Annotated in this window: 53 protein-coding genes, 1 pseudogene and 1 riboswitch (1 of these 55 cut by a window edge); of the genes and pseudogenes, 28 read left to right on the forward strand and 26 right to left on the reverse strand. The window is 68.9% G+C overall.

Annotated elements, in window-relative coordinates; all coding sequences use genetic code 11:
* Positions 1-245: 245 nt before the first annotated feature.
* The 3 genes from ACK4ZD_RS09810 to ACK4ZD_RS09820 all read left to right on the forward strand — a co-directional run bounded on the left by ACK4ZD_RS09810 (position 246) and on the right by ACK4ZD_RS09820 (position 3,545).
* Complete coding sequence (locus ACK4ZD_RS09810) at positions 246-701, forward strand: SH3 domain-containing protein (protein ID WP_409661069.1); 456 nt, start codon at positions 246-248, stop codon at positions 699-701.
* 89 nt (positions 702-790) lie between these two features.
* Positions 791-1,663 carry a protease HtpX gene (gene htpX, locus ACK4ZD_RS09815; RefSeq protein WP_409661072.1) on the forward strand — a complete coding sequence of 291 codons (873 nt, stop codon included), beginning with the start codon at positions 791-793 and terminating at the stop codon, positions 1,661-1,663.
* Between the two features lie 61 nt (positions 1,664-1,724).
* Positions 1,725-3,545, forward strand: a complete 1,821-nt coding sequence (locus tag ACK4ZD_RS09820) for an aminopeptidase P family protein (RefSeq protein ID WP_409661075.1) — start codon at positions 1,725-1,727, stop codon at positions 3,543-3,545.
* A gap of 8 nt (positions 3,546-3,553) precedes the next feature.
* On the opposite strand, the gene ACK4ZD_RS09825 is transcribed toward ACK4ZD_RS09820, so the two are convergent.
* The gene (locus ACK4ZD_RS09825; protein ID WP_409661078.1) at positions 3,554-6,232 is read right to left on the reverse strand and encodes a GNAT family N-acetyltransferase; all 2,679 of its coding nucleotides are present in this window, start codon (positions 6,230-6,232) and stop codon (positions 3,554-3,556) included.
* Positions 6,233-6,564: 332 nt separating this feature from the next.
* On the opposite strand from ACK4ZD_RS09825, the gene hpf reads away from it, so the two are divergent.
* From hpf to hprK, 3 genes are all read left to right on the forward strand, one after another.
* On the forward strand, positions 6,565-6,918 hold the full coding sequence (gene hpf / locus ACK4ZD_RS09830; protein WP_409661080.1) for a ribosome hibernation-promoting factor, HPF/YfiA family: 354 nt from the start codon (positions 6,565-6,567) through the stop codon (positions 6,916-6,918).
* A 227-nt stretch (positions 6,919-7,145) separates the two neighbouring features.
* Positions 7,146-7,616 (forward strand): PTS sugar transporter subunit IIA, encoded by a 471-nt coding sequence (locus ACK4ZD_RS09835; protein ID WP_409661083.1) that lies wholly within the window; start codon positions 7,146-7,148, stop codon positions 7,614-7,616.
* Between the two features lie 82 nt (positions 7,617-7,698).
* Complete coding sequence (hprK, locus tag ACK4ZD_RS09840; protein ID WP_409661086.1) at positions 7,699-8,658, forward strand: HPr(Ser) kinase/phosphatase; 960 nt, start codon at positions 7,699-7,701, stop codon at positions 8,656-8,658.
* A gap of 21 nt (positions 8,659-8,679) precedes the next feature.
* On the opposite strand, the gene fur is transcribed toward hprK, so the two are convergent.
* Positions 8,680-9,114 carry a ferric iron uptake transcriptional regulator gene (gene fur, locus ACK4ZD_RS09845; protein WP_409661089.1) on the reverse strand — a complete coding sequence of 145 codons (435 nt, stop codon included), beginning with the start codon at positions 9,112-9,114 and terminating at the stop codon, positions 8,680-8,682.
* A 122-nt stretch (positions 9,115-9,236) separates the two neighbouring features.
* Here fur and ACK4ZD_RS09850 point away from each other — a divergent pair, with 122 nt between their 5' ends.
* The 5 genes from ACK4ZD_RS09850 to holA are packed head-to-tail and all read left to right on the forward strand — an operon-like array spanning position 9,237 to position 14,917.
* Positions 9,237-9,764 (forward strand): outer membrane protein assembly factor BamE, encoded by a 528-nt coding sequence (locus ACK4ZD_RS09850; protein WP_409661091.1) that lies wholly within the window; start codon positions 9,237-9,239, stop codon positions 9,762-9,764.
* A gap of 44 nt (positions 9,765-9,808) precedes the next feature.
* On the forward strand, positions 9,809-10,612 hold the full coding sequence (gene dapB, locus ACK4ZD_RS09855) for a 4-hydroxy-tetrahydrodipicolinate reductase (RefSeq protein ID WP_409661094.1): 804 nt from the start codon (positions 9,809-9,811) through the stop codon (positions 10,610-10,612).
* 20 nt (positions 10,613-10,632) lie between these two features.
* Complete coding sequence (leuS, locus tag ACK4ZD_RS09860) at positions 10,633-13,302, forward strand: leucine--tRNA ligase (RefSeq protein WP_409661097.1); 2,670 nt, start codon at positions 10,633-10,635, stop codon at positions 13,300-13,302.
* On the forward strand, positions 13,289-13,795 hold the full coding sequence (lptE, locus tag ACK4ZD_RS09865) for an LPS assembly lipoprotein LptE (protein WP_409661100.1): 507 nt from the start codon (positions 13,289-13,291) through the stop codon (positions 13,793-13,795). Before leuS ends, lptE begins: the two co-directional genes overlap by 14 nt.
* A gap of 6 nt (positions 13,796-13,801) precedes the next feature.
* Positions 13,802-14,917 (forward strand): DNA polymerase III subunit delta, encoded by a 1,116-nt coding sequence (gene holA, locus ACK4ZD_RS09870; RefSeq protein ID WP_409661103.1) that lies wholly within the window; start codon positions 13,802-13,804, stop codon positions 14,915-14,917.
* A gap of 36 nt (positions 14,918-14,953) precedes the next feature.
* On the opposite strand, the gene ACK4ZD_RS09875 is transcribed toward holA, so the two are convergent.
* The 5 genes from ACK4ZD_RS09875 to ACK4ZD_RS09895 are packed head-to-tail and all read right to left on the reverse strand — an operon-like array spanning position 14,954 to position 19,740.
* Entirely contained in the window at positions 14,954-15,478 is a 525-nt protein-coding gene (locus ACK4ZD_RS09875; RefSeq protein WP_409661105.1) for a CinA family protein, read from the reverse strand.
* Entirely contained in the window at positions 15,478-16,017 is a 540-nt protein-coding gene (locus tag ACK4ZD_RS09880) for a phosphatidylglycerophosphatase A (protein WP_409661108.1), read from the reverse strand. Before ACK4ZD_RS09880 ends, ACK4ZD_RS09875 begins: the two co-directional genes overlap by 1 nt.
* 17 nt (positions 16,018-16,034) lie before the next feature.
* Positions 16,035-16,994, reverse strand: coding sequence for a thiamine-phosphate kinase (gene thiL / locus ACK4ZD_RS09885; RefSeq protein ID WP_409661111.1), 960 nt, complete (start codon positions 16,992-16,994; stop codon positions 16,035-16,037).
* A 2-nt stretch (positions 16,995-16,996) separates the two neighbouring features.
* On the reverse strand, positions 16,997-17,668 hold the full coding sequence (locus ACK4ZD_RS09890; RefSeq protein WP_409661113.1) for a response regulator transcription factor: 672 nt from the start codon (positions 17,666-17,668) through the stop codon (positions 16,997-16,999).
* Positions 17,665-19,740, reverse strand: a complete 2,076-nt coding sequence (locus ACK4ZD_RS09895) for a two-component system sensor histidine kinase NtrB (RefSeq protein WP_409661116.1) — start codon at positions 19,738-19,740, stop codon at positions 17,665-17,667. Before ACK4ZD_RS09895 ends, ACK4ZD_RS09890 begins: the two co-directional genes overlap by 4 nt.
* A gap of 258 nt (positions 19,741-19,998) precedes the next feature.
* On the opposite strand from ACK4ZD_RS09895, the gene ACK4ZD_RS09900 reads away from it, so the two are divergent.
* From ACK4ZD_RS09900 to ACK4ZD_RS09915, 4 genes are all read left to right on the forward strand, one after another.
* The gene (locus ACK4ZD_RS09900) at positions 19,999-22,296 is read left to right on the forward strand and encodes an NADP-dependent malic enzyme (protein ID WP_409661119.1); all 2,298 of its coding nucleotides are present in this window, start codon (positions 19,999-20,001) and stop codon (positions 22,294-22,296) included.
* A gap of 274 nt (positions 22,297-22,570) precedes the next feature.
* Positions 22,571-22,954, forward strand: a complete 384-nt coding sequence (locus ACK4ZD_RS09905; protein ID WP_409661122.1) for a ribonuclease domain-containing protein — start codon at positions 22,571-22,573, stop codon at positions 22,952-22,954.
* Positions 22,955-22,984: 30 nt separating this feature from the next.
* Positions 22,985-23,380: a barstar family protein gene (locus ACK4ZD_RS09910; RefSeq protein WP_409661125.1), complete on the forward strand. Its 396-nt coding sequence runs from the start codon at positions 22,985-22,987 to the stop codon at positions 23,378-23,380.
* Between the two features lie 41 nt (positions 23,381-23,421).
* Positions 23,422-23,550 (forward strand): hypothetical protein, encoded by a 129-nt coding sequence (locus ACK4ZD_RS09915; protein ID WP_409661128.1) that lies wholly within the window; start codon positions 23,422-23,424, stop codon positions 23,548-23,550.
* Between the two features lie 11 nt (positions 23,551-23,561).
* Here ACK4ZD_RS09915 and rsmA read toward each other — a convergent pair whose 3' ends face one another.
* The 3 genes from rsmA to ACK4ZD_RS09930 are packed head-to-tail and all read right to left on the reverse strand — an operon-like array spanning position 23,562 to position 28,005.
* Positions 23,562-24,374, reverse strand: a complete 813-nt coding sequence (gene rsmA / locus ACK4ZD_RS09920; RefSeq protein WP_409661131.1) for a 16S rRNA (adenine(1518)-N(6)/adenine(1519)-N(6))-dimethyltransferase RsmA — start codon at positions 24,372-24,374, stop codon at positions 23,562-23,564.
* A complete protein-coding gene (locus ACK4ZD_RS09925; protein WP_409661134.1) occupies positions 24,371-25,699 on the reverse strand; it encodes a peptidylprolyl isomerase in 1,329 nt (442 codons plus the stop codon). The genes rsmA and ACK4ZD_RS09925 overlap by 4 nt, the downstream gene beginning before the upstream one ends.
* A 32-nt stretch (positions 25,700-25,731) precedes the next feature.
* Entirely contained in the window at positions 25,732-28,005 is a 2,274-nt protein-coding gene (locus ACK4ZD_RS09930) for an LPS-assembly protein LptD (protein ID WP_409661136.1), read from the reverse strand.
* 146 nt (positions 28,006-28,151) lie between these two features.
* On the opposite strand from ACK4ZD_RS09930, the gene ACK4ZD_RS09935 reads away from it, so the two are divergent.
* A complete protein-coding gene (locus ACK4ZD_RS09935) occupies positions 28,152-29,231 on the forward strand; it encodes an aminoglycoside phosphotransferase family protein (RefSeq protein WP_409661139.1) in 1,080 nt (359 codons plus the stop codon).
* A 190-nt stretch (positions 29,232-29,421) separates the two neighbouring features.
* Here ACK4ZD_RS09935 and ACK4ZD_RS09940 read toward each other — a convergent pair whose 3' ends face one another.
* Positions 29,422-30,432, reverse strand: coding sequence for a LysR family transcriptional regulator (locus tag ACK4ZD_RS09940; RefSeq protein ID WP_409661142.1), 1,011 nt, complete (start codon positions 30,430-30,432; stop codon positions 29,422-29,424).
* Between the two features lie 195 nt (positions 30,433-30,627).
* Between ACK4ZD_RS09940 and ACK4ZD_RS09945 the strand changes: the two genes are divergently transcribed.
* From ACK4ZD_RS09945 to ACK4ZD_RS09960, 4 genes are all read left to right on the forward strand, one after another.
* Positions 30,628-31,005 (forward strand): hypothetical protein, encoded by a 378-nt coding sequence (locus tag ACK4ZD_RS09945; RefSeq protein ID WP_409661145.1) that lies wholly within the window; start codon positions 30,628-30,630, stop codon positions 31,003-31,005.
* A 113-nt stretch (positions 31,006-31,118) separates the two neighbouring features.
* The gene (locus tag ACK4ZD_RS09950) at positions 31,119-31,397 is read left to right on the forward strand and encodes a DUF4148 domain-containing protein (RefSeq protein ID WP_409661148.1); all 279 of its coding nucleotides are present in this window, start codon (positions 31,119-31,121) and stop codon (positions 31,395-31,397) included.
* A gap of 48 nt (positions 31,398-31,445) precedes the next feature.
* Positions 31,446-32,168: a 16S rRNA (uracil(1498)-N(3))-methyltransferase gene (locus ACK4ZD_RS09955; protein ID WP_409661151.1), complete on the forward strand. Its 723-nt coding sequence runs from the start codon at positions 31,446-31,448 to the stop codon at positions 32,166-32,168.
* Between the two features lie 55 nt (positions 32,169-32,223).
* Entirely contained in the window at positions 32,224-33,390 is a 1,167-nt protein-coding gene (locus tag ACK4ZD_RS09960; RefSeq protein ID WP_409661153.1) for an MFS transporter, read from the forward strand.
* A 22-nt stretch (positions 33,391-33,412) separates the two neighbouring features.
* On the opposite strand, the gene ACK4ZD_RS09965 is transcribed toward ACK4ZD_RS09960, so the two are convergent.
* From ACK4ZD_RS09965 to ACK4ZD_RS09990, 6 genes are all read right to left on the reverse strand, one after another.
* Positions 33,413-34,489 (reverse strand): type VI immunity family protein, encoded by a 1,077-nt coding sequence (locus ACK4ZD_RS09965; RefSeq protein ID WP_409661156.1) that lies wholly within the window; start codon positions 34,487-34,489, stop codon positions 33,413-33,415.
* Positions 34,490-34,499: 10 nt separating this feature from the next.
* Entirely contained in the window at positions 34,500-35,213 is a 714-nt protein-coding gene (locus ACK4ZD_RS09970) for a VRR-NUC domain-containing protein (RefSeq protein ID WP_409661158.1), read from the reverse strand.
* Positions 35,210-35,809 (reverse strand): PAAR domain-containing protein, encoded by a 600-nt coding sequence (locus ACK4ZD_RS09975; protein ID WP_409661161.1) that lies wholly within the window; start codon positions 35,807-35,809, stop codon positions 35,210-35,212. The genes ACK4ZD_RS09970 and ACK4ZD_RS09975 overlap by 4 nt, the downstream gene beginning before the upstream one ends.
* 168 nt (positions 35,810-35,977) lie before the next feature.
* Positions 35,978-36,841, reverse strand: coding sequence for a fumarylacetoacetate hydrolase family protein (locus ACK4ZD_RS09980; RefSeq protein WP_409661164.1), 864 nt, complete (start codon positions 36,839-36,841; stop codon positions 35,978-35,980).
* Between the two features lie 10 nt (positions 36,842-36,851).
* Entirely contained in the window at positions 36,852-38,330 is a 1,479-nt protein-coding gene (locus ACK4ZD_RS09985; RefSeq protein WP_409661167.1) for a M20 family metallopeptidase, read from the reverse strand.
* 91 nt (positions 38,331-38,421) lie between these two features.
* Positions 38,422-39,282 (reverse strand): lysophospholipase, encoded by an 861-nt coding sequence (locus ACK4ZD_RS09990; protein ID WP_409661170.1) that lies wholly within the window; start codon positions 39,280-39,282, stop codon positions 38,422-38,424.
* Between the two features lie 62 nt (positions 39,283-39,344).
* Here ACK4ZD_RS09990 and ACK4ZD_RS09995 point away from each other — a divergent pair, with 62 nt between their 5' ends.
* Positions 39,345-40,595 carry a CaiB/BaiF CoA transferase family protein gene (locus ACK4ZD_RS09995; RefSeq protein ID WP_409661173.1) on the forward strand — a complete coding sequence of 417 codons (1,251 nt, stop codon included), beginning with the start codon at positions 39,345-39,347 and terminating at the stop codon, positions 40,593-40,595.
* A gap of 31 nt (positions 40,596-40,626) precedes the next feature.
* On the forward strand, positions 40,627-41,337 hold the full coding sequence (locus ACK4ZD_RS10000) for a VC0807 family protein (RefSeq protein ID WP_409661176.1): 711 nt from the start codon (positions 40,627-40,629) through the stop codon (positions 41,335-41,337).
* Between the two features lie 4 nt (positions 41,338-41,341).
* Here the strand turns inward: ACK4ZD_RS10000 and ACK4ZD_RS10005 are convergent, their stop codons facing one another.
* Together ACK4ZD_RS10005 and ACK4ZD_RS10010 are read right to left on the reverse strand one after the other, a co-directional pair.
* On the reverse strand, positions 41,342-42,307 hold the full coding sequence (locus tag ACK4ZD_RS10005; protein WP_409661178.1) for a recombination-associated protein RdgC: 966 nt from the start codon (positions 42,305-42,307) through the stop codon (positions 41,342-41,344).
* 57 nt (positions 42,308-42,364) lie between these two features.
* Positions 42,365-43,009, reverse strand: coding sequence for a DsbA family oxidoreductase (locus ACK4ZD_RS10010; protein ID WP_409661180.1), 645 nt, complete (start codon positions 43,007-43,009; stop codon positions 42,365-42,367).
* Between the two features lie 54 nt (positions 43,010-43,063).
* Here ACK4ZD_RS10010 and ACK4ZD_RS10015 point away from each other — a divergent pair, with 54 nt between their 5' ends.
* On the forward strand, positions 43,064-43,630 hold the full coding sequence (locus tag ACK4ZD_RS10015; protein ID WP_409661183.1) for a restriction endonuclease: 567 nt from the start codon (positions 43,064-43,066) through the stop codon (positions 43,628-43,630).
* Positions 43,631-43,703: 73 nt separating this feature from the next.
* Here ACK4ZD_RS10015 and ACK4ZD_RS10020 read toward each other — a convergent pair whose 3' ends face one another.
* From ACK4ZD_RS10020 to ACK4ZD_RS10040, 5 genes and pseudogenes are all read right to left on the reverse strand, one after another.
* The gene (locus ACK4ZD_RS10020) at positions 43,704-44,063 is read right to left on the reverse strand and encodes an SPW repeat protein (protein ID WP_409661186.1); all 360 of its coding nucleotides are present in this window, start codon (positions 44,061-44,063) and stop codon (positions 43,704-43,706) included.
* Positions 44,064-44,175: 112 nt separating this feature from the next.
* Positions 44,176-44,760: a methionine biosynthesis protein MetW gene (metW, locus tag ACK4ZD_RS10025; protein ID WP_409661189.1), complete on the reverse strand. Its 585-nt coding sequence runs from the start codon at positions 44,758-44,760 to the stop codon at positions 44,176-44,178.
* The gene (locus tag ACK4ZD_RS10030; RefSeq protein ID WP_409661192.1) at positions 44,757-45,893 is read right to left on the reverse strand and encodes a homoserine O-acetyltransferase; all 1,137 of its coding nucleotides are present in this window, start codon (positions 45,891-45,893) and stop codon (positions 44,757-44,759) included. The genes metW and ACK4ZD_RS10030 overlap by 4 nt, the downstream gene beginning before the upstream one ends.
* A gap of 40 nt (positions 45,894-45,933) precedes the next feature.
* Positions 45,934-46,009, reverse strand: a riboswitch (SAM riboswitch).
* Positions 46,006-46,851, reverse strand: a complete 846-nt coding sequence (locus tag ACK4ZD_RS10035) for a metallophosphoesterase (protein WP_409661195.1) — start codon at positions 46,849-46,851, stop codon at positions 46,006-46,008. It overlaps the preceding riboswitch by 4 nt.
* Positions 46,852-46,903: 52 nt before the next feature.
* A pseudogene (locus ACK4ZD_RS10040) lies at positions 46,904-47,776 on the reverse strand (LysR family transcriptional regulator); the annotation flags it as partial.
* A 114-nt stretch (positions 47,777-47,890) separates the two neighbouring features.
* Between ACK4ZD_RS10040 and metE the strand changes: the two are divergent.
* Positions 47,891-50,191 (forward strand): 5-methyltetrahydropteroyltriglutamate--homocysteine S-methyltransferase, encoded by a 2,301-nt coding sequence (metE, locus tag ACK4ZD_RS10045; protein WP_409661198.1) that lies wholly within the window; start codon positions 47,891-47,893, stop codon positions 50,189-50,191.
* 78 nt (positions 50,192-50,269) lie between these two features.
* Positions 50,270-51,055 (forward strand): FkbM family methyltransferase, encoded by a 786-nt coding sequence (locus ACK4ZD_RS10050; protein ID WP_409661200.1) that lies wholly within the window; start codon positions 50,270-50,272, stop codon positions 51,053-51,055.
* Here the strand turns inward: ACK4ZD_RS10050 and ACK4ZD_RS10055 are convergent.
* Both ACK4ZD_RS10055 and ACK4ZD_RS10060 read right to left on the reverse strand, forming a co-directional pair.
* A complete protein-coding gene (locus ACK4ZD_RS10055) occupies positions 51,049-51,657 on the reverse strand; it encodes a YceI family protein (protein WP_409661202.1) in 609 nt (202 codons plus the stop codon). The genes ACK4ZD_RS10050 and ACK4ZD_RS10055 overlap by 7 nt on opposite strands.
* Entirely contained in the window at positions 51,654-52,400 is a 747-nt protein-coding gene (locus ACK4ZD_RS10060) for a CDP-alcohol phosphatidyltransferase family protein (protein ID WP_409661205.1), read from the reverse strand. Before ACK4ZD_RS10060 ends, ACK4ZD_RS10055 begins: the two co-directional genes overlap by 4 nt.
* A 130-nt stretch (positions 52,401-52,530) precedes the next feature.
* Between ACK4ZD_RS10060 and ACK4ZD_RS10065 the strand changes: the two genes are divergently transcribed.
* The 3 genes in view from ACK4ZD_RS10065 to ACK4ZD_RS10075 are tightly spaced (at most 21 nt apart) and all read left to right on the forward strand, a layout consistent with a single transcriptional unit that may run on beyond the window.
* Positions 52,531-53,550 carry a zinc-dependent alcohol dehydrogenase gene (locus ACK4ZD_RS10065; protein ID WP_409661208.1) on the forward strand — a complete coding sequence of 340 codons (1,020 nt, stop codon included), beginning with the start codon at positions 52,531-52,533 and terminating at the stop codon, positions 53,548-53,550.
* A gap of 21 nt (positions 53,551-53,571) precedes the next feature.
* Positions 53,572-53,997 (forward strand): 6-pyruvoyl trahydropterin synthase family protein, encoded by a 426-nt coding sequence (locus tag ACK4ZD_RS10070; protein WP_409661211.1) that lies wholly within the window; start codon positions 53,572-53,574, stop codon positions 53,995-53,997.
* A 2-nt stretch (positions 53,998-53,999) separates the two neighbouring features.
* A protein-coding gene (locus tag ACK4ZD_RS10075) for a glycosyltransferase family 4 protein (RefSeq protein WP_409661214.1) crosses the window boundary here: on the forward strand, positions 54,000-54,817 show its 5' portion. It continues 259 nt past the right edge of the window; 818 of the gene's 1,077 nt are visible here — the first part of the coding sequence; the start codon lies at positions 54,000-54,002; the stop codon falls past the right edge of the window.

The following is a 54,817-nucleotide window of genomic DNA, read 5'->3' on the forward strand; positions in this document are numbered from 1 at the left end:
GGCCAGGTGGCCCGAAAACGGGCCCGCAGGGGCCGCCAGAGCGAGCAAAATCGTGCCGCCAAAGCCCGTACAGCCCGCATCGCTACCCCTGCTGCAACTTGATCAGCGTTTCCCTAAGCCTCCCCCCAGGTTGTGCGGTAGCTTGCGGGGAACCTTCGGCGCCGGCAGGGGACTATCTCGGGCATGTTCGTACAGCGGGTCGCCCGCGCGCACCCATGCTGCTCTGCCCCAGGAGACTTTCCGAGATGAACCGACGCTCACCCGCCCGACACCTGCTTACCTCGATCGCAGCCGCCGCCCTGGCTACCACAGCCGCGGCCCAATCCATGGTCAGCATCGACCGTCCGGAGGTGAACCTGCGCGCCGGCGCCGGCACTCAGCACGAGGCGCTATGGGTGGTCCGCCAAGGCTATCCCCTGCAGGTCACCGGCCGGCAGGGTCTGTGGCTCAAGGTCCGCGATTTCGAGAACGACGAGGCCTGGGTCTACCGACCACTGACCGCTCGCACGCCGCATCATGTGGTTACGGTCGAAACCGCCAACATCCGCAGCCAGCCCAGCACCCGCAGCCGCATCGTCGGTCAGGCCAGGTATGGCCAAGTGCTGCGCACGCTGGAAAAACGCCCGTCCTGGGTGCGCGTGCGACAGGAAGACGGCGGCGCGACCGGCTGGGTGGCCCGGCGCCTGCTCTGGGGCTGGTAGGGCAGACCTCAACCACCGCACGGGCAGCGCCAAGGCATGATGGAACCCGTGTCGAGACCCCGTGACCTGTGATCGAAGGAAGAACCCCGATGAAACGCATCCTGCTCTTCGTGATGACCAACCTGGCCGTGATCGTCGTGCTGGGCATCGCGGCCAACGTACTGGGCCTGAACCGCTTCCTGAGCGCTCAGGGCCTGGATCTGGGCGCCCTGCTCGGCTTCGCGGCCCTGATGGGCTTCGGCGGCGCGCTCATCTCGCTGCTGCTGAGCAAGCCGTTGGCGAAATTCAGCACCGGCGCACAGGTGATCAACGAATCGCCCGACCCCACGCACCAATGGCTCGTCCACACCGTGCGCCAGTTCGCCGAGCGCGCCGGCATCGGCATGCCCGAGGTGGCGATCTACGAAGGCCCGCCCAATGCGTTTGCCACCGGCGCCTTCAAGAACTCGGCGCTGGTGGCCGTCTCCACCGGCCTGCTGCAAACCATGACGCGCGAGGAAGTGGAAGCCGTGATCGGCCACGAGGTGGCTCACATCGCCAACGGCGACATGGTCACGATGACGCTCATTCAGGGCGTGATGAACACCTTCGTCGTGTTCATCTCGCGCGTGGTGGGCTACGTCGTCGACCGCGTGGTGCTGCGCAACAACAGCGACCACCCGGGCATCGGCTACTACGCCACCACCATCGTGATGGACTTGTTGCTAGGCATTCTGGCGGCCGTGATCGTGGCCTGGTTCTCGCGCCAGCGCGAGTTCCGAGCCGACGCCGGTGCCGCGCAACTGATGGGCCGCAAGCAGCCCATGATCAACGCGCTGGCCCGCCTGGGCCGGCTCGACCCAGGCGAGATGCCCAAGCAGTTGCAGACCATGGGCATCAGCTCGCGCCGCACGGGCTTCCTGGCCCTGCTGTCGAGCCATCCTCCCATCGAGGAGCGCATCCGCGCACTGCAGCAGCCCTGACCCCGAGCGGCGGCGCGATGCGTTTGCATAGAATCGTTCGCGTCGACAGAAAGGCCCTGCCATGGACACCCTCGCCCCGCCCCAGGCTGCCGTGCGCGAGCGCATTGCCCGGCTGCGCGACGCCCTCGACGAGCACGGCCTGGACGCCGTGCTCGTGCCCTCGAGCGACCCCCACCTCTCGGAGTATCTGCCCGAGCGCTGGAAGGCCCGCGAGTGGTTGAGCGGCTTCACCGGGTCGGTGGGCACGCTGGTGGTCACGCGCGACCACGCGGGGCTGTGGGCCGACAGCCGCTACTGGGTGCAGGCCGAAGCCCAGCTCGCCGGCACCGGCATCGTGCTGATGAAGCTGTCCAGTGGCGCAAGCACCCAGTACATCGACTGGCTGGCCACCCATCTGCACGAAGGCCAGACCCTGGCCGTGGACGGTGAGATCATCGGACTGGCCGCCGCGCGCGGCTTGCGTGCGGCTCTGGAGGCCCGCGGCATCCGCGTGCGCACCGACCTGGATCTGCCCGGAAGCATTTGGCCGGACCGCCCCCCTCGTCCCACACCGCCGATTTACGAGCACCGCGCCCCCCAGGCCCCGCTGGGTCGCAGCGACAAGCTCGCCGCGCTGCGCCGCAACTTGCGGGCTCAGCAGGCGCAGTGGCATGTGCTGTCCACGCTGGACGACATCGCCTATCTCTTCAACCTACGCGGCGCGGACGTGTCGTACAACCCGGTGTTCGTCGCCCATGCCTTGGTCGGCTTGGAGGAGGCCACGCTGTTCCTGGACCTGCCCAAGGTCGAAGAAACCCTGCGCCGCGCGCTTCAGGCTGATGGGGTGCGCCTGGCCCCCTACGAGGACGCTCGGGCCGCGCTGGCGGCCCTGCCGGCCGGCGCCACCGTGTTGATCGACCCCAGGCGCATCACCCTGACCCTGCGCGAGGCCCTGCCCGCGACAGTGCGTGTGATCGAAGCCACCAATCCCACCACGCTGGCCAAGTCGCGCAAGACCCCGGCCGAGGCCGACTTCATCCGCGCCACGATGGCGCAAGACGGTGCCGCGCTGGCCGAGTTCTTCGCCTGGTTCGAGCAGGCCCTGGCGCGTGGCGAGCGCCTGACCGAGCTCGACATCGACGATCGGATCACCCAGGCACGCGCGCGGCGCGAGGGCTTCGTCAGCCCGAGCTTCGCCACGATCGCCGGCTTCAACGCCAACGGCGCGATGCCGCACTACCGCGCCACGCCGCAATCCCACGCCGTGATCGAGGGCACGGGCTTGTTGCTGATCGACTCGGGCGGTCAGTACCTGGGCGGCACCACCGACATCACCCGCGTGGTGCCGGTGGGCACGCCCACCGCGGCCCAGCGGCGCGACTTCACGCTGGTGCTCAAGGCCCTGATGGCCATGTCGCGCGCGCGCTTTCCGCGCGGCATCCGCTCGCCGCTGCTCGACGCCATCGCACGCGCGCCGCTGTGGGCCGAGGGGCTCGACTACGGCCATGGCACCGGCCACGGCGTGGGCTACTTCCTCAATGTGCACGAAGGCCCGCAGGTGCTCAGCGTGCATGCACCGGCCGAGGCGCACACCGCGATGGAGCCGGGCATGATCACCTCGATCGAACCTGGGCTGTACCGGCCCGGCCAATGGGGCATCCGCATCGAGAACCTCGCGATGAACGTCGAGGCCGGCCGCACCGAATTCGGCGAATGGCTGGCCTTCGAAACGCTCACGCTGTGCCCGATCGACACGCGCTGCATCGAAGCCTCGCTGCTGCGCGAGGACGAGCGCGCCTGGCTCGACGCCTATCACGCCATGGTGCGCGAGCGCGTGGGCCCGCTGGTGCATGGCGATGCCGCCGACTGGCTGGCCCAGCGCACCCGCGCGCTGCCACGTTGAACGAAAACTCAGTGCAACTGCAGGGGCAGCGTCAGCCACACCGCCCCGGGCTCGCGCGCCATGTCCACGCGAAAGCCGAGCTGGCGTGCCAGTGTGCTCATCGCGGTGTTCTCGGGCAGGCAATGGCCCACCAGCTCGCGCGTGCCACGTGCGCGCAGGTAGGCGATCATGCGTTGCAGCAAGTAGCGCCCCAGGCCCCGGCCCTGCAGGCCACTGCGCACCTGGATCGCAAACTCGGCGCACCGGTTATCCGGGTCGCACACGGCGCGCACTTCCCCCCAGATCTCGCCGGCCGTCTCACCCAGCGGCCCGGCCACGAAGGTCATCTCGCGGTCGTAGTCGATCTGGCTGTAGCGTGCCAACTCTGAGTGCGGCACCTCTCGGCGGGCCATGAAAAAGCGCAGCCGCAGATCCTGCGGGTCGGCCTGACCATAAAAAGCCCGTAACGCGGGCTCGTCTTCGGGTCGAATCGGGCGCAGCCACATCGGTTGCCCTCCCCAGTCGAAGCGGTGTTCCAGTTCGACCGGGTAGGGTCGGATCGCCAAGCGCTCCACCGCCGAGCCAGCAGCCGGCGCAACCACCACCCGGGCGTCCAGCGCGATCACGCCCTGGTCGTCGGCCAGCAAGGGATTGATGTCCAGTTCGACCACCTCGGGCTGCTCGCAAAGGAGCTGCGACACCCCCATCAGCGCCGCCTCCAGGGCCTCCTGGTCCACCGGGGCGCGGTCGCGGTAGCCCGCCAGCAGGCGCGACACGCGCGTGCGTCCGATCAGGTCGCGCGCCAGCGCGACGTTCAGCGGCGGCAGGGCCACCGCCCGGTCGCGCACCACCTCCACGGCCGTGCCGCCCTGGCCAAACACGATCGCCGGGCCGAACAGCGGATCGCTCAGCGCGCCCACCAGCAGCTCGTGGGCGCGCGGGCGCTGCACCATCGCCTGCACGGTGTAGCCGGCCAGCACCGCGTCCGGGCGCAGTCGCTGCACCCGCTCGCGCATCGCCTGCGCGGCCCGCACCACCTCATCGGCATCTCGCAGCCCCAGAGCCACGCCGCCCACGTCGGACTTGTGAGAGATCTGCGGCGACAGGATTTTGAGCACCACCGGAAACCCAATGGCCCGGGCGGCCTGCGCCGCAGCAGCCTCATCGACCGCCACCCGGGTCTCGACGACCGGCAGCCCATAGGCGGCCAGCAGGGCCTTGGCCTCGGACTCGTCGAGCAGCCGACGCCCCGCCTGCAGGGCTCGCGCCAGCACGGCCCGGGCCGCGGCCCGGTTGGGCGTGGGGCCGGTCGGGACCGACGGTGGCGTCTGCATCAGCGCCTGCTGGTTGCGCTGGTAGGTCACCCGGTGCAAGAAGGCCCGCACCGCCTGCTCGGGCGTGTCGTAGCCGGCGATCCCGGCCTCGCGTGTGAGCGAGCGCGCCTGCGCCACGGCCGCCCCACCCAGCCAGCAGGTGAACACCGGCCGGGGGGCGTCGCGCATGCGGGGCAGCACGGCCTGGGCGATGGCCTCGCTGGACACGATCGCCGTGGGCGCGTGCATGAACAGCACGGCATCCACGCCCGGATCGCCCAGCACGGCGTCCAGCGCCGCGGTGTAACGCGCCACTGGCGCATCGCCGATCAGATCCACCGGATTGCCGTGCGACCAGGTCGGCGGCAGCGCCTCATCCAAGGCCCGCAGCGTGACCGGTCCAAGCTCGGCCAGCCGCCCGCCGCCCAAGGCCAGGGCGTCGGCCGCCAGCACCCCGGCCCCGCCGCCATTGGTGATGATGGCCAGGCGATCGCCGGCCGGCGCCTTCATGCGCGAGAGCGTCTCGGCCGCATCGAACAGTTCGGTCAGCGTGTCCACACGCAACATCCCGGCGCGCCGGACGGCGGCATCGAAGACCGCATCGCCACCGGCGATCGCCCCGGTGTGCGAGGCCGCCGCCCGGGCTCCCTCGGGGGCCCGGCCCGCCTTGACCACCAGCACCGGCTTGTTGCGCGCCGCCGCGCGCGCGGCCGACATGAACTTGCGTGCCGCCTGGATGGACTCGACGTACATCAGGATCGCCCGGGTCGAGGCATCGCTGGCCAGATAGTCCAGCAGGTCCCCGAAGTCGACGTCAGCGCTGTCGCCCAGCGAGACGAAGTGCGAGAACCCCAGGTCGCGCGCATTGGCCCAGTCCAGCAGTCCGGTGGCCAAAGCTCCGGACTGCGAGACGAAGGCCAGCGAGCCGGGCCTGGCGTCGGTGTGGGCAAAGCTCGCGTTCAGGCGCTGACCCGGCACGAGCAGGCCCACGCAGTTGGGGCCGAGGATGCGCAACAGGTGGGGCCGGGCCGCCTCGAGCATGGCCTGGCGCAGGCTGGGCCCGCCTTCGGCCGACGTCGAGCCCAGCCCGGCGCTGAGCACCACGGCCGCACGCGTGCCGCGCGCCCCGAGTTCGGCCACCAGGGTCGGCACCGTGGGCGCAGGCGTGCACAGCACAGCCAGGTCGGGCACGCCAGGCAGGGCCGCGACCGTGGGCCAGGCGCGCTGCCCGGCCACGAACTCGCGCCGCGGATTGACCGGCCACACCGGGCCGGGAAAACCGCCGGCCCGCAGGTTGCGCATCACCAGCCGGCCCAGACTGCCCTCACGGTCGGAGGCACCGATCACGGCCACCGAGGCCGGACGGAACATCGCGTCCAGGTTGCGAATGCTCAAGACGGAACTCCCTCGTCACCACGACACCGTTCCCGTCAGCCTAGCGGCCTGGGCCGCGGCAGCCTTGACCTGGCTCAAGGGTCGCGCCAAGGGAGAAAGCCAAGGGCACACGGGCCGGACGACGCGGGCACAAGCCGCAGCCGGCCACGTCCAGCCTTGCATCATGCCCCAGGTTGGCCTGTTTGGGGACAGCGGCCGCACCCGACCTTCGGGAATTGCGTCACCGTCTTGTCATGCCCGTCCCCGAGGAGCACACTGGGTTCAGGCATTCGCCTGGGTCGACGCACCCTTTGGGAACGCGACTCCCTCACTCCCTCGGAAAGGAGGTTCGAATGAATCTGACGATCAGTGGCCACCACCTCGAAGTGACACCTGCCCTGCGCGAGTACGTGCTCACCAAGCTCGACCGGGTCACCCGACATTTCGATCAGGTGGTGGACATCAACGTGCTGCTCACGGTCGAGAAACTGAAGGAAAAGGAGCGACGCCAAAAAGCCGAGGTCAACCTGCACGTCAAGGGCAAGGACATCTTCTGCGAAACCGCCCATGAGGATCTGTACGCCGCGATCGACGAACTCATGGACAAGCTCGACCGCCAAGTCGTCAAGCACAAGGATCGTCTGCAGGACCATCATCACCGCTCGCCCAAACGCCTCAACGGCGGCATGGGCGAGCCGATGACCTAAGTGAACACCAACATCACTTTCGAACCGGCGGCCTGCGGGCCGCCATTTGCCTTCCTGGGGGGGCGGCCGCGGCGCTTGCTGCGACGCAACAAGCTGTGCACAATGCCCCAGGTCGCTGGGGAGCGTGCTCTATACGCCACAGGGGCGCTTCCTATAATTCAATGTTTTGTCACGAAGACGCGTAGGCACAGGTTGACCCCAACCGCCAAGCCCGGCGCGGTGACCGCATGAACCGTCTCGCAGCCATCCTCCCCGCCAGCAACGTGCTGGTGAACGTGGACGCCACCAGCAAGAAGCGGGCCTTCGAGCACGCCGGTCTGCTGTTCGAGAACCAGCACGCCATCGCCCGCGCGACCGTGACGGACAACCTCTTTGCGCGCGAACGCCTGGGCTCCACGGGCCTGGGCCATGGCGTGGCCATCCCGCATGGCCGCATCAAGGGCCTGAAGAACCCACTGGCCGCCGTCGTGCGCGTGCAGCAGCCCATCCCCTTCGACGCCCCCGACGACGAGCCCGTCAGCCTGCTGATCTTCCTGCTGGTGCCCGAGGCGGCCACGCAGCGCCACCTGGAGATCCTCTCCGAGATCGCCGAGCTGCTCAGCGACCGCGAGCTGCGCGAGCGCCTGAAGACCGAGACCGAGGCCGCCAAGGTCCATGAGCTGATCTCCAACTGGGAACCGCTGAAATCGGTGGCCTGAGCCTCCTATCTCGACCCCCGGGGCTGGTGCGGCGGGCCCTCAGGGGTGACAGCCCCCACCCAAAGCTGTTACAACCCGCCCCATGAAACCCACCGTCATCAGTGCCGAGGCCCTGTTCGAGGCCCACCGGGCCTCGCTCAAGTGGCAGTGGATCGCGGGCCACGCCCATCCCGAACGCCGCTTCGACGAAGTCGCCGTGCGCGACGCCCAGTCGGCCGCCGACCTGGTGGGCTACCTCAACTACATCCATCCCTACCGGGTGCAGATCGTCGGCCGGCGCGAGGTCGACTACCTGGCCAAGGCCGAGCCCGAGGACCAAGCCCGTCGCATCGCCCGCATCGTCACCCTGGAGCCGCCGGTGCTGGTGGTGGCCGATGGTCAGACCCCGCCCGACCAGCTCGTGGCGATGTGCGAGCGCGCCGAGATCCCGCTGTTCGTCACGCACGAATCGGCCGGCTTCGTCATCGATGTGCTGCGCAGCTACCTCGCGCTGCACTTCGCCGAACGCACCACGCGCCACGGGGTCTTCATGGATATCCTCGGTCTGGGCGTGCTGCTCACCGGAGAGTCGGGCCTGGGCAAGAGCGAACTGGGACTGGAGCTGATCTCGCGCGGCAACGGCCTGGTCGCCGATGATGCCGTGGACTTGTACCGCGTCTCGCAGACCGCCATCGAGGGCCGCTGTCCCGAGCTGCTGATGAACCTGCTGGAGGTGCGCGGCATCGGCCTGCTCGACATCAAGGCCATCTTCGGCGAGACCGCCGTGCGCCGCAAGATGCGCCTGAAGCTCATCGTGCACCTGGTGCGCAAGGAGACGATGGAGCGCGACTTCGAACGCCTGCCCTACGAGCCGCTGTACGAGGATGTGCTGGGCCTGCCGGTGCGCAAGGTGGTGATCGCGGTGGATGCCGGCCGCAACCTGGCCGTGTTGGTGGAGGCCGCCGTGCGCAACACCATCTTGCAGTTGCGCGGCATCGACACCTACAAGGAATTCATCGAACGCCACCAGCGCGCGATGGAACGCGACGACGCTGGCCTGTGAGCGGCCGCCGTCCGGCCCCGCTCAACGCTCGCCGTGCTGGCCCTTGCAGCCCTCGCGGCCGCACACCACGTACAGGGCCAGGGAATGGTCCTGCAGCTCATAGCCGCGTTCCTTGGCGATCTGCTGCTGGCGCCGCTCGATCTCCGGGTCGTAGAACTCCTCGACACGGCCGCACACCACGCACACCAGGTGGTCGTGGTGCTTGCCCTCGTTGAGCTCGAAGACGGCCTTGCCGGCCTCGAAATGGTTGCGCGAGAGGATGCCGGCCTGTTCGAACTGCATCAGCACGCGGTAGACCGTGGCCAGCCCGATGTCCGAGCCCTCGGCCAGCAGGGCCTTGTAAACGTCCTCGGCCGTCATGTGGCGCATCGTGCCCTTTTGAAAGATCTCGAGGATCTTCATGCGGGGCAAGGTGGCCTTCAGGCCGCTGCTCTTGAGTTCTTCCAGGGTGGTCATGGGCACTCCGCAGGCTTGTGGGCATTCGGCGCGCTGCGTAGCGCCGGCACGGTGCTGAGTAGAATCTTTCCATCATATCGGGCCTGCCCTCAGGCGTGGGCCCTCCCTCCTGAGAAACCCTGATGCCCCAAGTTCTACGCCTCGCCGCCCTCGCCCTCGTGTTGCTGGCCGGTTGCGCCACGCGCGACGACGGCCGCGTGCTGGGTCTGATCACCCCGTACCGCGTGGAAGTGGTGCAAGGCAACGTGGTCACCGCCGAGATGGCCCGCGCCGTGCGCCCCGGCATGAGCCGCACCCAGGTCCGCGAGATCCTGGGCTCGCCGCTGCTGACCGACCCCTTCCACGCCGACCGCTGGGACTACGTCTTCGCCATCCGTCGCGCCGGCACCGAGCCGCAGACACGGCGCGTCACCGCCCATTTCGACGGCGACCGCCTGGTGCGCCTGGACACCGACGAGCTGCCCACCGAGGAGGCTTTCGTCGCCTCGATCGACAACTTCCGCAAGCCGCGCAGCGTGCCGGTCTTGCAACTCACCGAAGAGCAGATGCGCAACCTGCCCGCCCCGCGCCCGGCCGAATCCGCCGCGCCCACCGCTGCGGCCGAGCCGCCGATGCGCGAATACCCCCCGCTGGAACCGGTGGCCCGCTGAGGGCCGGTCCCCCTCCTGCCCTTTTCCGCTCGACGAGTCCCGACATGACCCACCCCATCGCCATCGCCGGCAGCTCCGGCCGCATGGGCCGCATGCTGATCGAAGCCGTGCTGGCCGCCGACGATTGCCGGCTGGCCGGCGCCCTCGACCGCGACGGCAGCCCGGCCCTCGGCCAGGATGCCGCCGCTTTCCTGGGCCGCACCAGCGGTGTGAGCATCGGCGCGGACGTACGCGCCGGCCTGAAGGAGGCCCGCTTCCTCATCGACTTCACCCGCCCCGAGGGCACGCTGGCCCACCTGCAGGTCTGCCGTGAACTGGGCGTGAAGGCCGTGATCGGCACCACTGGCTTTTCCGAGGCCGAAAAGGCCGAGATCGCGCGCATCGCGCAGGACATCGCCATCGTGATGGCGCCCAACATGAGCGTGGGCGTCAACGTGGTGCTCAAGCTGCTCGAGACCGCCGCCAAAGCGCTGGCCCAGGGCTACGACATCGAGATCATCGAGGCTCATCACCGCCACAAGGTCGATGCCCCGAGCGGCACCGCGCTGAAGATGGGCGAAGTGGTCGCCCGCGCCCTGGGCCGCGACCTGGCACAGTGCGCCGTCTACGGCCGCGAGGGCGTCACCGGCGAGCGTGACCCCTCCACCATCGGCTTTGCCACCGTGCGCGGCGGCGACATCGTGGGCGACCACACCGTGCTGTTTGCCGGCACCGGCGAGCGCATCGAGATCACGCACAAGTCCAGCAGCCGCGCCACCTATGCCCAGGGCAGCCTGCGCGCCGTGCGCTTCCTGGCCGCCCAGGAGCGCGGCCTGTTCGACATGGCCGACGTGCTGGGCCTCCAATAAGAAAGCCGTCCTCCCGCACCATGAGCACCGAGACCACGCCCTACGATCCCCGCCAGGTCGAGGCCGCCGCCCAGGCCCACTGGCAAGCCCGCGACGCCTACCGCGTCACCGAGGACACGAGCCGCAAGAAGTTCTACGCCTGCTCGATGCTGCCCTACCCCTCGGGCAAGCTGCACATGGGCCACGTGCGCAACTACACGATCAACGACATGTTGACGCGTTACCTGCGCATGAACGGCTACAACGTCCTCATGCCCATGGGCTGGGACGCCTTCGGCCTGCCCGCCGAGAACGCGGCGATGAAGAACCAAGTGCCGCCGGCGCAGTGGACCTACGCCAACATCGCCCACATGAAGGGTCAGATGCAGGCCATGGGCCTGGCCATCGACTGGTCGCGCGAGATCGCCACCTGCTCGCCCGACTACTACAAGTGGAACCAGTGGCTCTTCCTGAAGATGCTGGAGGCCGGCATTGCCGAGCGCCGCACCCAGGTGGTGAACTGGGATCCGGTGGACCAGACCGTGCTGGCCAACGAGCAGGTGATCGACGGCCGCGGTTGGCGCTCGGGTGCATTGGTGGAAAAGCGCGAGATCCCCGGCTACTACCTCAAGATCACGAAGTACGCCGAGGAACTGCTCGACCACGTGCAGCACCACCTGCCCGGCTGGCCCGAGCGCGTGCGCCTGATGCAGGAGAACTGGATCGGCAAGAGCGAGGGCGTGCGCTTTGCCTTCCCGCACGAGATCCGCGACGCCTCGGGCGCGCTGATCCAAGACGGGCGGCTCTACGTTTTCACCACGCGCGCCGACACCATCATGGGCGTGACCTTTTGCGCCGTGGCGCCCGAACACCCGCTGGCCACGCATGCCGCGGCGAACAACCCGGAACTGGCGGCCTTCATCGAACGCTGCAAGCAAGGCGGCACCACCGAGGCCGAGCTGGCGCTCAAGGACAAGGAAGGCCTGCCCACGGGGCTGAGCGTCACGCACCCGCTGACCGGCCAGGCCGTGCCGGTTTGGGTGGGCAACTACGTGCTGATGAGCTATGGCGACGGCGCGGTGATGGGCGTGCCGGCGCATGACGAACGCGACTTCGCCTTCGCGAAGAAGTACGGGCTGCCAATCCGGCAGGTCGTCGCCGTCGAGGGCGAGACTTATTCCACCGAGGCCTGGGCCGATTGGTATGCCGACAAACAGCGCGGCCGCTGCATCGACTCGGGCGTGCTCGACGGCCTGCCCTACCAGGCGGCCGTCGACAAGGTCGCCGAACTGCTGGCCGCCAAGGGTCTGGGCGAGAAGAAGACGACCTGGCGGCTGCGCGACTGGGGCATCAGCCGCCAGCGCTATTGGGGCACGCCCATCCCCATCATCCACTGCGAGTCCTGCGGCGCCGTGCCGGTGCCCGAGCAAGACCTGCCGGTGATGCTGCCCGAGGATCTCATCCCCGACGGCTCGGGCAACCCGCTGGCCAAGTGCGAGAGCTTCCTGAAGGTCGACTGTCCGAAGTGCGGCCAACCGGCTCGCCGCGAGACCGACACGATGGACACCTTCGTGGACAGCGCGTGGTATTTCATGCGCTACTGCGACCCGAAGCGCGACGACCGCATGGTGGCCGAGGGCGCGCAGTACTGGATGCCGATGGACCAGTACATCGGCGGCATCGAGCATGCCATCTTGCACCTGCTGTACGCACGCTTTTGGACCAAGGTGATGCGCGACCTGGGCCTGGTGAAGGTCGATGAGCCCTTCACCAAGCTGCTCACGCAGGGCATGGTGCTCAATCACATCTACTCGCGCCGCACCGACAAGGGCGGCATCGAGTACTTCTGGCCGCACGAGGTGGACAACGTCTACGACGACCAGGGCCGCATCACCGGGGCCAAGCTCAAGCGCGACGGCTCGGCCGTGACCTACGAAGGCGTGGGCACGATGAGCAAGAGCAAGAACAACGGCGTGGACCCGCAAGACCTGATCGACCGCTACGGCGCCGACACCGCCCGCCTGTTCACGATGTTCGCCGCGCCGCCAGAGGCCACGCTGGAGTGGAACGACGCCGGCGTCGAGGGCGCCCACCGCTTCCTGCGTCGCGTCTGGAACTATGCCCAGGCCCACCGCGACCTGCCGGCCAGGATGCTGATGCCTGGCCTGGCCGCCGAGATCATCTGGCATGCCGCGCCGGCCGAGGTGAAGAAGCTGCGTCGGGAGATCCACCGCTTGCTGCAGCAGGCCACGCACGACTATGAGCGCATGCAGTACAACACCGTGGCGTCGGCCTGCATGAAGATGCTCAACGCGCTGGAGGGCTTCGACGCCCGCGCCCATGCCGATGCCGACTACGCGGCCTGGGCCGTGGGCGAAGGACTGGGCATCTTGCTGCGCGTGCTCTATCCCGCCTGCCCTCACCTCACCCATGCGCTGTGGCAGGATCTGGGCTACGCCCAGCGCTTCGGCGATCTGCTCGACGCGCCCTGGCCGCTGGTGGACGAAGCCGCCTTGGTGCAAGACGAGATCGAGCTCGTGCTGCAAATCAACGGCAAGCTGCGCGGGACGATCAAAGTGCCTGCCCAGGCCGACAAGGCGGCCATCGAGTCCGCCGCGCTGGCCGCGCCGGAGTTCGCGAAGTTCAGCGAAGGCAAGCCGGCCAAGAAAGTCATCGTGGTGCCCGGACGGCTCGTGAATGTGGTGGTCTGAGCCTCGCCTGGCGCGCCGCCGCCTCCTGACGCTGGCCGGTCTGGGTCTGCTGGCCGGCTGCGGTTTTCGGCTGCGCGGCACCACAGCCCTGCCCTTTCGCAGCCTGCACCTGGGGTTCGACCCGCTGTCCCCGATGGGCCAGGAACTGCGCCGCCAACTCGCCGCGGTGCCGGACCTGCGCGTGGTGGACGATCCGCGCCAGGCCGAGGCCGTCTTCGAGGTGCTGGACGACGGCCTCCAGCGCGGCGTGGGCAGCCGCACCGCGGCCGGTCAGGTGCGTGAACTGACACTGCACGTGCGGCTGCGCTTCCGCGTGCGCCGGGCCAATGGCGACGTCTGGCTCGAGGAAACGCTGCTCACCCTCAGCCAGCCGATGAGCTACAACGAGACCGACGCCCTGGCCAAGGAGAGCGAGGAGTCACAGCTCGTGCGCAGCATGCGCGAGGATCTCGCCGCCCAGGCGGTGCGCCGCCTGGCGGCGCTGCAACGCTGAGCCGCCATGCAAATCCGCCCCGATCAGCTGGCCCACCACCTGCGCCAGGGCCTGCGCCCGCTGTACGTGGTGCACGGCGACGAGCCACTGCAAGTCCAGGAAGTTGGCGACGCGATCCGCGCGGCGGCCCGTGCCGCCGGCCATGGCGAGCGCATTGTCTACACCGTCGCCGGTGCCTCGTTCGACTGGAGCGAGCTGCTCGCTGGGGCTCAGGCGCTGTCGCTGTTCTCGGCCAAGCGGCTGGTGGAGATCCGCATCCCCAGCGGCAAGCCGGGCAAGGACGGCAGCGAAGCGCTGCAGCGCTATGCGCAGGCGGTGGCCGGCGGCCTGGGCGAGGAGGTCGTGACGCTGGTGATCCTGCCCCGGCTGGACAAGGCCACACAGGCCAGCGCCTGGTTCAGCGCCCTGGACGCCGCCGGCGTGAGCGTGCGCATCGACCCCATCGACCGCCAAGCCCTGCCCCGGTGGATCGCGCAGCGCCTGGCCGCCCAGGGCCAGCGGGTGGCCCCAGGCGAGGACGGCGAGCGCACCCTGGCCTTCTTTGCCGACCGGGTCGAAGGCAACCTGCTGGCCGCGCACCAGGAGATCCAGAAACTCGGTCTGCTGTACCCCGAGGGCGAACTCGGCTTCGAGCAGGTCGAGGCCGCGGTGCTCAACGTGGCCCGCTATGACGTCTTCAAGTTCACCGAAGCCGTGCTGGCCGGCCAGGTGGTCCGCGCGCTGCGCATGCTCGACGGCTTGCAGGCCGAGGGCGAGGCCGCGGTGCTGGTGCACTGGGCGCTGGCCGAGGACATCCGGGCACTCAAACGTGTGAAGGATGCCACAGCGGCCGGCCGCCCCCTGCCCATGGCCCTGCGCGAGAACCGGGTCTGGGGCGTGAAGGAAAAGCTCTACGAGCGTGTGCTGCCCCGCCTCACCGACACAGTGCTGCACGGCCTGTTGCATGCCGCCCAGGTCTGCGACGGCCTGGTCAAGGGCCTACCCCATCCGGACTGGCCGGCCGACCCCTGGCAGGCGCTACGCCGCCTGGCGCTGATGCTGGCCGAGCCCTGCGCCGGCATCACCGGGCCGGCCGCCCCTGCGGGCCCGCGCTGTCTAGCTTTGAAGCCGCTGGCTCTCTAGGAACCCCCGGGCCGAACGCCCCGGCCAGCAAGATCGTCATGCGCCGGACTCCAGCAAGGCGCGCACACGCTGCAGCGCGTGCCGCGTGGCTGCCGCACGCACCTGGGTGCGATCGCCGGGAAAGCGCCGGCATTCGGTCTCGACGAAGTCGTGGCCGCGGGCCCAGGCGAACCACACCGTGCCCACGGGCTTGCGTGGGCTGCCCCCGCCCGGGCCGGCAATGCCGGTAGTGGCCACGCCGACCTGGGCCCCTGAGCGCTGCAGGGCCCCCATGACCATGGCCATGGCCACCTCGCGGCTGACCGCACCGTGACGTTCGATCAAGGCCGGCGGCACGCCCAGGGCGTCGCTCTTGGCCTGGTTGGAGTAGGTGACATAGCCCCGCTCGAACCAGTCGCTGGAGCCGGCGATCGAGGTGCAAGCCGCGGCCACGAGCCCGCCGGTGCAGGATTCGGCCGTCACCAGGCGCCAGCCCCGCCCCTTCAGGCCCTGGGCGAGCGCACCCAGCAGGGTTTCCAGGGCCTGCACTTCGACGAGCCGATCCAGTCCGAGGCTGTCCATCACGCGGTGAAGAAGACCCACAGCGCAATCACCAGCAGGGTGCACAGCGCCGCGACGAAGTCGTCGAACAGGATACCGAAGCCCCCGCGCCAGCCGCCCCCCTTGAACGCGCGGTCGGCCCAGCCCACCGGGCCGACCTTGAGGGCGTCGAAGGCGCGAAACAGGATGAAGGCGGCCAGGTGGCGCGACCACAGCGCCTCGCCCGAGGCGGGCGTGACCAGCCACAGCACGGTCCAGAAGGCGAGGATCTCGTCCCAGACGATGCTGCCCGGGTCCTGGGTGCGCAGGTGGCGGGCGGTGACGGTGCAGGCCCACCACCCCACGAGGGTTCCGACGACGAGCAGCCCGGCCCAGTGCCGGTCGGCCAGCCAGGGATCGAGCACGAGGAAGCTCAGCCAGGCCCACAGCGTGCCCACGGTGCCGCTCGCCCAGGGGCTCAGCCCGCTGCCAAAGCCCAGCGCGACCGCGTGGGCGGGATGGGACCAGAGGAAGCGCCCGGTGGGACGCACCGGGCCTTCAGGCACGGCAGCGGGGGTCATGTCGGAAGTGGCAAGGGTCACGATCGGAAATGGTCGAAGGAAGTCCAGGTGTTGGGCAGGGCCTGGCCCTGCGCATCCACCAGGCGCAGCCCGGGCTCGGGCTCGATGCGGCCGATGCGGCTGACAGCCACGCCGGCGGCCTGTGCCGCGTGAGCCACGGCCTGCCGCTGCGCGGCCGGGGCGGTGAAGAGCAGCTCGTAATCGTCCCCGCCGGCCAGGGTGCACAGGCGCTGCAGCGCCAACGGCTGGGCGGCCAGCTCGGCGCTGCGCGGCACGGCGTCCACCTCCAGGCGTGCTCCGCAGCCCGAGCGCTGCAGCACGTGGCCGAGGTCGCCCAGCAGGCCGTCGGACAGGTCGATCGCGCTGCTGGCCACGCCGCGCAGGGCCAGGCCCAGGGCCACGCGCGGCTGCGGGCATTCCATCGCGACGCGCACGCGCTCGAAGGCTTCGCCGGGCAGGCTCACGGTGCCGCGGAAGACCTCCAGCGCCAGCCGCGCATCGCCCAGGCGGCCGCTCACGTACAGCTCGTCCCCAGGCCGCGCGCCGCTGCGCAACAGGGCCTGGCCGGCGGGCACCTCGCCGAAGATGCTGACGTTGATCGCCAGCGGCCCGCGCGTGGTGTCACCCCCCACCAGCTCGCAGCCGTGAGCGTCGGCCAGCGCGAACAGTCCGCGCGCGAAGTCCGCCAGCCAGGTCTCCTCGGCCTGCGGCAAGGCCAGGCTGAGGGTGAAGGCCAGCGGTCGCGCCCCGCAAGCGGCCAGGTCCGACAGGTTGACCGCCAGGGCTTTGTGGCCCAGGCGCTGCGGGGCCACCGTGGACAGGAAATGCCGCCCCTCGACGAGCAGGTCGGTCGACGTCGCGAGCTGCTGACCCGGGCTCAGGGACAGCAGGGCGCAATCGTCGCCCACGCCCAGCACGGCGCGGCGCACGGGGCGCGTAAAGTGGCGCGCGATCAGCTCGAATTCACCCAGAGACATGGTCAGGCAATCGGCGGGGTGGGCAGTTCGCGCAGCAGGTTGGCGAGTTCCACGGCCGACTTCACTTCCATCTTTTCGAACACCCGGGCGCGGTGGACTTCGACGGTGCGCACACTGATGTCCAGTTCGTCGGCGATGAGCTTGTTGGGCCGGCCCTCCACCACCAGGCGCATCACGTCGCGCTCGCGGTCGGTGAGTTCGGCCAGGCGGCGGTGGATGGCCTGCACGGTCCGCAGGTGCGCCAGCACCTCGGCGCTGCGCGCCAGGGCCTGCTCGACACGGTCGACCAGGGCGTTGTCGGAAAAGGGCTTCTCGACGAAGTCGAAGGCCCCGCGCTTGACCGCCGCCACCGCGGTGGGCACGTCGGCATGGCCGGTGAGGAAGATCACCGGCAGCGCCTCGACCAGGCCGCGTTCGATCAGCCGGTCGAACAGCGCCAGCCCGCTCATGCCCGGCATGCGCACATCCAGCACCAGGCAGCTCGGGTCGCGCAGGTCCAGCGGGCCCGAGATGCGGCGCTGGTCTAAAAAGGCCTCGAAGGCCTCGGCCGAGGCATAGCCCTCGGACAGCAGCCGGCGCGAGCGCAGCAGCCAGGCCAGGGCGTCGCGCAGCACGTCCTCATCGTCGACGAGGTAGACGGTGGGGATGCTGCCGGCGGCGGCAGGAACGGTCATCGCGTGGGCTCCTCGCTGGGGATGGTCTGCGGCGGCGCGCTGCGGCGCGGCGCCGCCCGCTCGGCCGGCAGGGTGAAGCGGAACTCCGTGCCGGCACCTTCCCCGAGATTTTCGAACACCAGCGCACCGCCGTGCTGCTCGATCACCGTGCGACACAGGCTCAGGCCCAGGCCCATGCCTTCGCTGCGGGTGGTGAAAAAGGGGGTGAACAGGCGCGCGGCCACCTCGGGGGCGATGCCCGCGCCCTGGTCGATCACCGAGAAGCGCACCCAGCGCGGGTCGGCCTGGCGCACCCGGATGCGCAGCACCCGCCGCTCCAGCGGCTGATCCTCCATGGCCTGGATGGCGTTGCGCGTGAGGTTGAGCAGCACCTGTTCGACCATCGTGCGGTCGCACACCACGCGCGGCACCGGCTGGCCCGGCCCGGGCCAGTCCAGCTCGATGCGCGTGGCACTCTTGCGCGCCTGCAGGCGCACCAAGGGCATGACCGCGTCGATGAGCTGGTCGGCGCGCAGGGCTTCACGGATGTGCTCGCGCCGGCGCACGAAGTCGTGCACGCTCTTGATCACCCGGCCGGCACGCTCGGCCTGTTCGGCGATGCGCTCCAGGGACTGCAGGATCAGGGCCTGCATGTCGGCATCGGCCGGGCCGTTGCGCATCAGGTTCACCGACCCCGTGGCATAGCTGGAGATGGCTGCCAGCGGCTGGTTGAGTTCGTGGCTGAGCAGCGAGGCCATCTCGCCCACCGTGGCCAGCCGCGCCGTGGCCTGCAGCTTCTCGTGCTGCTGGCGCGACAGTTCCTCGACGCGCCGCTGGTCGCTCAGGTCGAGCACGGCGCCCATCCAGCCCGCCTGCCGCCCTTCGCGGTCGACCAGCGGGGCCTCGTAGACCATCACCGGGAAACGCTCGCCGTTGCGGCGCATGAAAGTGGTCTCGTAACCCTCGCGCGGCGGCAGGGTACCCGACAGCCGCACCTGCTGGCGCTGCGTGTACTCCTGCACCATCTCGGGGGGCCAGTAGGGTGGGGAGTCCTGGCCGATGGTCTTGCCGATCAGCTCGTGCGGCTCGAAACCCACCATCGCGCAGAAGGCCGGGTTGACATAGGTGATGCGCCCGTCCAGGTCGCGCGCGCGCAAGCCGGTGACCAGCGAATCCTCCATGGCCTTGCGAAAGGCCAGAGCCTCGGCGAGATCCTGCTCGGCCTGAGCGCGGCGACGCACATCGCGCGCCAACAGCACCACCACCGCCGCCAGCGCCAGCGAAAGCCCCAGCACCAGGGCCACGGCCAGATTGGGGATCAGGGCCGGCTGGCCCGCCCCGCTGTCCAGGCGCAGTTGCAAGGTAGCGCCCGGCAGGTCGATCAGGCGCTGGGCCACGAACACCCCCTGGCCGCGCGGCACCGCCCCGGCACGCGCCAGGCGGGTGCCGTCGCCCTCGACGAAGGCCAGTTCGTACCCCTTGGCCGTCTCAGGCGCGACAGCCTCGCTCAGCACACTGTGCAGCGCATAAGAGGCCACCATGAAGCCCGACAGGCGGGCCTGCTCGACCACCGGCACGCACACGTCCATGACCTCCAGGCCCAGGCCGCCGGGCAGGGGCACGAAATAGCTGCGCGAGTAGGCCGGCCCCGACAGCCGGCGCGCGTTGGCGCAGGCCACTTCGGCATCGACCCGCAGTTCGTCGCGCGGGATCACGGTGAACAGCGGCGTGCGGTAGGGGCTGTCCACCCCCTGGATCAGGCGGAAGTCCAGATCACGGCGCTCGATGCGCACCAGCTCGCGACGCGAGCGCAGCAAGTCCGACGCATCGACGCGCCACTGCGGCAGCGACGGCTCGTTCCACAGCAGCGCCTGCAGGCTTTGCAGGTCGCGCGACAAGCTCTGCCGGATCTCGCCGGCCGCCTCGGCGGCCGCGCGCTCGACGCGGTCCTGGGCCCGCGCCGTCTCGTACTCGATGGTGAGCTTGACCAAGGCGGTCTGCGCCACCACCAGCAGCGCCACGAGCACACCCCACAGCACGGGCCGGCGCCAAGGGCGCGGCCGGGCGGGCGGTGGCAGCTCGGTGGACATCATGGCATTGTGAGGCCTGCACGGCCGGCGGAACCTGCCGCGACACTATCGCTCCCGGCACGCGGGGCCGGCGTACGCACTTTTGCGAATCGGCGGCTCTCTCGGGCTTTGCCACACTGATTGCGATGCGGTCCGCGCATCGGCCCATGCAGGAATCGCAAGCCGGCCGGCTGCCCCCCTCCTACAATCCGGGCCCACCGTGGCAGCTTGCCGCGGCCGGTGGGCCGCCGTCGGACCCGCCGAGCTCACTAGGGAATCACCATGTCGTCTGCCGAAGACAAACGCGCCGAACTGCGCCAGGCCGCCCTCGAGTACCACGAGTTCCCCACCCCCGGCAAGGTGGCGATCGCCGCCACCAAGCAGCTGGTCAACCAGCGCGACCTCGCCCTGGCCTATTCGCCCGGCGTGGCCGCGGCCTGCGAAGAGATCGTGGCCGACCCGGCCAACGCCTTTCGCTACACCTCGCGGGGCAACCTGGTCGCGGTGGTCACCAACGGCACCGCGGTGCTGGGCCTGGGCGACATCGGCCCGCTGGCGGCCAAGCCGGTGATGGAAGGCAAGGGCGTGCTGTTCAAGAAGTTCGCCGGCATCGACGTCTTCGACATCGAGATCAACGAGAAGCACGACCTCGACAAACTGGTGGACATCATCGCCGCGCTCGAGCCCAGTTTTGGCGGCATCAACCTCGAGGACATCAAGGCGCCGGACTGCTTCTACGTCGAGCGCCGCTTACGCGAGCGCATGAAGATCCCGGTCTTCCACGACGACCAGCACGGCACGGCCATCGTCGTGGGGGCAGCCGTCATCAACGGCCTGAAGGTGGTGGGCAAGGATCTCAAGCAGGTCAAGCTCGTCACCTCCGGCGCCGGGGCCGCCGCCCTGGCCTGCCTGAACCTGCTCGTCAAGCTGGGCATCCCGCGCGAGAACATCTGGGTCACCGACATCGCCGGCGTGGTCTACCAGGGCCGCACCGAGCTGATGGACCCGGACAAGGCGCAGTTCGCCCAGGACACCGCCCAACGCACCCTGGCCGAGGTGATCGAGGGCGCCGACATCTTCCTGGGCCTGTCGGCCGGCGGCGTGCTCAAGCCGGAGATGGTGGCAAAGATGGCCCCCAAGCCCCTCATCCTGGCCCTGGCCAACCCCACGCCGGAGATCCTGCCGGAAGAGGTGAAGGCCGTGCGCGACGACGCCATCATGGCCACCGGCCGCACCGACTACCCCAACCAGGTCAACAACGTCCTGTGCTTCCCCTACATCTTCCGCGGGGCGCTGGACTGCGGGGCCACCACGATCACCGACGAGATGGAGATCGCCGCGGTGCACGCCATCGCCGAACTCGCCCAGGCCGAGCAGAGCGAGGTGGTGGCCGCCGCTTATGCCGGTGCGACGCTGAGCTTCGGGCCCGAGTACCTGATCCCCAAGCCCTTCGACCCGCGGCTGATGATGCGCATCGCGCCGGCCGTGGCCAAGGCCGCGGCCGACTCCGGCGTGGCCACCCGGCCCATCGCCGACCTCGACGCCTACCGCGAGAAGCTGCAGAGCTTCGTCTATGCCTCGGGCACCACGATGAAGCCCATCTTCAACGTGGCCAAGCGTGCCAAGAACAAGCGCATCGTCTACTGCGAGGGCGAGGAGGAGCGTGTGCTGCGCGCCGTGCAGGTCGTGGTGGACGAGCATCTGGCCCGCCCCACGCTGATCGGCCGCCCCGAGGTGATCAAGCAGCGCATCGAACGCTTCGGCCTGCGGCTGCAGCAAGACCGCGACTACGACGTCGTCAACACCGAGTACGACCACCGCTACCGCGACTACTGGCAGACCTACCACCGCATGACCGAACGCAAGGGCGTGACCCAGCAGCTCGCCAAGATCGAGATGCGCCGGCGCCTCACGCTCATCGGCGCGATGCTGCTGCACAAGGGCGAGGTCGACGGCATGCTGTGCGGCACCTGGGGCACGACGGCCATGCACCTGCACTACATCGACCAGGTCATCGGCCGGCGCGCGGGCGTCCACACCTATGCCTGCATGAACGGCCTGATCCTGCCCGGCCGCCAGGTCTACCTGGTCGACACGCACGTGAACCACGACCCCACGGCCGAGCAGCTCGCCGAGATCACCGTGCTGGCGGCCGAGGAAATGCTGCGCTTTGGCATTCAGCCCAAGGCCGCACTGCTGTCGCACTCCAACTTCGGCTCCAGCAACCAGCCTTCGGCGGTGAAGATGCGCCAGGCCCTGGAGCTGATCCGCACCCAGGCCCCCTGGTTGGAGATCGACGGGGAGATGCACGGCGACGTGGCCCTGGACGCCGCCGCCCGCAAGGCCCTGATGCCCAACAGCACGCTGTCCGGTGAGGCCAACCTGCTGGTGCTGCCCAACATCGATGCGGCCAACATCAGCTACAACCTGCTCAAGACGGCCGCCGGCGGCGGCATCGCCATCGGCCCCGTGCTGCTGGGTGCAGCCCAGCCGGTGCACATCCTCACCCCCTCGGCCACGGTGCGCCGCATCGTGAACATGACCGCCTTGGCCGTGGCCGACGCCAACGCCGGCCGCTGAGGCCCGGGGCCCGGCCCGGGCTGCGACACCGCCGGCGCCCTGCAGCGCCCCGGCCAGGCCCATGCCAGGCGCAACTGGGAGAGATGCCCGGACTGCAAGAAGCCTCACCCGTCAGCGTGTACACACTTTCATGGGGCTCAAACCCCCTTGAATTTGCTGAAATTTGAGGCACAGCCTTGTGATTTTGATGCCGATTCGCTACCATCTCGGCTTCAGGATTCAGGGAAAACCCGTGGCAACCGCTGCAAGGTCACTTCGGTGGCAGTCACTCCGGATGTTAGGAGTCACTACCGCCGCGGTGCTGGCGATGGCCCTGGGTCACAACGATGTCACGGCCCGGGAGGCTGCGCCGGGCCGCCACGCCGATGTCGAAGCGGTCGCCTTGAGCGACCTGCCCCGTCAAGCCCAGGACACCCACCGGCGCATCCTTGCCGGCGGCCCCTTCCCGTACGACAAGGACGGGACCGTGTTCTTCAACCGCGAGCGGTTGCTGCCGCCCAAGCCGCGCGGCCACTATCGCGAATACACGGTCAAGACCCCGGGGGTGCGGCATCGCGGGGCGCGGCGCATCGTTTGTGGCGGCGTGCCCCCCACGAAGCCTGAGGTCTGTTACTACACCGATGACCACTATGCGAGCTTTCGCCGGATCATCGAATGAAGCGCTTTTGAAGCAACGAGGATCGTGACCATGCTTTTGCAGACCGTCCGTCCGAACATCGTCCAATCCATCCGGGCCTTCCGGGTGGAGGATCTGATGCAGGCCGCCCGAGACACCGGTCAGCACTTTCTGTATGCGAATCTGGCCCAGGCCCAGACGAAACAGGACGTGTTGGAAGGCATCGCCGAGGCCTTCCTGTTCCCGACGCACTTCGGCAAGAACTTCGATGCGCTGTACGACTGCATGACCGACCTGGTCAACAAGTCGGGTCCGCAGCCGGGCTTCATCGTCGTGCTGGAGCAGATCCCCGACAACCCCCGTTTCGACCGGGAGGCGCGCGAGCAACTGCTCGACGTCTTCCGCGACGCGGCGGACTTCTGGGGCGACCGCAAGGTGCCTTTCAGGTGTTTCTATTCTTTTCTGTAGCCCGCTCCCAAGAAATCGGGTCATGGGAGCGGGCGAACGAGATGGCCCACAGCGAGATCACCGTCAAGCCGGCCGCCAAGGCCGCCAAGGCCTCCGGCCCGAGCTTCGGCACCCACATGCCGCTGATGAGCAGCGCCTTCGACACCTCGGCGTGGCTCGCGGCAGCCTGAGGGTTAGGCTCTCAGCGCACACGAACGGCTCCTTCGGGAGCCGTTTTTTCTGGCCGGGTCGATGGCGATGCCACCGCCTGCGCCAGGGCCACGTACTGGGCCACCGGCACCTCCTCGGCGCGGCGCTGCACGTCGAAATGACCGCCGAAGCCCCGGGCCTCGAGCCAGCGGCCCAGGGTGTGGCGCAGCAGCTTGCGCCGCTGCGAGAAGGCCACAGCCACCAGTTCGCCCAACAAGGCCACGTCGACGTCGGCAGGCTCAGGCCGCGGCGTCATGCGCACGACGGCCGAATCCACCCGCGGCGGCGGCTCGAAGGCCTCGGGCGGCACCTCGAAGAGGTTCTCGATCTCGTAGCGCCACTGCAGCATCACGCTCAGGCGGCCATAGTCCTTGTCGCCGGGGGCGGCGGCCATGCGCTCGACCACCTCTTTTTGCAGCATGAAGTGCTGGTCGACGATGGCCTCCACCTGGGCCAGCAGATGGAAGGCAATGGGCGAGGAGATGTTGTAGGGCAGGTTGCCCACCACGCGCAGGCGCTGCCCCTGCTGCCGCGACAGCTCATGGAAGTCGACCGTGAGCACGTCGGCCTCGATGACCTGCAACTGCGTGCGCCTGCGCAGTCGCGCGGCCAGGTCGCGGTCGAGCTCGATCACGGTCAGGCGTTCGCAGCGCGCCAGCAGCGGATCGGTCAGCGCCCCCAGTCCGGGGCCGATCTCGACCAGGGCCTGCCCCGGCTGCGGGTCGATGGCCCGCACGATCGCGTCCAGGACGGCCGTGTCGGTCAGGAAATGCTGGCCGAAGCGCTTGCGCGGGGTGTGCTTCACAGCTCGGGCCGCACGCGGATGTCGATGTAGGCTCGCTCGCGGATCTCGCGCGCCCACTCCTCGTAGGCCTGTTCGTACTTGCGCTCGCGCAGCACGTTGCGCGCCAACTCGCGCTGCTCGCGCGGGTCGATGCGGGTGTCGCGGCGATCGGTGACCTGCACCAGGTGGGCGCCGAAACGCGACAGGAAAGGCTCCGAGAGCCGCCCGGTGGGCAGTGCGTTCATCACGCGCTCGAACTCGGGCACGAATTGGCCGGGGCTGGCCCAGCCCAGGTCGCCGCCCTGCGAGGCGCTGCCGTCCTCGGAGTATTCGCGTGCCAGCTGCGCGAAGCCGGCCTCGCCTTGCTCGATGCGGCGCTTGTACTCGCCCAGGCGGCGCAGCGCCGTCTCGGCCGACAACTGCGGGGACAGGCGCAGCAGGATGTGCCGCGCACGCGTCTGGGTGATGAGGTCGGTGCTGGCGCTGCGGCGCTCGTGCAGCTTGAGAATGTGGAACCCCGCTCCCGAACGCACCAGCGCCGGCGCCACCTCGCCCGCCTTGAGGGCTTCGACGGCCGACAGGAAGAGCTCGGGCAGGCGCGAGGCCGGCCGCAGGCCCAGGCGGCCACCGTCTTCGCGGTGGGCGCCGTCGGAATGGGCCCGCACCAGCGCCGCGAAATCGGCGCCCGCACGGGCCTGGGCCAGCAGATCCTCGGCCTTGGCACGCCGCTCGGCCACGACCGCATCGCCCGCCCCTTCGGGCACGGCCACGAGGAGCTGGGCGATGTCGTACTCGGCGGCACCCGCCTGGCGGGCCCGTTGCTCGGCCAAGTAATCGTCGATCTCGGCCTCGGTCACGCGGATGCGGGCCTGCACCTCGCGCTCGCGCACGCGCTGCAACAGGATCTGGTCGCGCAGGTTGTTGCGGAAACGCGCGTAGTCCAGCCCCTCGGAGGCCAGGCGCTCACGCAGTTGCTGCGGGGTGAGCTGGTTCTGTGCGGCCACGTTGGCCACTGCGCGGTCGAGCTCGGCCTCGTCCACCCGCACGCCGGTGTCGCGCGCATGCGAGAGCTGGGCCCGGTCGTCGATGAGGGCATTGACGACCTCGCTGACGAGCTGGGGGCGCGGCGGCAGGCGCTCGCCGCTGCGCGCGGCCGCCTGCTCGATGGCCTCGATCCGGCGCATCACGTCGCTGTAGGTGACGATCTCCTGGTTGACGACGGCCACGATGTAGTCGCCACGCGAGCTGGCTCGGCCCTGGGCCCAGGCGCCCGACAGCAGCGCCGCCGCGGCAGCCAGTGCGGCCAGGGTGCGCCAGGCAGCCAAGCGGGTGAAAAGGAAAGTCATGGACATGGGGATCCTGGAAGGTGCGCGCGGGTTCACTCGCGCAGCAGCTGATAGCCGGGGATATTGTCCCTCAAGGTCTTGAGCGGGTTGCTGCCCAGCCGGGACAGGCCCACGAACTCGAGCTGCAGCATCAGCCGGGTGACGGCTTCTTGCTGACCGGTGGATCGACGCTCGGCGACGATGCGCCCGATCCAGCAGCCCGAGTCGTATTCGAGGCCCAGCAGGGTATCGGTCAGGCGCGACTCGGCCAGGCTGTAGTTCAGACGGCCCACCCCATACCAGCGCCCCGAACAGCCGGCTTCGGCATCACGCCGCGCGCCGGTGTAGATGGGCCATTGCCAGCCGATGTCGAGCTGCTCGCTGGCCCCGCGCACCAGGCTATAGCGCGCCCCCACGGTGCGCAAGGGCCCCGGGTTGAAGCGCACCGAGAGGTTGGATCGCACGGTGCGCTTGATCTCGGGGTTGTACTGCACCGAGCCGCCCAGGTGCCAGTGGGGAATGACACTGCTTTCGCCCAGCAGCAGCAGGTCGCTGGACCGCTGGGTGAAGGGCACGCCTTCGGGGGTGATGCGCTGCTCGGCAAAGAGGAAGCGCTGCGCCACGCCCAGCCGCAGGGCCTCGGCGCCGCTGCCCGGCTCGATGAAGCGCGAATAGACCCCGGCAGTGGCCGCCCGGGCGTCGGCCACGCGGTCCACGCCGGAGAACGGGTTGCTGTCGAACAGCGTGGTGAAATTCAGATCCTTGCCCGCGCTGTCGAAGTTGGGCAGGTCATCCTGCCGGCGATACGGCGTGTGCACCAGCAGCAGCCGCGGCTCCAGGGTCTGCAGGTAGTCACGCCCGAACCAGCGGGTCTCGCGCTCCAGGCGCAGCCCGGCGTCCAGACTCAGGCTCGGGATCAGCCGCGACGCCCGCTCACGGCCGCCGGGTTGGGTGGGCGCGTCGAGCCGGTAGCCAGCCGCGTTGAACGACAGTCGCGGTGTCAGGAAGCCCCCCGGGGCATCGATCAGGGGCCAGACGAAGCGGCCCAGCGCATGGGCACGCTCACCCTCGGGGCGAGCGGCCAGGCTGCCCTCGGGCAGCTCGAAACGGTTGTACTCCAGCTCGAGTTCGAAGCTCGGGCCGGCGGCCTGCCCCCAGGAGCGGCGCATGCCGAGCTGAGGCATGCGCGCATAGGGGGCGTCGATCGGCGCGTCCAGGTCCTGCAGCACCTGCCAACGCTGGACACGGGCATAGGCCTGCCATCGGCCGGCCCCGCCCCAGTCGGCCCGGGCATCGCTGGCCAGCAGGCGAGGCGTCAGGCTCGGGATGTTGCGCTCGAAATCCTTCCAGTAGTCGTCATCCGAGGCGCGGGTGTGCGACCAACGGTAGCGCCCCTGTAGTGGCAGGGCTCCGCGGTGCTGCAGGTGCAGCAGGTGACGGGCCTGGCCGGCGCTGCGGTCCTCGGGCATCAGGTCGAACTGCAGCTCGCCGGCATGGGCGGACGTCAGGTAGCGCAGCTCGCTGCCAAGAAAGGCGCCTCGGCGAGTCGCAATGCCCGGCGTGAGCGTCACGTCCAGTTGCGGTGCGATGTTCCAGTAGTAGGGCACGGCCAGCTCGAAGCCGCTGCGGCTGTCGAGGTTGACCGATGGCGGCAGCCAGCCCGACTTGCGCGCCTCCGAGACCGGAAAGCTCAGCGCCGGCGCACCCAGGATGGGCACGCCATAAAAGCGCAGCACCGCGCCGGTGGCCACGCCCTCGTTGTTCTCGAAGTCGAGTTTGACCCCGCTGGCCTCGAGCACCCAGGCGTACTGCCCCGTGTCGTCGGGCGTGCAGCTCGAGTAGGTGGCATCGATCGCGGCCACCCGGTGGCGGCCGAGAAAATCCAGCCGTGCGGCCTGCCCCCCCGCGCCGGTGACCCCGAAATGGTAGGCCGGGTGCAGGAAGAAGCCCTCGTAGCGCTCGACCTGGAGCTGCACCTCGGGGCCACTGACGACATTGCCGTCGCGCCGGATCACGACGTTGCCGGTGGCCTTGGCCACGCCCTCGCGGTGATCGTAGGACAGGCGGTCGGCGCGGATCTCCACCGGCCCTTGCGTCAGTTCGACCTCCCCCTCGGCCACGGTGGTCTGCCCGGTGCGACCGCCAAGCTCGCGGGCACGGATCACGATGGGCGCCTGCACCGAGGACGCCGCCGCCGGGGCTGCAGGTGCAGGCGGCTGCGCCCGGGCCTGCGGCAAGGCCAGCACGAGCGCCGTCAGGCAGGCGGCACCACCGTGCAGGCGGCCACGGTGCAGGCGGAACGGGGCGAAGGTCGGGCGGCGTGGCAAGGCAGGCGGCAGGACGGGATCGGAACGCCCGGCCGGCCGCCCCGGCAGACACCGGAGCGGCCAGGGGCGGTTTGTAGAATCGGCGGATTATTTCACGTCCCCACGGGTGGCCCGCCGGGACGGCCCCTCCTGACCCTCACCTGCCCATGAACGCCAGCGTGTCCTCGCCCCCCCGCGCCGAACCTGCTCCGGTGACCTGGCCGGACCCCACCCGGGAAGCGGCCTTTTGGGCCTGGATCGGTCGCCTGGACGGGTTCGACCTGGTGCCGGGCAGCCTGCGTGCGGCCAGTGCGGACGCGAGCTTTCGTCGCTACCTGCGGCTGGACAGCCCGACCGGCCCGCTCATCGTGATGGACGCCCCGCCGGCGCACGAGGACTGCCGCCCCTTCGTGGCACTGGCGCGGCTGTTGCGCGAGGCCGGCCTGAACGCCCCCGAGGTGCTGGCCTGGAACGAGGCCGACGGCTTCATGCTGCTGTCCGACCTGGGCTCGACCACCTACCTGCAGGCCCTGCAGGCGCATCCGGGCCAGGCCGACGCCCTGTACCGCGACGCCCTGGCGGCGCTGGTGGCCCTGCAGCGCATCGAGGCGGCCGAACGGGTGCCCGCCTACGACCGCGCGCTGCTGCTGCGCGAGATGGAGCTCTTCCCCGAGTGGTACGTGGCCCGTCACCGGGGTCTGGTCCTGGACGCGAAGGACCAGGCCGTGCTGGCTGCCAGCTTCGAGCACCTGCTCGCCAACGCCCTGGCCCAGCCGCGCGTGCTGGTGCACCGCGACTACCACTGCCGCAACCTGATGGTCTGCGGCGGGCCGGGCGACCCCGCCAACCCCGGGGTGCTCGATTTCCAGGATGCGGTGTGGGGCCCCATCACCTACGACCTCGTCTCGCTGCTGCGCGACGCCTACATCGAATGGGACGAGGCCCGGCAGATCGACTGGGCCGTGCGCTACTGGGAAGCCGCACGCCGCGCCGGCCTGCCGGTGCGCCCCGATTTCGGCGAGTTCTGGCGCGACTTCGAATGGATGGGCCTGCAACGCCACCTGAAGGTGCTGGGCATCTTCTGCCGCCTCTACCACCGCGACGGCAAGGACGGCTATCTGAAGGACCTGCCGCTGGTGTGGCGTCATGCCCACCGCGTGGCCAGCCGTTACCGCGAGTTCGTCGCGCTGGCGCGGCTGCTGGAGAAGGTGGCCGGGCAGGAGCGCCAGGTGGGCTACACCTTCTGACCGGCGGCCCGGCTTCGGGCGGCCGGGCGCCGGGCGTGCATGTCGGCCCCCGGGGCTATCGCCCGCCCCCCGCGGGGGCAACGGCCCGGCTTCGGGCGGCCGGGCGCCGGGCGTGCATGTCGGCCCCCGGGGCTATCGCCCGCCCCCCGCGGGGGCAACGGCCCGGCTTCGGGCGGCCGGGCGCCGGGCCTTAGGCCATCGCCGCGCGCAGCGCCGATTCGGTGGAGGCCGACCCGCACCAACAGTCGGGGGTCTCGCAGCCGGCGGCTGCCAGCCAGGGGTCGCGATCCTCCCCGCCGAAGGTCTCGACCAGGAAATCCAGGAACACCCGGGTGCGCGCCGGCAGATGCTTGCGCGTGGGGATGGCGGCATAGATCTGGGTCGTGAGCACCTGCCACTGGGGCAGCACCCGCTCGAGCGCCTGCTCGAGCAGGGCATCGGCCACCACGAAGGACGGCAAGCCCGCGATGCCCATGCCGGCCAGCGCGGCGGCATAGGTGGTGTCCAGGTGCGAGGTGCTCAGGGCCGTGGCCTGGGCCTCCAGGACCACCGTCTCCTGGGCCTGCCCGCGCTCGTCCACGCCCCTTTGGAACGTGATGCCGCCTTGCAGGATGCTGGGTGGCGGCAGCAGGGAATCGTGCTGCTTCAGGTCCTCGGGGTGACGCGGTCGGCCGCGGCGGTCCAGGTACTCCGGCGAGGCACAGGTGATGACCTCCGAGCGCGCGAGGCGGCGCGCCACGAAATGGCCGTCCAGGGGCTTGCGGCCCAGCATCAGGATGCTCACGTCGTGCGACTCATGCACCGTCTCCACCGGGCCAGGCACGGTCAGCTCCAGTGTGACCTGCGGAAAGCGGGCACGAAAGCGAGGCAGGTGCTTGGCGAGCTGGTGCACGGCAAACGCCGGAGGGCACACCACCCGCAGGTGGCCAGTGGGCTCGCGCACCGCAGCCTGGGCCAGGGCCTCGGCCTCGTCGATGTCGGCCAGGATCTGGCGCACGCGGTCGAGGTAGGCCTCGCCGGTGTCGGTCAGGCTCAAGCGGCGGGTCGTGCGCTGGATCAGCCGGGCCCCCAGGTGGGCTTCCAGGTCGGCCACGGCCCGCGTCACCACGGCCGCCGAGAGGTCCAGGGCCCGGGCCGCGGCGGCGAAGCTGCCGCACTCGACCACCTTGGCAAATACGCGCATGGAGTGCAATCGATCCATTTCAAGCCCTGAGTTCCTTGCAGATTCCGCAATTGTTCATTGAAGTCCAAGACGTTTTTCTGCTCAGGGTTAACACCTACAGTTCCTTCCATCGATGAACGAGAGGCCTGCCACGAGAAGGCCGGTTCACCGAGGGGCCGCTCAGGATGAGCCCGATCGGCCCGATCCGGAAACCCTCACCAAGGAACTGTCACCATGAATGCCAAGACCCTGATCGCTGCCGTTCTCTCCGCCGGTTTTGCCGCCGGTGCCTTCGCCCAGGAAGCCACGATCTTCGAGATCCCCGCCACCTCCGAGCTCAGTCGCGCCGAGGTGAAGGCGCAGATCCGCAACGCCGACCGTGCGGTGCTGTACGCCGGCGAGGCCACCGTGTTTGCCGACGCCGCCCCCACGACGGCGGGCCGCACCCGCGCCGAGGTCCGCGCCGAGGCCCGCGAGGCGCTGCGCAGCGGTTTCAGCTTCGGCGGTGAAGCCACCCTGTTCCCGCAGGAGACCTTCGCCAGCGTGCGCACCCGCGAGGAAGTGCGTGCCGAAGCCATCCAGCATCTGCGCAGCCAGCGCAGCGGCAGCTGATGACTCCAGGCCGGGCGGGGTCGCATCCGCCCGGCCGGCTGCCTGCGTAAAGCCCCTCAGGCCTGCCGCCCCGATGGACGCGGGCCCCTGAACGCATCGAAAGGAACCCCGCCATGAACAAGTCTCTCCTCGCCGCCATCGCCCTCACCGCCTCCTTCGGCGCCCTCGCCCAGGAAGCCACCGTGTTCCCCGAGGCGCCAGCCTCCACGCTGACCCGCGCCGAGGTGAAGGCCCAGGCGGCCGCCGCCGACCGTGACGTCGTCTTCGCCGGTGAGGCCACGGTGTTTCCGGATGCCGCGGCCTCCAGCATCGCGAGCCGCGCCGAAGTGCGCGCCGAGGCCCGCGAGGCCCTGCGCAAGGGCGTGAACTTCGGCGGCGAAGCCACCCTGTGACGGGCCCGGCTTTGGCACACTGCGGTCTTGCCCGCAGTGTGCCAAGCGATGCCCCGTCTTTTCGTCGATCTCCCGCTGGCCCCTGGCCAGTTGCTCACCCTCCCCCCCGGACCGTCCCGGCATGTGCAGGTGCTTCGCCTGCAACCCGGTGACGGTCTGGTGCTGTTCAACGGCCAGGGCGGCGAATGGGCCGCCACCGTCACCCGCATGGGCCGCCAGGAGGTGGAGGTCCGCCTCGATCACCCCCTGGACACCGACCGCGAGCTTCCGCGGGCCGTGACGCTGGCCGTGGGCATGCCCGCCAATGAGCGCATGGACTGGCTGGTGGAGAAGGCCACCGAACTCGGAGCGGCCGCCTTCGCGCCGCTGGTGTGCGAACGCTCGGTGCTGCGCCTGGCCGGCGAGCGGGCGCAGAAGAAGCAGGCCCACTGGCAGGGCGTGGCCGTGGCCGCGGCCGAACAGAGCGGGCGCACCCGCGTGCCCGCCGTTCATGGGCTGCGGCCCCTGCGGGAGGGACTGGCGGCCCTCGATGCCGGCGCCACGCGCTGGGTGCTCAGCCTGCGTGACGACGCAGCACCGCTGCCGCAGGCGCTGCGCGAACTGCCGGCCGAGGGCTCCCTGGTCCTGCTGAGCGGCCCTGAGGGCGGTCTGAGCCCCGCGGAGGAAGACTTGGCCCGCTCGATCGGCCATCGCCCCGTGAACCTGGGCCCGCGCGTGCTGCGCGCCGAAACCGCCCCACTGGCCGTGCTCGCGGCCCTCGCAGTGGTCTGACGTCTGTTCGCGTTTGCGGCGACACTCGGGATACCGAACGCCACGAGCCGCCGCCATGAACCCTCACCTCTGGCTCCTGACGCTGTGTCAGGGCTTCTTCATGACCAACAACGTCACCTTCATCGCCATCAACGGGCTGGTGGGGTTGGCGCTGGCACCGGTGGCCTGGATGGCCACGCTGCCGGTGATGGGCTATGTGGTGGGCGGGGCCCTGGCCACCGGGGTGGTGGCGCGCACCCAGCGGGCCTGGGGCCGCAAGCGCTCCTTCCAGGCGGGGTTGCTGGTGGCCATGGCTGCGGCCGCGCTGTGCGCCTATGCAGCGGCCACGAGCCAGTTCTGGCTGCTGGTGGCGGCCACGGTGATCGCCGGCTACTACAACGCCAACGCGGCGCTGTACCGCTTTGCCGCGGTGGAACTGGTGTCGCCCGCTGCCAAGGAGAAGGCCATCTCCTGGGTGCTGGCCGGCGGCATCCTGGGTGCGGTGATCGGGCCCAACCTGGCCCACTACACCCGCGACTGGTTCAGCGTGCCCTTTGCCGGCGCCTATGCCGCGCTGGCCGGCGTGGCCCTGCTGTCCCTCTCCGTCCTGAGCTTCATCCACTTCCCCGCCCTGCCCAAAGCCGACCCGGCCCACCCCGGGCGCCCCCTGCGCGAGATCGCGCGCCAGCCGGTCTTCATCGTGGCGGTGATGTGTGCCGCCCTGGGCTTTGGCGTGATGAACCTGCTGATGGCCGCCACGCCCATTGCCATGCAGCACCACCACCACGAGTTCCGCCACACCGCGCTGGTGCTGGAGTGGCACGTGCTGGGCATGTTCGTGCCCAGCTTCTTCACCGGCCACCTCGTCAAGCGCTTTGGCGTGGTCAAGGTGCTGTGGGCCGGCGTGGCGCTCAACCTGGGCTGCATCGCGGTGGCCCTGTCGGGCGTGGACCTGATGCAGTTCCTGGTGGCGCTGCTGCTGCTGGGCGTGGGCTGGAACTTCCTCTACGTGGGCGGCACCACCCTCTTCACCGAGGCCTACCGCCCCGAGGAGCGCACCACGGCCCAGGCCGCGATGGACTTCTGGGTGATGAGCACGATGGCCCTCACGTCCTTTGCCTCGGGTGCACTCATCACCTCGCAGGGCTGGACCTGGCTCAACTGGGGCTCGCTGCTGCCCGTGGCCCTGGTGGCCGGCGGCATCCTGTGGCTGACGGCACAGCGGCGCGTGGCGGCTGCTTGAGCGGCCGACGAAGAGGCCGCTATCACAGCCGATCTGGCAGCGTGGTTTCTGGTGTGAGCTTCGGCTCGTCCAGCAGCTTCGCCTTGTAGGCGAGGATCTCTTCCTCAGGCACGTCGAAGCGCTGCAGCCACTGCTGTGCGCCCCAGCCGATGATGCGAGGTTCACCCACTGACGAAGGCCGGTGCAAACTGACCTCGTTCGCGCGCAGGGGCTTGAACAACATATTGGGCAGTACGAGACGAGCCGGCTTCGCTTGGTCGGCAGGAGCTGCTTCTGGCTTTGGCCCTGACTGAATGACGAGACCGGCACCGTAGTCGTACAGCGCGAACCACTGCCCCGGCAACTCGTTACGAAGAGTCTGCAGACCACCGACCTTCCCAATCATTTCGTGACTCAGGGCGGTCAACCAAGAGACGGTCTTGATGCCCTGACTTGCGGAACGACCGGCTTCGATCGGCCCCCCGATGTCCAGGCCGAGCAGGTGCTGTGAAAGGTAGGCTTCGAATGGCTCGTTGTCGTCGCTGCGAACCAGCGAAAGTACCAGCCCATGACCGCCGTAGCCATGGACGGCCTTCAGCCGCCTGGCGAATTTCACGAACAAGTCTTGGAATGTGGTGGGATGCTCCTCGACGTACAACAAGGGCAGACTGAACCTCAGAACACTGAGCCCCCATCCCCCCATTTTGGCCCGCCAGCCGCGCAGGCCATGAACCTGAAACTCCCAGTCCCCCGCATCATGAGGCTGTTGCCCACTGGTGTAACCGAAACTGACGATGCCGCTTTCATCAATACGCTTCATCATCGTGCGCATGGGTTGTGCCTTGACATAGGGCATCTTGTCAGGTCCCTCGGGAGGGTCTTCGCGCCACAGCCAAGTCAAGTGCTCCTTGGCGATCGACTCGTAGTCACCGAAACACTCACAGATGGCCTCGCGCACCTCCAGCGTATGGGCATCGTTGAAGAACAGCGTGCCAGTGATGGCCGGGACGCTGCCCACATAATCTTGCGGGCCTTGTTTGGTCAACAGACCACCAGGCACACGCATCTTCTCTGGATGCTCCCGCATCAACTGAATTGGATCGAAGGGCAGTTCGTTCATTGCAGATACCTCAGTTTGCGGGCACCGGCACAGGGGGCAGGGGACGCCGTGTCAGCAACATCTGCAGCAATCTCGCAGCGGTAGCAGCAGCCCCCAACTGTTCTATGGGAATCTTGGGAGGGTCCGGCTCAGGCTGTGCGCAATCGCAATCGGCTGGCTCAAGCTTCTCCAGTTTATGAGGTGCTCCCGCGATTCGCTCATAGTCAGCCTTCTGCTCCTTGCTCCATGTGTCCGGCGGAAACTTGATCTCCACCACCTGCTTGATGTTGTCCTGGGTGGGCGGCTTGGCGGGGTCCTTGACGATGACCACGTCCGGGCGGCGCACCATGCCCGCGCCTTTGAGGTGCGGGTAGCCGTGATCCGTCTCCCAGTGCTTCTTGATGAACCCCGGCAGCCAGTCGTGCGGCTTGGTCTGGGCCGCTGCATCCATGATGGGCTCGGGCGGCTGGCGCGTCATGTCGTAGTTGACTTCACTCTTATAGGGGCTGCGATGGTGCAGCAGCTGGTCCAGCGTGCGCAATCGCCCAGACACGCAAGCCTGCTTGAGCGAGCGGCCGTCCTGGGCCACGCCTGGAGTGTCCTTGCATTTGCACACGGCCGAGCACAGCACCCTCTTGTCTTCGAAGGCCAGGCTGGGCCGGTTGATGCTCACCACCGTGGTGGTGCCTTCGGGGGACATGCCGCCGGTGGCCAGCGGCGGGGTGGGCGCGGGCGGTTGGGTCATGCCAGCCCCTGTTCGACGAGGTCGAAGGCCAGCGCCTCGTGGGCAGCGCTCTCGATCCAGGGGGTGTAGCCCTCGGCGTCGGTGATGCCGGCGATGTGTTGGCCACCCGTGGATCGCACCCGCATGGCCTGTCCGCCCACGGGCTCGCCGGTGGCCAGGTCCAGCACCTGGAAGCGGCCTCGGAACCGGTCGCCGGACTCATCCAGCGGCTCATCCTGGTAGCGTGCGGCCAATGTGTCGCTGATGGCCCCCGCGCCCCGGACCACCAGCGCTGCGGCGGCTGCAGCGGGCGCCTCCTGTGCGCCCAGGGCGGCCGTGGCACTGCCGGGCCGGGTCGTGGAGACGCTCTGGCTGGCGATCAGGGTGGCGCCACAGGCCGTCTTGCAGCCCTGGTAGGCCGCCGGGGCGCCGTCGATGAGCATGGAGGCATCGCCTTGCGCGATGGGAAAGAGGCCCCGGCAACCCTTCTTGGGGCACGACACCATGTCGCCGATGCGCGCGATGCGTTTGCCGTGGGTATCCGTGCTGCCAGAGGCGCCCACCACCGTGCCGCCGTGGCTGGTCCTGTCGCCCAGCACAATGAAGGGGCGCGACATTCGAATCCTCCTGAATCTTTTTGCTTTGCCTGCGAGCCAAGACCCTCCTTGGGACGGCGCAGACCGGGAGGAATTTAGCGTGAGCCTGTGCGGGAGGAGGTTTCGAAGTGTTTCGAACTCTCAATGGACAAAGCTTCGGCAGGAACCACACCCGCCCAAGCGTCAAGTTCAGTCGCGCAGCAGCGCCGCGTCCCACGCGCGCACGCGCTGGCGCTGCTCGCCCAGGCCGGTGATGCCCAGGCGCAGTTCGTCGCCATCGCGCAGGAAGCGCGGGGGCTTGGCGCCCATGCCCACGCCGGGAGGCGTGCCGGTGCTGAGGAGGTCACCGGGGCGCAGGGTCATGAAGCGGCTGATGTAGCTCACGAGCTGAGCCACGCCAAAGACCATGGTGCGGGTGTTGCCGCGCTGGCGCGGCTCGCCGTTGAGGTCGAGCCACAGGTCCAGGGCCTGGGGGTCACCCACCTCGTCGGCGGTGACGAGCCAGGGCCCCACCGGGCCGAAGGTCTCGCAGCCCTTGCCCTTGTCCCACTGGCCGCCGCGTTCGAGCTGGTACTCGCGTTCTGACACATCGTTCACCACGCAATAGCCGGCCACGTAGTGCAGCGCCTCGCCCTCGCTCACGTAACGGGCGGTGCGGCCGATCACGACGCCCAGCTCCACCTCCCAGTCACCCTTGAGCGAGCCCTGGGGCAGCACGACGGTGTCGTTCGCGCCCACGACGCAGTCGCTGGGCTTGAGGAAGAGGATGGGCTCCTTGGGCACGGGCATGCCGGCCTCGGCCGCGTGGTCGCTGTAGTTCAGGCCCACGCAGACGAACTTGCCCAGGCCCGACCAGGGTGGGGCGATGCGCCCGGGCGAAGCAATGACCGGCAGCGTGGAGGGATTGATCGCACGCAGCGCAGCCAGGCCCTCGGGGCCGAGGGTCTGCGCGGTGATGTCGGGGATCACCCCCGAGAGGTCGCGCACCCGGCCTTGCGCATCGACCAGGGCCGGCCGCTCGTGGCCGGGTTCGCCGTGACGCATCAGCTTCATCGATCGTCCTTCAGGGCATGGCCGCGATCACGCCGGCCACGGCCGCGGTGAGTTTCTTGCCGTAAGGCACGTGGAGGAATTCGTTGGGCCCGTGGGCATTGCTCTTGGGACCCAGCACGCCGCACACCATCATCTGCGCCTTGGGGAAGCCCTGCTGCAGCAGGTTCATCAGCGGGATGGTGCCGCCCTGGCCGATGAAGCCCACTGGCGCGCCGTAGAAGACCTGCGAGGCCGCATCCAGCGCCTGGTGCAGCCAGGGCGCCAGCGTGGGGGCGTTCCAGCCGGTGGCCGCGCCATGGTCGCTGTGGAAGGTGACCTTGGCCTGGTACGGGGGGTCGGCTTCGAGCAGGGCCTTCAGCTCCTGCGCGGCCTGGGCGGCATCGACCAGCGGCGGCAGGCGCAGCGAGAGCTTGAAGGCCGTGTAGGGCCGCAGCACGTTGCCCGCGTTGCCCAGGGCGGGGAAGCCTTCGGCGCCGGTCACGCTGAGCGCGGGCTTCCAGGTGCGGCGCAACAAGGCCTCGGCGGCATCGGTGGTGGTGGGCAGGGTGAAGGCGCCATCGGCCCCGCAGGCCCAGGGGAAGCGCTTCCAGACCTCGTCGCCCAGGATCTGCGCCGTCGCCTTGGCCTGGTCGATGCGTTCGGCCGGGATCTCGCAGTGGAAGCTCTCGGGCAACAGGCGGCCGGTGGCGCTGTCTTCCAGGCGGTCGAGCAGGCGGCGCAGGATGCGGAAGCTCGAAGGCACCAGGCCGCTGGCATCGCCCGAGTGCACGCCTTCGGTGAGCACCTCCACCTTGAGCACGCCGCTGACCATGCCGCGCAGCGAGGTGGTGAGCCACAACTGGTCGTAGTTGCCGGCGCCGGAGTCGAGGCACACCACCAGGCTCACCTCGCCCAGGCGCGGACGCAGCGCGTCGATGTAGGCCGGCAGGTCGTAGGAGCCGCTTTCCTCGCAGGTCTCGATGAGGCCCACCACACGCGGGTGGGGGATGCCCTGGCGCTGCAGGGCCAGCAGCGCGGTGATGGAGGCATAGACGGCGTAACCGTCATCCGCCCCGCCGCGGCCGTAGAGCTTGCCGTCCTCGTACTTGGGCGTCCAGGGGCCGAGGTCGGAACGCCAGCCGCTGAATTCGGGCTGCTTGTCGAGGTGGCCGTACATCAGCACGGTGTCGGTGCTGCCTGCCTTCGTGGCCGGCACCTCGAAGAAGATCACCGGCGTGCGCGGCCGCCCGGCGGCGTCGGCGAGGCGCACCACCTCCAGCGTCAAGCCCGCGACCTTCTTGCTTTCCACCCAGGCCGCCGCGTTGCGCACCACGGTCTCGAGATGATCGTTGTGCACCCATTGCGGATCGAAGGCCGGCGACTTCGCGGGGATCGCGATGTAGTCGGACAGCAGCGGGACGATCTCACGGTCCCAGGTCTCGTTGACGAAGGCTTGCAGGCCGTCGGGGTCGGCCAGGGGGTTGAGCTGCAGGCGGTCGGGGGCGTTCATGCGCGGCTCCTTGGAACGGCGTCAGGAGGAATCCGCGCAGTGTAGGCCGGCTGCCTCGACCCTGCCCATCCGGGGATGTTTCAGTTGTGAACTATCCCTGGGCACTCGGGACATGCTGGCCCAGCCAGCTGCGCATCGTGTCGAAGACCTTCTCACGCGCTTCCAGCGGTTCGTTCACCAGCTCGTGAAAGTAGCCCTCGAAGGGGTGCGCCTGCACCAGATCCTTCGGTGCCAGGGCCGCAAAGGTGGCGCTGCCGGCGGGGCGCACCAGGCGGTCGGCGGTGGCCCACATCAGCAGCGTGGGGTGTTTCCACTGCGGGGCCCGGGCGCGCACGAATTCGCCCCCTTGCAGCATGAAGTTCACCAGGCGCGGCGTGATGCGGTCGTGCACCAGCGGATCGGTTTTGTAGGCCACCACCACGTCCGGGTCGCGCGAAATGCCGTTGACATCGAGGCCGTTGGGCAGTTGCAGCGTGGGCGTGAGGTTGTAGCTGGCCTTGAGGGCCCCGCGCTGCAGCGCAGACAGGCCGATGTCCAGAGCCGGCGAGGACAGCATCACGGCATCCACCGGGCGCAGTTCGCCCGCCACAAAACGAGCGACCGTGAGCCCGCCCATGCTGTGGCCGAAGAGCACGAAAGGCCCGGGATGCCGCTCTCGCACGTGATCGACCACGGTGGCCAGGTCGGTGAGCAGGTCGTCGTCCTTCTGCAGGCTGCCGCGCGGACCCAGCGAAAGGCCGTGGCCCCGGTGGTCGTAGCCCACCGCCTGGAAGCCCCACTCGCGCAGGCGCGTGGCCACGCGCTCGTAGCGCGCGCTGTGCTCGCCCAGGCCGTGCACGATCAGCACCGTGCCACGCACACGGCCTTCGGGCGCCGGCCAGGTGCGCAGACTCAACAGCGTGCCGTCATAGGCCGACAGCGTGGACACGGTGGCGGTGGAGGCTTGCGTCATGGCATGAACGTACAGTGAATCCGGCTGGACTATGCTTGCACTGCACCCGACTGTCCAGCCCCATGAACCCGACGACTTCCCCTGACGATCGTCTGCCGTATGCTGGCCTGCGCGTGGTCGAGCTCACCCACATGGTGATGGGCCCGAGCTGCGGCCTGCTGCTGGGCGACCTGGGCGCCGACGTGATCAAGGTCGAGCCGCCCGGCGGCGACCCCACGCGCCGGCTGCTGGGCTCGGGCGCGGGCTTCTTCGCGATGTTCAACCGCAACAAGCGCAGCCTCGCGGTGGACCTGAAGGATGCACGCGGGCGCGAGGTGCTGCTGCGGCTTGTGGCCACGGCCGATGTGTTCTGCGAGAACTTCAAGCCCGGTGCCATGGCGGCGCTGGGGCTCGACTACCCCTCGCTCTCGGCCTTGAACCCACGGCTGGTCTATGTGTCGCTCAAGGGCTTCCTGCCCGGCCCCTATGAGCACCGCACTGCGCTGGACGAGGTGGTGCAGATGATGGGCGGCCTGGCCTACATGACCGGCCCGCCGGGCCAGCCGCTGCGCGCGGGCAGCAGCGTCAACGACATCATGGGCGGCCTCTTCGGTGCGCTGGGCGCGATGGCGGCGCTGGCGCAGCGCGAGCAAACCGGCCGTGGCCAAGAGGTGCAATCCGCGCTCTTCGAGAACAACGTGTTCCTCGTGGCCCAGCACATGATGCAGTTCGCGGTGACGGGCCGCCCCGCTGCCCCCATGCCCACACGCATCTCGGCCTGGGGGGTCTACGACGTCTTCACGGTGAAGGACGGGGGGCAGATCTTCCTGGCCGTGGTGTCCGATGCGCAGTGGGCCACCTTCTGCGCGGCCTTCGGTCTGGACGAACTGGCCGGCGACGAACGGTTGCGCCACAACAACGACCGTGTACGCGCGCGGGACTGGTTGATCCCGCGCTTGCGCGCGCACCTGGCCGAACTGCCGGCTGACGAGATCGCTCGTCGCTTCGAGGCCCATGGCCTGCCGTTTGCGCCCATCACGCGCCCGCACGAGCTCTTCGACGACCCCCACCTGCGCGCCACCGGCGGCCTGGCCCCGGTGCACCTGCCCGGCGACACCCACGGCGGCGGCCAGGGCGTGGACACCGCCGTGCCTCTGCTTCCACTCACCCTCGACGGACAGCGCCCGCCCCTGCGCCGCGCGCCGCCATCTGTCGGCGAACACAGCGATGAGCTGCTGCACGAACTGGGCTACCGCGACGGCGAGATCGAAGCGCTGCGGCAGGCGGGTGTGATTTCCCTGCGTGCCACTGGGTCATCGGTCGCCGGCAGCTAAGCTATGGAGTTTGTGTCCTGAAGTCCGTCCGATGACCCCCCAGCGCCAGACCCACCCGCTGCTCGAAGTCGGGATCGCGATCGTGATCCCGGCGGTGATCCTGATGAAGTTCAGCGGCGTCGAAGCCCTGGGCCCTGTGCGTGCGCTGCTGCTGGCGCTGGCCTTCCCGCTGGGCTGGGGCCTGTACGACGGCATCCGCAACCGCCACCTGAGCTGGATCGCGGCCCTGGGCCTGATGAGCACGCTGCTCACCGGCGGGATCGGCGTGATGCAGCTCGACACCCAGTGGCTGGCCGTCAAGGAGGCAGCCGTCCCCGGGATCATCGGCCTGGTGGTGTTCGCCTCGGCCTTCACGCGCACTCCGCTGATCCGCGCCCTGGTCTACAACGACACCGTGCTCGACGTGCAGCGCGTGCATCGCCACCTGGAAGAGCGCGGCAATGTGAACGCCTTCGAGGCGCGGCTGCGCACCGGCACGCTGCTGGTGGCCGGCACGTTTGCGTTCTCGTCGGTGATGAACTACATCCTGGCGCGCTGGATCGTCACCAGCCCTGCGGGCACCGAGGCCTTCAACGAGGAACTGGGGCGGCTCACGCTCGTGAGCTACCCGATGATCGCCCTGCCCTCGATGCTGATGATGGCCGGCGTGCTGTACTACCTGGTGCACGGCGCCAGAGCGCTCACCGGGCTGAAGCTCACCGAGATGCTCCACCACGGCGAGGAAGCGGCGAAGCAGGGCTGAGCGCTTACCAGGGCGCCGCGTCGGCCTCCACCGGCGTGGTGTCGAGCACGGGGGCCGGCACGGCCGCGGTCACACCGGGTTCCTGCTCGCCACCCAGGGCTTCGATCAGGTCGGGGAGGAGGCGGCGCAGTTCACCGGTGGCAATCGCCACATCGGCATCGAAGGCCTCGTCAGCCCCCACGCTGGGGCGGCCTTCGTACACACCGTCCAGGAAGTCCAGCCGCTTGAGTTGCAGACCTTGGGTGAGCACGAAGGACACGCGTTCGGCCCAGGTCAGCGCCAGCCGCGTGGGCTGCTTGCCGGCCTGGATGTGCGCACGCACCTCGTCGGTGTCGAGCGGGTGGCGGGCATAACGCACCACCGACTTCATCTCGTCGGCCGACTTCAGCTCGCATTCGCGGTCCACGGTGAACCCGGCCGCGGGCTCGCCGCTCAGCAGCCAGTCCGACATCAGCGCCTGCGGCGACCGCGCCGTGTGGATCTGCCGAACCTCGAAGCCCGGCAGGGCCTTGACCAGCAAGGTGACGACCTCCTCGGCCCGCGCAGCGCTGCCGGTGTCGATGGCCAGCAGATGCCGGGCCGGATCGATCCACACCCACAGCGTCGAGGCCCGCACGAAGGCCTGAGGTAGCAGCTCCAACACGGCCTGCTCGCGCAGCTCCTTCATCTGCTTGCGCCCCGGCTTGCGGCCCGTGCTGTGCTCGATGCCCTCGGCGATCTCGGCGGCGCGCTCACGCACCACCGAGCCGGGCAGCAGCTTGCGCTCGACCTTCAGGCGCAGCACCCATTGGCCGTCCACCACCTCCAGCAAGGGCCCGTGGGCCTCGCCACGGGGCGGCACCCAGCCGGCCGACTGCGGCTGCGACGCTCCGCAGGGCAGGAACACATCCTTTTGCAGCAGGTCTTCCACCTGCGAGGACGAGGCCGACCACGCGGCCCCGATGCGAAACAAGCTCAGGTTCTTGAACAAGGACCATCCTCTGACACCCCGACCTCGGGGCAAAGGGCGCATTGTCCACGCAAGGGCTCAGCCCTCGGCCGCCGCCACCTGCCGCAGGGCCTGCTCGAACACCTCGACCGGCTGGCCGCCCTGGATCAGGTGGCGGTCGTTGAGGATGACCGAGGGCACCGCACGGATGCCGTGCTGGGCATAGAAGCGCTGGCGCTCGCGCACGGCCTCGGTGTAGTCGTCGCCGTCCAGGATCTGTCGCGCACGGCCTTCGTCCAGGCCCACCGCAGCCACCACCTGCAGCAGCACCGCGGCATCGCTCGGGTCCTGGCCCTCGGTGAAGTAGGCGCCCAGCAGGGCCTTCTTGAGCCGGTGCTGGGCATCGCCACCCCGTTCGCCCGCCCAGTACAGCAGGCGGTGGGCGTTGAAGGTGTTGACGATGCGGCTGCGCTGCGCCATGCGGAAAGTGAAACCCACGCCCTCGCCGCGCTGGCGGATCAGCTCGCGATTGGCCGCCACCTGCTCGGGCGTGAGGCCATACTTCTGCGCGAGGTGCTCGCCGATGTCCTGGCCTTCGGGCGGCATGTCGGGGTTCAGCTCGAAAGGCTGGAAATGCAGGCTCACCGGCACGCTGGGGCCCACACGTTCGATCGCCTGTTCCAGGGCGCTCAGGCCGATGGCACACCAGGGGCAGACGATGTCGGAGACAAAATCGATCTTCATGGCGGGGAGTATCCTCCCGTCGCGCTGCCCTTGTCCTGAGCCCCGGAGTTCCCCATGAAGTTGCGCATGGCCCGCAATTCCCTCTTCGCCATCCTGCTGCGCCAGCGCTGGTGGGTGAGCTTTGGCGTGGGCGTGGCCCTTGCGCTGGTGAGCGGCGCCCTGCTGCCGCGGGATCTGGCGCTCATGGCGATCTTCATGCCCATGCCCTTCTGGGTGATTGCCGGCCTGGCCGCCTGGCAGCAGCGCCATCGCCCCAGCGCCGCCCAACTGGCCCAGGCGGTGGACGAACTGGGCCGGCTGAGCTGGCCGGTGTTCTCGCAGCGCCTGCGCGCCGCGCTGGAAAAGCAGGGCGTGGCCGTGACCGAGCTGAAGACGCCCGGCGCCGACTTCGAATGGACCGAAGGTCACCGCAAGATCGTGCTGGCCGCGCGCCGCTGGAAGGCGGCGCGCACCGGCATCGAGCCGCTACGGGAACTGCAGGCGGCCGCCGAGGCCCGCGAGGCCCAGCAGGCCTGGTACCTGAGCCTGGGCACACTCAGCGAAGCCGCCCAGGACCACGCCCGCATCCAGGGCATCCGCGTGATCGGGGCGGAGGACCTCGTGACGCTGCTCGGGCGGTGAACCGACCGAGAACCCCCGCCCCTCACGCACAATGAGGACACCCGGGGCACACGCAGGCCCCGCATCGTGATCGTCAATGCGCCGTGCGGTCACGCCCCCAGGTGCTGTAGTCCTCGTCGGTCGCCAGCGTCCACAGGGCCAGGGCCAGGATCACCAGGCCGGTGACCACCGCGGCCGTGCGGGCCATGTCACCAAAGCCCAGCACCCAAGGCGAGACCACCATCCACAGACCCAGGACGGCTTCGATCCACTCCTCCCAGGCGCGCGGCACGAAGATGGCGCCCAGGGCCGCAGCCAGCAGAGCCAGACCGACGATCACGGCGTTGGCCATGGGCATCGTCTGGTCCATGAAGCCCAGGGCCCAGGGCGAGGCCACCAGCCACACGCCCAGCACGGCATTGACCGCGTCTTGCCAATGTTTCATTCGCATCATGGTCATACCTCCTGCAATGAACACGGGGAAGACACCCACCGCAGGAGCTTGGATCACGGCGACGGCCGCCGTGTTCCGCGCCGCCGGGCCGGCACGGCGCCGGCCCCCGGTTTCAGCCTCGCGTGAACTTGAACACCGCGACGCTGGCCAGCAGGTTGGGCCGGCGCCGCACCACGCGCCCGGCCTGGATGCCGAAGGCGTCGAGCACCTGCAGGCCGTTCTTGCGTGCCAGCACCTCGAAGTCGGCATAGGTGCCCACACGGATGTTGGGCGTGTCGTACCACTCGTAGGGCAGCACGCGCGTGACCGGCATGCGGCCCAGGGCCACCTGCAGGCGGTTGGGCCAGTGCGCGAAGTTGGGAAAGCTCACGATGCCGATGCGACCCACGCGCGCCGTCTCGCGCAACATGGTCTCGGTGTTGCGGATGTGCTGCAGGCTGTCGAGCTGCAGCACCACGTCGAAGCTCTGGTCCTCGAACATCGCCAGCCCCTCTTCGAGATTGAGCTGGATGACGTTCACGCCGCGCTGCACGCAGGCCAGCAGCTTGGTGTCGTCGATCTCCACGCCATAGCCCGTGCAGCCCTTGCGGTCGCGCAGCAGCGCCAGCAGTTCGCCGGTGCCGCAGCCCAGGTCGAGGACGCGCGAGCCTTCGGGCACCAGCTCGGCGATCAGCTCCAGGTCTTTCCTTTCGCTCATGCCAGCTCCTTTGCGATGCGCTCGTAATAGGCGCGCACCACCCCGTGGTAGCGCGCGTCGTCGAGCAAGAAGGCGTCGTGGCCATGGGGGGCGTCGATCTCGGCGTAGCTCACCTCGCGGCGGTTATCGACCAGGGCCTTGACGATCTCACGCGAACGGGCCGGCGAGAAGCGCCAATCGGTGGTGAAGCTCACCACCAGGAACTTCGCCTGCGCCCCGGCCATCGTGCGGGTGAGGTCACCGCCATGCTCCGCCGCGGGGTCGAAGTAGTCGAGTGCGCGGGTGATCAGCAGGTAGGTGTTGGCGTCGAAGTATTCGCTGAACTTGTCGCCCTGGTAGCGCAAGTAGCTCTCGATCTGAAACTCGATCTCCTGGGTGCTGTAGCCCAGTTCGGCCGCGCGCAGCTGGCGGCCGAACTTCTGCTCCATCACGTCGTCGCTGAGATAGGTGATGTGGCCGATCATGCGGGCCACGCGCAGGCCACGCTTGGGGACCACGCCGTGGCGCTGGTAGTGCCCTCCATGGAAATCTGGGTCGGTAATGATCGCGCGGCGCGCGACTTCGTTGAAGGCGATGTTCTGCGCCGATAGGTTGGGCGCGGTGGCGATGGCAATGCAGTGGCGCACGCGCTGCGGGTAGCGCAGGGTCCAGGCCAGGGCTTGCATGCCGCCCAGGCTGCCGCCCATGACGGCGGCCAGTTGGTCGATGCCCAGGCGATCGAGCAGCCGCGCTTGGGCATCGACCCAGTCCTCCACCGTCACCACGGGGAAGTCGGCGCCATAGGGCTGGCCGGTCGCAGGGTTGGTGTGCATCGGCCCGGTGGAGCCGAAGCACGAGCCCGGGTTGTTCACGCCGATGACGAAGAAGCGGTCGGTGTCCAGCGGCTTGCCCGGGCCCACGAGGTTGTCCCACCAGCCTTCGCTGCGCTCCTGTCCCTCGTAGGTGCCGGCCACGTGGTGCGAGGCATTGAGCGCGTGGCACACGAGCACGGCATTGCTCTTGTCCGCGTTGAGCGTGCCGTAGGTTTCGTAGACGAGGGTGTAATCGACCAGCTTCGCCCCGCTGCGCAGCGGCAACGGCTCGGCGAAGTGCAGGGATTGCGGGGTGACGTGTCCGATCGATCGAGAGGTCATGGGGCCCAGAACGACAAACCCGGCGTCACGCTGAAGGTGAGGCCGGGTCGCCGTGCCCCCTTTAGCTGCATTTTTAGAGCGCCCGCAAGCCGGAACAAATCGGCGCTGAGGGTCAAAGTATAGCGGCAGCCGGCACCTCCACGGTCCAGCCCGCCCGAAACCCCGCCTGTTCGCCCTTGTGGGCATAGCCCAGCGGGTTGGCCACCACACGGCAACGCCAGGGGCGGCCGCCGCGGATGCCTTCGACGGTGTAATCGACCGGGCAGTGTAGATGGCCATGTATCCAGAGCCGGGCGTGGGGCAGCAGGTCGTCCAGCGCGTTGCAAAAACCCGCCGTGCCCGGCACCAGGCCATAGCGCGGGTCGGCGCTGCGCAGCGAGGGCGCAAAGTGCGTCACTGCCACCGTGGGGCCGACGAAGGGCCTGGCCAGGGCGTCTCGCAGCCAGCGCTGGCACTCGCGCCCGAGTTCGGCGAGATCCGCGGCCAGGCGGGGCTGGCCGCCGCGCAGGCTGGTGTTCTTGCGCAGGTAGAAGTTCGCTGCGCGGTGGGCCTTCTCGCGCTGCTGGTGCTGGCGTGTCACGTCGGCCAGCGGGTCCACCATGGCTTCGAAGTCGGTCCACAGCGTGGTGCCCACGAAGCGCACGCCATCGATCACCGCCGTCTCGCGTTCCAGCCAGGTCAGACCCAGGCGATCGCACGCTTCGCGCAGCCTGGCATGGGCCTCGTCGTGCTCCAGGCCGTCGTACTCATGGTTGCCCGGCACGTAGAGCACGGTGCGCCAGGGGCCGTGGCGCGGCGAGAAGCGCCGCAGACCGAAGTCGGGTTCGTCCAGGCGCGAGCCGGTCTGGTAAGAGCCGATGTCGCCCGCCAACACGAGCAGGTCAGCGTCGGGCGCGGCCTGCGGCACGAAGCCCGGGTCGTTTTCGAGATGAAGATCCGACAACAGCTGAATGCGCATGGTGGCCCTCGGATGTCTGCTCACGGGGTTGCGTGGCACCGACCTTCACACGTTTGGCCATGTCGATGAACGAGGCAATGTACTGCGCGTGCTCGTCATGCTCTCGCGTCCCCAAAAAGATCTGCTTGTGGACCCCTCGGCGCCCCAGGGAGATGGCCACCAACGGCATGCGTTCGGCCTGCTCTTGCACCAACCATCGCGGCAACGCCGTCACGCCTCGGCCGCTGGCCACCATCTGCAGCATGATGTCGGTCGCCTCGAGGGTCTTGTGCTGGCGAGGCGCGACGCCCGCCGGTGTGAGAAAGCGACTGAACACGTCGAGCCTGTCGGGTTCGACGGGATAGGTGATGAGCACCTCGTTGCACAAGTGTTCGGGTTCGACGTAGGGCCGCTTGGCCAGCGGGTGATCCCGTCCTACGGCCAGCACTTGTTCGTAGTCGAAAACCGGCTCGAAACGCAGGCCTGGCTTGTGCAAAGGATCCGGAGTGACCAAGACGTCGATCTCGAATCCGATCAGCGCGCCCACGCCGCCGAACTGGAAGCGCTGTTTGACATCGACATCCACATCGGGCCAACGACTCAAGTACGGAGCCACCAGCTTGAGCAGCCATTGATAGCACGGGTGGCACTCCATGCCGATGCGCAATGTGCCTCGTTCGCCTCGGGCGTACTGGCGCAATCGATCCTCGGCCAGCTCGAACTGAGCCAGCATACGTTTGGAGACGGCCAAAAGATAGTGCCCGGCCTGGGTCAGCGTGAGGTGACGGCCCTGCCGTCGCCACAGCTCGATGCCCAAGTGCTGCTCGAGCTTGCCGATGGCATGGCTCAGCGCCGATTGCGTCAGATTCAACTGCGCCGCCGCCGCCGTCACCGAGCCCAAGCGATCGACTTCTCTCAGGATGGTCAGGTGTGAGCGGTCGAGCATCCTTATTTATGAAGATTATGGATGGTTTTTTGAGAAAACATCATTTTACTTCATGGATTGTTCTTCCTAGCATCGCGACTTCCAACCTCCTTCGAATTGCTCCCCTTCGAGACCATGGTCACCACCCACAACCTCGGATTCCCCCGCATCGGCGCTGATCGCCAGCTCAAGTTCGCTTTGGAGTCGTACTGGAACGGCTCGTCTACCGCCGAAGAACTGCAAACCGTTGGGCTTCAGCTTCGCCGCAGCCACTGGGCCGCGCAAGGGGCGCTCGACTTCGTGCCCGTCGGCGACTTTTCTTTCTACGATCATGTGTTGGATATGAGCTTCATGCTAGGCAATGTGCCGCAGCGCGTACGCCAACTGCAATCCAGCACACTCGACGCTTACTTCCGCATCGCCAGAGGGCACAGCGCGGACGGTGTGCATGAAGGCGACGCGGTTACGGCTGGCGAAATGACCAAATGGTTCGACACGAACTACCACTACATCGTGCCGGAGTTCCATGCCGACACGACGTTCGAGCTCGACGCCACTGCGCTGCTTCATCAAGTCCGGGAGGCCAAAAGCCTGGGTCACCAGGTCAAGCCCGTGCTCGTGGGCCCCGTCACCTATCTCGCTTTGGGCAAATCCAAAGACGGATCGAACAAGCTCGGTTTGCTGGAGCGGTTGCTCCCCGTCTATGCACAAGCCCTGAATGCTTTGGCCCGCGAAGGCGTTCAATGGGTTCAGCTGGATGAGCCGGCGTTGGTGACCGACCTCCATCCCGATTGGCAACATGCTTATCAGATCGCCTACCACCACCTCAAAAACTGTGGTGTCAAGCTGATGCTGGCGACCTACTTCGGCCGACTCCTGGATAACCAGTATCTGGCAGCCAACCTGCCGGTCGACGGTTTGCACCTCGATGCCATCAACGGACGCGACGATATCGTGTCCATGTTGAATCTGATGTCTCCACACAAGGTGGTGTCCTTGGGGGTGATCAATGGTCGCAACGTCTGGAAGACAGACCTCAACGCCCTGATCGGTTGGCTGGAGCCGATCGCCGAGCGGCTGGGCGACCGCCTGTGGCTGGCGCCGTCATGTTCGCTGTTGCATGTGCCCATGGATCTGTCCAAAGAGCAGCGGATGGACACCGAACTGCTGTCTTGGCTGGCTTTCGCGGTTCAAAAGCTCGACGAGCTGCAGATCGTCGCCACGGCACTGAACGAGGGGCGTGGCGCCGTCGCGGCCAAGCTGCGCGTCAATCAAGCCGCCATCGACCTGAGAAGACAGTCCTCTCGCGTGCATCGCCCCGATGTTCAAGCCGCGGCAGCCGCCGTCGACGACAGCCTCGGTCGGCGCAGGAGCCCTCACAGCCAGCGCAGCGTCGTGCAGGCTCGACGGCTGCGTCTGCCGCCATTTCCCACCACGACGATCGGCTCATTCCCGCAAACACGCGAGATCCGGCAACTGCGCCGCCGATACAAGTCTCGGCAAATCGGTCAGGCCGCCTACGACGAGGCGATCCGCGATGAAGTGGCGCGTTGCGTGCGTGCGCAAGAAGAACTGGGGCTTGATGTCTTGGTGCACGGCGAAGCCGAACGCAACGACATGGTCGAATACTTCGGCGAACTGCTCGAAGGTTACGCCCTGACCGAACACGGATGGGTACAGTCCTATGGATCGCGGTGCGTCAAGCCTCCCATTCTGTATGGTGATGTCCGTCGCCCCGAACCGATGACGACGAAGTGGATCACCTTCGCCCAGTCGCTCACCGACAAGCCCGTCAAAGCCATGCTCACCGGTCCAGTGACGATGCTGAACTGGTCGTTCGTTCGTGACGACCAGCCTCGTTCAGTGACCTGCCGTCAGCTGGCGATGGCCCTTCGCCAGGAAGTGCTGGATCTCGAGCGCGCCGGCGTGAGAATCATCCAGATCGACGAGGCTGCCTTGCGAGAGGGGTTGCCGCTGCGTCGATCGCAATGGAAAGAGTACCTGGATTGGGCGGTGGCGTGCTTTCGCATCGCCGCCAATGGTGTGCTGGATGAAACGCAGATCCACACCCACATGTGCTATTCGGAGTTCAACGACATCATCGAGTCCATCGCCGCGATGGATGCGGACGTGATCACCATCGAGACCTCACGTTCTGACATGGAGCTGCTCCGCGCCTTCGAGAGGTTTCACTACCCCAACGAAATCGGCCCTGGCGTCTATGACGTCCATTCCCCTGTGATCCCTGACCCGTCTCAAATCGCCGATCGTCTGCGCCGGGCCTCTCGGCTCATCGATCCCCATCGCCTGTGGGTGAATCCCGACTGCGGTTTGAAGACTCGCAAATGGGAGGAGGTGAAGCCCGCTTTGCGCAACATGGTCGAAGCAGCCAAGAGCCTGCGCCGCGAGCTGGCGGCTTCACCCAAGATCTCGTGATCGAACCTGAACGTGCCCCTCGATGCGGCCATCGGCGCGAGTCAACAAAACGGCAGCCAGCACGAGCACAATAATCGCATGCCGTTCTTGGCTCGCACATTCGGTCTCCTGCGCTCGCTGGCCATCTACCACGGCATCCCGTGGCGAGCGGGGCAGTTGCGGCGTTTCTATGCACCCGTGGTGCCGGCAGGCGGTCTGGCCTTCGACGTGGGGGCGCATGCAGGCAACCGGGTGCGCGCCTTTCGCGCGCTGGGCGCAAGGGTGGTGGCGGTAGAGCCGCAGCCCGATTTCGTGGCCTTGCTGTCGCGATGGTTTGCGCGCGATGCGGGCGTGACGGTGCTGCCGGTGGCCCTGGGGCGGGAGGCTGGTCAGGCGCAGTTGCTGGCCAGCGAGGCCACACCCACGGTGAGCACGCTCTCGGCCGACTGGGCACGGCGCACGGGCGCTACCGCCTCGTTCCAGGGCGTGCGCTGGTCGCCGGGGCCGGTGGTGCCGGTGACCACGCTCGACGCACTGATTGCGCAGCATGGCCGACCCGACTTCATCAAGATCGACGTCGAGGGCTTCGAGCTGGAAGTTCTCATGGGCCTGAGCCAGCCGGTGCCGGCGCTGTCGTTCGAGTTCCTGGCCGCCGTGCACGACCTCGCCCTGGGGTGTATCGACCGGTTGGAGACGCTGGGGCGCTATCGCTATCAATGGAGCCTGGGAGAGCAGTTGCGGTTGCAGCCCGACACACCGCTCGACGCCGAGGCCATGCGAGCCTGGCTTGGCGCCTTGCCGGACGATACGCTCTGCGGGGACATCCTCGCCCGGCTCGATGCGCCGGCCATGGGCCGCGAGCAAGACGACAAGGCCGCTCATTGACGGCGAGCTTCGAACTCGATAATCAGTTCGACTTCGTCACCCACCCAGCCGTTGGCCACGGCATAGTTCATGCCGTAGGCACTGCGCTTGAAGCTCCCGCGCGCCGACACCCCCATCACGTAGGGCCGGCCCTGGCCGGGGATCTCGTAGATGCTGCTCTTGTTCCAGGTGGCGCGCAGCGTGAGCGGCTGGCGCTGGCCCAGCAGTTCGAGCTGGCCGGTGATCTCGTACTGCCGGTCCCCCACCCGTTTCGCGCCGTCGGCGGTGAAGACCATGCGCGGATGGTCCTTCACATTCAGGAACTGGGCGCTGCGTAGGTGGTTGTCGCGCGCCCGGTGGTTGGTGAAGACGCTGTCGGTGTCCACCTCGATACGCACCTCGCTGAGCGTGCCGGTGGCCTCGTCGAAACGGTAAGAGCCCTTGGCCTGGCGGAACAGGCCCAGCACCTTGGCGTAGCCGACATGGTCCACCAGGAAGCCGATCGACAGGTGTTCGGGGTCGATCTCGTAGCGCGGCGCCTGGGCTGCGGTGCTGCCGGCCGTGAACGTCAGGGCGGCCGCCAGCAGCCAGGCACGCCAGGGCAGGAACGAAAGGATGGTCATGGTGTGGTCTCCAAAGGCAGGTGGCGCCGCCGTGCGAGCCAGCGCACGTCCGCGGCGAAGGAACACAACAGCAAGACAAGGCCGGCGCCCGCGATGGCGGCCGCCGCGGCCGGTGCGATGATGGGGCCCAGCGCGGTGATCAGGGTGACGATCTGGATCACGCACACCGTCTTGCGGCGCGTGCTCGGCGGCAGCGGGCGCGCCAGCCAGGGCCAGGCACCGCCCGCCGCGACAAAGGCATAGCGCATCAGGCCCGCGGCCAGCACCCAGGGGCCTACCTGACCGAACTGCACGATCAGCACGCACAGCACCAGCATCAGCGCCGCATCGGTCTCCATGTCCAAGCGCGCGCCGAAGTCGCTGGCCAAGCCGCTGCGGCGGGCGAGTGGCCCATCCACCGCATCGAGCACCGCCCCCACCGTGGCCCACACGACGATGGCCCAGCCCAGCGCTGTCGCGCCCGGGTGGCCGGCGCGCGCCGCGTCTTCGCCGATCAGGGCCGCGAGCATCACCAGCATGCCCAGCCGCAGCAGGCTCACCTGATTGGCCGCGCCGAAGCGCCCATGCAGACGGCCGTCGGTCGCACGGTGGTGCGGCAGGCCCTGCAGCAGCAACACCCCGGCCAGCGCATACACGGCCAGCGCCTTGGCCGCATAGGCCGCTCCAAAGAACGCGGGCCAGGCCGCCTGGGCGCCCAGGCCTGCGGCCAGCACGAGAACGGCACCCGGCAGCAAGGATCGCATCGCATCGCGCCGCAGGGCCGACGCCCCCGCGCTTGCGGGAGCCCCCGGCCCTGGTGTGTCTGTGTCCATCGTCTCCGGCATAAGATGCCCCCGGCGTCCTTCAAGACGGCGCCTTGGACGACACCGCCTCATGCATCCCCACCCGACCCTGCCATCGTCTCACGAACCGTCGCACGACCACGCGCCGTCGTGGGCCTGCTGGCTGGCCGAGCCGGGGCGGGCCGAACTGCGGCCCGAACCCCTTCGAGCGCCCGGCGCCGAGGAGGTGCAGGTGCGCACCTTGCACAGCGGCATCAGCCGCGGCACCGAAACCTTGGTCTTTCGCGGCGAGGTGCCCACCAGCGAGCACGATCGCATGCGCGCGCCCTTCCAGGCCGGCGACTTCCCGGCGCCGCTCAAGTATGGCTATGCCAGTGTCGGTGTGGTGGAGGCCGGCGTGCAAGCCCTGATCGGCCGCACGGTGTTCTGCCTGTTTCCCCACCAGAGCCGCTACGTGGTGCCGGCCGAGGCCGTGCTGCCCTTGCCCGAGGGCCTGCCGGCGGCCCGGGCGGTGCTGGCGGCCAACATGGAAACCGCGCTGAACGCGTTGTGGGACGCGCCCGCACCCCCCGGCGGGCGCATCAGCGTGGTGGGCGGCGGGGTGGTGGGCCTGCTGGTGGCCTGGCTGGCTGCGCGCACGCCCGGCTGCGAGGTGGAACTGGTGGACACCGACCCGGCCCGCGCCGGCGTGGCCGCCCATCTGGGCCTGGGTTTTGCCGCGCCCGAGACCGCCCGCGGCCAGGCCGACCTGGTGGTCCATGCCAGCGGACAGCCTGCCGGGCTGCGCACCGCCCTCACGCTGGCGGGCTTCGAGGCCACGGTGCTGGAGCTGAGCTGGTACGGCACCCGCGCGGTGGAGCTGCCGCTCGGCCAGGCCTTCCATGCGCAACGGCTGGTGCTGCGCAGCTCGCAGGTGGGCCAGGTGGCCGCACCGATGCGAGCCCGCTGGACCCGTCGGCGGCGCCTCGAGCGCGCGCTGGCGCTGCTGGCCGACGACCGCCTTGAGGCCCTGATCACTCATCATGCGCCTTTCACGCAACTGCCCGAGGTGCTGAAGCGGCTCGCGCACGAGGCCCGCGGTGTACTGTGCCACCGCATCGATTACGACTGACCCACGAAAGCCCTTTTGTCCATGTACAGCGTCACCGTCCGCGATCACTTCATGATCGCCCACAGTTTCCAGGGCGCCGTCTTCGGCCCCGCGCAGCGCCTGCATGGCGCCACCTATGTGGTCGATCTGGAACTGCGCCGCCCCGACCTCGATCCCGACGGCATCGTGGTCGACATCGGTCGCGCCACCGAGGTGCTGCGCGACATCCTGTCCGCGCTGAATTTCCGCAACCTCGACGAGGAGAGCGCCTTCCGCGGACGCAACACCACCACCGAATTCCTCGCCCGCGTGATCTTCGACCGCGTGGCCGAACGCATCGCCAGAGGCGATCTGGGCGCCCATGCCCTGGGCCTCACGCACGCCAAGGTGACGCTGCACGAATCGCACGTGGCCTGGGCGGCCTACGAGGCCGCTCTGCACCCGCCCCAGCCCGCGCTGCAGGCCTGAGCATGCCCCGATGCACCCTGCTCCTTCCGGGCGATCTCGACACCCCCACCGGCGGCTACCGCTACGACCGCGCCCTCGTGCACGGCCTGCGCCAGGCCGGCTGGCGCGTGGACGTGCTGAGCCTGCCAGGCGACTACCCCTGGCCCACGGCGGCGGCCGAACAAGAGGCGGCGCGGGCCGTGGCCGCCCTGCCCGACGGCGAATGCGTGCTGGCCGACGGCCTGGCCTTCGGTGCGCTGCCCGGGCTGGCGGCCGAGCACGCCATGCGCCTGCGCTGGGTGGCGCTCGTCCACCATCCGCTGGCACTGGAGACCGGCCTGTTGCCCGACCACCAGGCCGTGCTGCGCGACAGTGAAGCCCGCGCACTGTCGCACGCCCGGCGCATCGTCGTCACCAGTCCCACCACCGCGCGCACCCTGAGTGCCCCCGGCCGCCAGGGCTGGGGCGTGCCCCCGGGGCGCGTGGAGGTGATCGAGCCCGGTGTGGCCCCCGCGGCGGTGGCCACCGGCAGCCTCGCAGCAAGCGGCGTGCCCCGGTTGCTGTGCGTGGGCAGCCTGAGCGTGCGCAAAGGCCAGACCGAACTCATCGACGCCTTGGCCGGCCTCACCGACCTGCCCTGGGAGCTGGTGTGCGCTGGCAGCACCACGCGCGACGCCGAGACCACCCGGGCCGTGCGCACGGCCATCGAGCGCCACCGGTTGACGAGTCGCGTGCACCTGGCCGGTGTGGTCGAGGACGAGGCCCTGGACGCGCTCTACGCCACGGCCGACCTGTTCGTGCTGCCCTCGTGGTACGAGGGCTACGGCATGGTCTACACCGA

Source organism: Caldimonas sp., assembly GCF_046291045.1.
In the GTDB taxonomy this organism is placed as follows: domain Bacteria; phylum Pseudomonadota; class Gammaproteobacteria; order Burkholderiales; family Burkholderiaceae_C; genus Caldimonas.

Coding starts and splice junctions, on each gene's coding strand:
- ACK4ZD_RS09960 (WP_409661153.1), top strand. CDS start 32,224: ATGAACCCTCACCTCTGGCTCCTGACGCTGTGTCAGGGCTTCTTCATG.
- ACK4ZD_RS09940 (WP_409661142.1), bottom strand. CDS start 30,432: ATGGATCGATTGCACTCCATGCGCGTATTTGCCAAGGTGGTCGAGTGC.
- ACK4ZD_RS09970 (WP_409661158.1), bottom strand. CDS start 35,213: ATGACCCAACCGCCCGCGCCCACCCCGCCGCTGGCCACCGGCGGCATG.
- metE (WP_409661198.1), top strand. CDS start 47,891: ATGGTCACCACCCACAACCTCGGATTCCCCCGCATCGGCGCTGATCGC.
- ACK4ZD_RS09810 (WP_409661069.1), top strand. CDS start 246: ATGAACCGACGCTCACCCGCCCGACACCTGCTTACCTCGATCGCAGCC.
- ACK4ZD_RS10035 (WP_409661195.1), bottom strand. CDS start 46,851: ATGCGCATTCAGCTGTTGTCGGATCTTCATCTCGAAAACGACCCGGGC.
- ACK4ZD_RS09875 (WP_409661105.1), bottom strand. CDS start 15,478: ATGGACAGCCTCGGACTGGATCGGCTCGTCGAAGTGCAGGCCCTGGAA.
- metW (WP_409661189.1), bottom strand. CDS start 44,760: ATGAGCGAAAGGAAAGACCTGGAGCTGATCGCCGAGCTGGTGCCCGAA.
- ACK4ZD_RS09820 (WP_409661075.1), top strand. CDS start 1,725: ATGGACACCCTCGCCCCGCCCCAGGCTGCCGTGCGCGAGCGCATTGCC.
- ACK4ZD_RS09905 (WP_409661122.1), top strand. CDS start 22,571: ATGTTAGGAGTCACTACCGCCGCGGTGCTGGCGATGGCCCTGGGTCAC.
- ACK4ZD_RS09895 (WP_409661116.1), bottom strand. CDS start 19,740: ATGATGTCCACCGAGCTGCCACCGCCCGCCCGGCCGCGCCCTTGGCGC.
- ACK4ZD_RS09880 (WP_409661108.1), bottom strand. CDS start 16,017: ATGACCCCCGCTGCCGTGCCTGAAGGCCCGGTGCGTCCCACCGGGCGC.
- htpX (WP_409661072.1), top strand. CDS start 791: ATGAAACGCATCCTGCTCTTCGTGATGACCAACCTGGCCGTGATCGTC.
- ACK4ZD_RS09955 (WP_409661151.1), top strand. CDS start 31,446: ATGCCCCGTCTTTTCGTCGATCTCCCGCTGGCCCCTGGCCAGTTGCTC.
- hpf (WP_409661080.1), top strand. CDS start 6,565: ATGAATCTGACGATCAGTGGCCACCACCTCGAAGTGACACCTGCCCTG.
- leuS (WP_409661097.1), top strand. CDS start 10,633: ATGAGCACCGAGACCACGCCCTACGATCCCCGCCAGGTCGAGGCCGCC.
- dapB (WP_409661094.1), top strand. CDS start 9,809: ATGACCCACCCCATCGCCATCGCCGGCAGCTCCGGCCGCATGGGCCGC.
- ACK4ZD_RS09910 (WP_409661125.1), top strand. CDS start 22,985: ATGCTTTTGCAGACCGTCCGTCCGAACATCGTCCAATCCATCCGGGCC.
- fur (WP_409661089.1), bottom strand. CDS start 9,114: ATGACCACCCTGGAAGAACTCAAGAGCAGCGGCCTGAAGGCCACCTTG.
- ACK4ZD_RS10010 (WP_409661180.1), bottom strand. CDS start 43,009: ATGAAGATCGATTTTGTCTCCGACATCGTCTGCCCCTGGTGTGCCATC.
- ACK4ZD_RS09835 (WP_409661083.1), top strand. CDS start 7,146: ATGAACCGTCTCGCAGCCATCCTCCCCGCCAGCAACGTGCTGGTGAAC.
- ACK4ZD_RS09900 (WP_409661119.1), top strand. CDS start 19,999: ATGTCGTCTGCCGAAGACAAACGCGCCGAACTGCGCCAGGCCGCCCTC.
- ACK4ZD_RS09965 (WP_409661156.1), bottom strand. CDS start 34,489: ATGAACGAACTGCCCTTCGATCCAATTCAGTTGATGCGGGAGCATCCA.
- ACK4ZD_RS10060 (WP_409661205.1), bottom strand. CDS start 52,400: ATGCGATCCTTGCTGCCGGGTGCCGTTCTCGTGCTGGCCGCAGGCCTG.
- ACK4ZD_RS10070 (WP_409661211.1), top strand. CDS start 53,572: ATGTACAGCGTCACCGTCCGCGATCACTTCATGATCGCCCACAGTTTC.
- thiL (WP_409661111.1), bottom strand. CDS start 16,994: ATGTCTCTGGGTGAATTCGAGCTGATCGCGCGCCACTTTACGCGCCCC.
- ACK4ZD_RS09925 (WP_409661134.1), bottom strand. CDS start 25,699: ATGACTTTCCTTTTCACCCGCTTGGCTGCCTGGCGCACCCTGGCCGCA.
- ACK4ZD_RS09980 (WP_409661164.1), bottom strand. CDS start 36,841: ATGAAGCTGATGCGTCACGGCGAACCCGGCCACGAGCGGCCGGCCCTG.
- ACK4ZD_RS09935 (WP_409661139.1), top strand. CDS start 28,152: ATGAACGCCAGCGTGTCCTCGCCCCCCCGCGCCGAACCTGCTCCGGTG.
- ACK4ZD_RS09850 (WP_409661091.1), top strand. CDS start 9,237: ATGCCCCAAGTTCTACGCCTCGCCGCCCTCGCCCTCGTGTTGCTGGCC.
- ACK4ZD_RS09890 (WP_409661113.1), bottom strand. CDS start 17,668: ATGACCGTTCCTGCCGCCGCCGGCAGCATCCCCACCGTCTACCTCGTC.
- ACK4ZD_RS10015 (WP_409661183.1), top strand. CDS start 43,064: ATGAAGTTGCGCATGGCCCGCAATTCCCTCTTCGCCATCCTGCTGCGC.
- ACK4ZD_RS10000 (WP_409661176.1), top strand. CDS start 40,627: ATGACCCCCCAGCGCCAGACCCACCCGCTGCTCGAAGTCGGGATCGCG.
- ACK4ZD_RS10065 (WP_409661208.1), top strand. CDS start 52,531: ATGCATCCCCACCCGACCCTGCCATCGTCTCACGAACCGTCGCACGAC.
- hprK (WP_409661086.1), top strand. CDS start 7,699: ATGAAACCCACCGTCATCAGTGCCGAGGCCCTGTTCGAGGCCCACCGG.
- lptE (WP_409661100.1), top strand. CDS start 13,289: ATGTGGTGGTCTGAGCCTCGCCTGGCGCGCCGCCGCCTCCTGACGCTG.
- ACK4ZD_RS09950 (WP_409661148.1), top strand. CDS start 31,119: ATGAACAAGTCTCTCCTCGCCGCCATCGCCCTCACCGCCTCCTTCGGC.
- ACK4ZD_RS10055 (WP_409661202.1), bottom strand. CDS start 51,657: ATGACCATCCTTTCGTTCCTGCCCTGGCGTGCCTGGCTGCTGGCGGCC.
- holA (WP_409661103.1), top strand. CDS start 13,802: ATGCAAATCCGCCCCGATCAGCTGGCCCACCACCTGCGCCAGGGCCTG.
- ACK4ZD_RS09985 (WP_409661167.1), bottom strand. CDS start 38,330: ATGAACGCCCCCGACCGCCTGCAGCTCAACCCCCTGGCCGACCCCGAC.
- ACK4ZD_RS09990 (WP_409661170.1), bottom strand. CDS start 39,282: ATGACGCAAGCCTCCACCGCCACCGTGTCCACGCTGTCGGCCTATGAC.
- ACK4ZD_RS10020 (WP_409661186.1), bottom strand. CDS start 44,063: ATGATGCGAATGAAACATTGGCAAGACGCGGTCAATGCCGTGCTGGGC.
- ACK4ZD_RS10030 (WP_409661192.1), bottom strand. CDS start 45,893: ATGACCTCTCGATCGATCGGACACGTCACCCCGCAATCCCTGCACTTC.
- ACK4ZD_RS09995 (WP_409661173.1), top strand. CDS start 39,345: ATGAACCCGACGACTTCCCCTGACGATCGTCTGCCGTATGCTGGCCTG.
- ACK4ZD_RS09915 (WP_409661128.1), top strand. CDS start 23,422: ATGGCCCACAGCGAGATCACCGTCAAGCCGGCCGCCAAGGCCGCCAAG.
- ACK4ZD_RS09975 (WP_409661161.1), bottom strand. CDS start 35,809: ATGTCGCGCCCCTTCATTGTGCTGGGCGACAGGACCAGCCACGGCGGC.
- ACK4ZD_RS09945 (WP_409661145.1), top strand. CDS start 30,628: ATGAATGCCAAGACCCTGATCGCTGCCGTTCTCTCCGCCGGTTTTGCC.
- ACK4ZD_RS10050 (WP_409661200.1), top strand. CDS start 50,270: ATGCCGTTCTTGGCTCGCACATTCGGTCTCCTGCGCTCGCTGGCCATC.